Origin of the sequence: Treponema lecithinolyticum ATCC 700332 (assembly GCA_000468055.1) — a bacterium.
GTDB classification, from domain to species: domain Bacteria; phylum Spirochaetota; class Spirochaetia; order Treponematales; family Treponemataceae; genus Treponema_C; species Treponema_C lecithinolyticum.
Genome location: KI260564.1, coordinates 214,636 through 271,967 on the forward strand (window position 1 = coordinate 214,636; position 57,332 = coordinate 271,967).

The following is a 57,332-nucleotide window of genomic DNA, read 5'->3' on the forward strand; positions in this document are numbered from 1 at the left end:
ACTTAAGCCCTGTACGTTAAGTTCGGTAAGCTTATTGCCAAAGCAGACCAGCTTTTGCAAAGCGGTTAAGCCCTGTACGTTAAGTTCGGTAAGCTGATTGTAACTGCAGTACAGCTCTTGCAAAGCGGCACAGCCTTGTGCGTTAAGGGCTATCAATTTATTGGAATCGTTACTGTTCCTGCCGCCGGCTTCCAGCTTGGTGATCTTGCCTTTGAAAATTACTGTTCTACCTTTTGCGTTCAGTTCGGTTTGCGTGCCGCTTGCAAGCTCTGTTTCGGTGCAGCCTTCTACCTTTACGGTGGTACCGTCGGCAGTTGTTGCCTTAACTTTAATGGTGAGCTTATCGGGGCTTAGAGTAAGTTCGATTTTTCCGGGCGGAAGGAGTTGGAAGCTCACCTTTACGTCAACCGCTGTCGTTACGCTGTGAGTATAGGTGTTTGACGTGTTGCTTATAACAGTGCCGTCTACTTTCCACTCTTTTAGTTTGTAACCCGCAGCGGGTACTGCCGTAAAGGTTACGATTTTATCCTGTTCGACAGTTACGGGGCTTGTACCGGTTTCCGTTACGCCGTCAGCTTTTGCTTTGAGTGTGCCGCCGGCACCGTCTACGCTAAAGCTTACGTTGTGCTTAGGCTTAATCTCCGGTTTTCCCGCGCCGTTTGTATTCCCGCCGTCCGCTGTTTGCGGACAGCCGGTAAACACTGCAATGAACAGCACAAAAGCCGCTCCTAAAAAGGCAAATGCCTTGTTCTTTGAATAACTTTTCATTGTAAGTTCTCCTCAAAAATATTTTACCTCATTATAATTGTACCACGCTATTCTTTTAAAAACAATTTATACGAAAAAAAAGAACCAAAGTTCGCAAAAAAGAACTTTGGTTACTTGGTCAAAACCGTCTGTGTATGTTGTATTGTCAGGCACAAGCTTGACAAAACGCGAGAGGAAATTAAAAAGCTGTAAAGCATCATTTTATATACAAATAGGCGTTAAGGTTTTAGCGCAGGATGTACACACAATATCTTTAAATTCTTTAAGACAAAAAAACACAGGCTGTCCGCTGACAGGATGATTAAATTCCAAAGCGCACGCATAAAAATGCATATCCGTGTTTTTACCGGAGTGCTGCACGCAAAAAGGATTGTACAACTCATCGCCTATAACGGGTAAACCGCATGAAGCCAAGTGAGCGCGTACTTGGTGACGAAAGCCTGCGGTTATGCGGCACAAAACGCACACAACATTCCCGCCGGCGCCGCTTTGTGCAGAATCCGGTTTTTTTATAGCAGCGGCAGCAGGGTTTTGCGCCGCATGTTCAATGTACAAAATTTCGGTACGGTAGGTTTTGCTGCCGGCTTTTTTTAAGTCCGCTTTGGAAGCGTTTGCAAAAACGGGTTTAACGGCACGGGATCCCGTACCGAAAGGGCGGAAACGGCTTTCGATAACTGCCGGCACTTTTATGCGTTTTAAACTGTCCGTGCTTGGGCAATAACAGTATGCGCAATAATATTTTACAAAGGAACCTTTTTTTTGCATACATTCAAAAGCATTGTACGCATTTTGAGTGCGCGCAATAAGCAAAAGACCGCGCGTAGCCGTATCCAAACGGTGCAGCAAACCGCCCTCTATGCTTTTTTTGCCGCAAACGGATGTAATTTCCGGAAACAAAAGAGCAGCTTGACTGAATGCGTCCGGCTGTACCGGCTCTGAAGTCTTTACCGGCAATACTGCAGGCGCAGTGCCTGTTGCCAATCCGGCGCTATGCGCTTTGAGCGGAGCGGAGGGCAAACCGGCAGGCTTATCTACGATAATAAAATGTTTGTCTTGCACGGCAACAAAAATACGCGGAAAATCGTTTGAGGGAAGAAAATCGTTTAACGGCGGCGCAGCGCTCATCGTTACACGCACTCCGGATCTGGGGCTCGCTTAAAGCGTTCATGCAGCGTTTTAAGCACTTTTTTAAAACGGCGCGGAACGGGGGCTTTAAACGAAGTTAAAGAAGCGCTGTCGGCGTTCAGCCGAATGCTTAAACGGCGCGCATGCAGCATAAGCGTTGCGCTTTCAAATAAAGCGTCCTTTTTGCCGTACAAGGGGTCTCCGAGCACGGGACAGCCTAAGTGTTTCATGTGCACACGAATTTGGTGTGTGCGTCCGGTTTTAATCGTTATGCGCATAAGCGAATACGGACCGTAAATACCTATGCAGCGGTACAGTGTGTGTGCGAGTTTTCCTTGCGAGCAGTCTTTTGCAACGGTAAACAATATGCGGTTTGAAGCGGAACGCACCAATGTATTTTTAATCTCTCCGGATAAAACCGGCGGATGTCCCTGCACTATTGCGATATATTCTTTTTTTACCCTGCGGTTTTTAAATTCAGTTTGTAAAAATATTTCGCTTTCGATGTGCCGCGCCGTAATTAACACACCTGAAGTATCTTTGTCCAAACGGTGCACAATTCCTGACCGAAACGACGGTGAACTGGTATTTTGATCGTTTGTACACACACATTGCCAATGATACAGCAATGCGTTTACTAAAGTGTGCCGGCTATTCCCTGCTCCCGGATGAGTTACCATTCCCTGAGCTTTGTTTACAACGGTTACGTCATCGTTTTCAAATAAAATATCGAGCGCAATATTTTCCGGTTCGGCGCTTTCACACACGGTGTCTTCCCAATCGATGACAACGTTTTCTCCGCCCTTTAAACGAAGCGATAACTTGGCATTCTTTCCGTCTACGGTAAGCGAACGGAGAGCATTTTTTAAACGGGAGCGGCTGATGTTTTGTACTTCGCTTGCATACACATCGAGGCGCACCGGACAACGGCTTTTATCCGCAATAAAACACAGCTGCGCCATCAAGACGTCTCCTGAAGCAGTTCTTTTTCGGCGGCGGCATTCTCGGCATTCTCGGTATTTTCCACAGTTTCTATTTCTATCGCATCGTTTTTTTCCCGCTCTCTTTGTTTAAGTTGTTTTTTAAGCTTATTTTGTTTGACTTTGAGTACTATAAAATCGGTAAGACCGATTACAACGCTGGCAGCAGCGGCAGCTGTCAAAATACCGATTTGTTCATCGGTATTCAATTTTGCCTCTTGAGAAGAACCGGGAAACGGATTCGGTATGTAAGCGTTGTCAAAATCGTGAGAGCCGTAACGGTATAAAGAATAAATGAGCGTTGCATTAAGCGTTGTAAAAGGTAAAGAGCCCAGCGTAATTATTTCGGCACGGCGCAAATCTTTTGCCCACGAAGGAAGCTGTTCACCCTCTTTGTAGCCTTCAATATGTAATTCCTGTGAGCGCGACAACGGTACTTGCTGGCAAAAAACGGCTTCGGTAAAATAACACACAAAAAAAAGTACGGCGCATATTTTTTTTACGTTTTTCACAGCCCCTCCTAAGTTCTTGTACCGAATATACTTGTTCCTACGCGCACCATAGTTGAACCTTCTTCAACGGCAATTTCAAAGTCGCTGGACATTCCCATAGAAAGCTCGGTAAAACAAAAAAACGGAAAACGCTTTTGCATGCGTTCGGATAACTCGCGCAGCGAAGCAAAGGATTTTCTTATTTGTGTGCGATCTTCGGTAAAAGGCGCCATTGTCATAAACCCGGTTACTTGCAATTTAAGCTTTTCGGCATGTTCCAAAGCACGTACGGTATCGTCTTCGTTAGCAAAGCCGGCTTTTGATTTTTCTCCGGTATGTATTTCAAACAAAAGTTTGAGCGTTTGCATTTGTGTTTGTTCTGTATTTGTACTTTTATCTTTGTGTAACTGTTTGGCTATTTCGTCGAGCAATTCAATTCGGTCTACCGACTGAATACAGCTTACCAAAGGTACAATATCTTTTACTTTGTTGCGCTGCAGCGTCCCTATCATGTGCAGTTCGCTTTGCTCAAGTGTTTGCCGCATATTTGCAAATTTGCAAACCGCTTCCTGCACACGGTTTTCGCCGAACAACCGAATGCCGGCACGGTACGCACTTTGAATTTCTTCAAAGCTGTGAAATTTACTAACTGCCATTAGCGCTATATTTTCAGCTTTTCTATCGCTTCGTCCAGCGGCTTTTTCAATTCGCTCGCGTATTTTTTCTATATTATGCTTTATCGCATTGTCATCAAACGTACTCATGCGTTCTCCCGTTTTCCTTTGTTTTCCTTTGTTTTACCGACCTCATTTTCGTATTCATAAAACGCATCGGCTAAAGCGCACAGCGTTTTTATATCAAGCGTTTCCGCACGGCACAGTGGATCTATACCCGCTTGCTTTAATACGGTGTCCGCCGCTTGTACCGAATACAAAGCTGCCGTATTGTTTTTTACTGTTTTTCGCCGCGAAGCGAATAACCCTCTTTGTATTTTTAAAAATGTTCCGATATCTTTACAACCTGGAAAATCTTTTTTTGCAGTTAACACTACCGCTTGCGAGCACACGTTCGGACGCGGCCAAAAACTGCCGCCTGCCAAATCCATTAAAGGTTGAACGTCGTATGCCCAGGTGCACAGCACCGAAAAAGACGAGTACGCCGGCGAAGCGGGTTTTGCAGCCATACGTTGAGCTACTTCTTTTTGTACGGTAAAAACACAGCGTTCAAAGCGGATTCCTTCACTTACGGTGTCGGCTATAATGCGCGAAGCGATATTATACGGAAGATTTCCGCACACCCGTTCGGGCACAACAGCGCTGCGGTATTCATTTTTCCAGGTTTTAAGCACATCTCCTGCGACAATCCGAAAGGTTTTATTTGCAATTTCATCAAAAAAAATATCGTTTAAAGCTTGTATAAAGCCCCTGTCGATTTCAAACGCCGTCAATATGCCGCCGCGTTTAAGGATTTCGGCGCTCAAGCAGCCTAAACCGCTTCCGATTTCCCACACGCACATATCTTTTTGTAATTCAAGACTTTCGGCAATTTTTGTACGGGCGCGCGGGTTAATTAAAAAGTTTTGCCCGAATTTTTTTTGCATAGCCATACCGCGTTCGTCTAAAAATTGTTTTAATGCGGAAGGCGAATCATAATCCATTGCACGCACGGTCGGTACTCCTAATTAAAAACAATCGGCTTAAAACGCGCAAAATACATAACGGCATGTTCCAACAAAGCATACAAAGCACGTATTATACTGCCTAAGGGTGTTAAAAGAAAAGGCATTGCAAACGACAGCGTTATGCATACAAGAGAAGTTACGGTAAAAACGGCAACAAGCGGTGAAAGAATCGGCGATGAAAGTATACCTATCGGTGCAAACTGCCCGAACAGCACAATGCTTATCGGAGCGGTAAACGCCCATGCCCCCACAGAAACGCCGACAACTTTTGCCGCAGCACGGGGAAGCAGTTTATACAGATACGGGCACACAGCATTTTCAAACACAATAATGCCTAAAACCGCCGCATACGAAAGCATAAAAGCGCTCGTATACGCATCTTTCGGGAATAAAAACACGTGCACCAAAAAAGCGGCGCTTAAACAATCAAAACTTGAACTCGGCGTTTGCGGTTTTACAAAACAAATATCGCAAACAAACATAATCAACACGTATAAAAAAGAGCGGATAAGCGAAGGGGTTGCGCCTGCAAACCACACAAAAGCGCACACAAAAAGCAGCGACATAAAAACGCTCAGCTTTTTTCCGCCGAAACGCCCGAGGGCGGCAGCGCTTCCTGCAAAAAGCGCCAAATGCATGCCCGACAGCGCTAAAACGTGCGAAAGTCCGCTGTTTTTAAACGCTGTAACCAAACGTTCATCGGCATATTCGCGCGAACCGGACAAAAGAGCAAGCGCAAGACCGCCGGCTTTTTTCCATGCATACAGTATCCGTTTTAAATTTAGACGGCATAAAGCGCGAAAACGGCTGATTCGGTTTTTCCACCCGTTAAAAACGGTTTTTTCCGCAATAAAAAAAGCATTTGCATAGCGCACCGAACAAGTTAAACGCGCGCCCTGCTCTGCAAACACGGCACTGTGCGCTTTTGAAAACAATTTTCCCGGATACAAAGCTTCAACATCCGCTGCCGGTAAAAGTACAAGCGTTTGTCCCGATGCGCTTGATTTTATACGAGCGGAACTTGCACTTTCAGCATTGAGTACAACAGAATAAAAGCGGCCGGACGATGTTTTAACCGGATTTGAAAACACCGTTCCTGAAAGCTCGGTTACTTTATCGGCTGGCAACAGCGAATAAAAACTGTAGTTTTGCCGCCGCGAGCGCACAGCCGAAAAACCGAAAAGCCCCGAATACAAAACAAATGCAACGGTTAGAGCAGCGGCAAATGCCGGAGAAATTTCAGGCAGTTTTTTGCACATCGCTTTATACATTACCACTTTAATTTACTCAACGCTTCTTTTGCCGCCGATACGACGATATCGGGGTAGTTTTGATAGGTTGCATATAATAAATCGTCGAATGCAACTTTATCTCCTAAAAGAGCAAGGGATTGCACAACGGCAAGCACAACTTGCGGATCGGGGGGATTGGCGCTGTTTTTTTCTTGTTTGCGGTTAAGCGTTTTCAAATAAGCCGTTAAATGAGATCCTGCTTCCGTAGAAGCCAAACGAGTAAAAGCTCTAATAATTTCTATAAAATTATCTTTACTTAATAAACCTTGTTCGTATTGATTTTGAGACAAAGTAAATACTTGTTTCATTAAATCTGCCGAACGCGTCCAAGAAACGCGGTACAATTCCCTAACGGCAGTCATTTGTAAAACAGTCAACTGTTCATCTGCAGAGTTCTTTTGTGCCGCTTCATACACGGCTTGCGACAACGCTTGTGCTGCCATTTCGGCTTTAAAAAAATCAGAGTTTGCATCGTTTTTTAACACCAATTCGAGCGCCAGCCGTTTTTCCGTTATACTTCCGTTAACAATGAGTTCTTTTACAGGCTTTTGGTATACGGTGCTTAGGTTTTTCAGTGCATCAAAAGCGGCGGCGGATAAGCGGCTGTCCGGCGATGTATAGCAGGCAAATAAAACGGAAAACGAAGAAGCGCGCCCGATTTTTCCGAGGGTTTTAACTGCTTTTAAAAGCACTTCGTTTGTATCGGTTTTTTGTGAAAAAACTATATGCTGTACATACGAGTTAACCAAATCGGCTGCCCGGGTGAATAAAACTGCGGTGTTTGCGCCGGCAGCAGCGTTTTGTGCGGCAAGAGAAGCAAAGCTTTCCAAAATAACCGTTTGCAAAGCGCTGTCGTTTGTAATGGAAAAAAGCTTTTCCCAATACGGAAGCGCATCGTTTTTTAAACACACAAGGCTTTTTTGTACCGTTTCGCATGCCAAAAGCGAAAACTGCGCATCATCGGCAAAAAGCTCATAATTGCTTTGCACAAAACTCAGCGCTTGCATGCATACGGCAACACAGTCTTGGAAAGACACATCGATATTTTTTATCAATGCGCTTTTTCCTGCAATATTTTCTCCGACAAAAGCGCGATACACGGTACTGCCGGCACTGGCGCTACCATCGCCGCTAGTGATTTTACCGCCGGTACTAGCAGCACTGCCGCTGCTTACGGGACCGGCGCTCCCCTCATCAGTACCGGAGACGGCGTGTAAAGGAAAAAGAAAAACGGCACAAACTACAGCGCACAGCATTGAATAAACAAAAAAATGTCTGGTATACATAAACTAACCTATGTTATACTATCATAACCGTGAAGAATTTTCACTATGTATACATCGAAATTGCAGAATATTTTTTAGTTGTTTTTATGCTTGCCCTGCCGCCCGTTTTTGCAAAGCCGCTTCCGTCACACACACCCTTTTGCCCTGCAGACAATCTTTGCGCAACCGTTCTTATTTTTTATACACTATGTTCGTTTTTTTTATATATGCGCTGCCGTACTCGGCACGGCACACAGTACGGCAGTTTTTGTACATCCGGCAGCCCCCTTACACAATCAATTATAAAATTGATTGACAAACTCAAATCGCTCGGCAGGGTAAAACCGCTTTTCAGCACGGTATTGTGTTTTGCGGGTCTTGTATCTTCAGCTTTTTTGTGGAACCGGGCGGCACAATACACGGAAAAAACGGTTCAGCCGATTATACTGCCGAAAGATTATGTTCATAATATTTTATTTTTGGCAGGCACGGTAATACTTGCATGTTATGAAGAAATCGTATTCCGTTTGTTTTTACCAGAACGGGCGCATTGCATCGCTTTACACTTGAGGCAAAAAAGGAAAACAGCACACGGATTACAAAGTATGCTGTATGCAGCGGCAGAAGCAATCCCGATAATATTGTTTGCACTCGGTCACCGCTATTTGGGATTGTATGCTGCACTTAACGCATTCACTTGCGCCGTCATATTGCGCGTATGTATGCTGGTAAACGAGCGCTCATTAGTTCCCGGATGCACGGCGCATATTTTATATAACCTAACCGTCTTTTTTATTTTGACACATTGAACGGTTTATTGAATAGTTCATCATTGGCACACTTCGCTTTTGATTGACGTAAAATTACTTCATCAATACTCACAACAATACTCTACTATAAAATAAAATATGATTCTACGCAGCCGGTATCTATAATATAAAACCGCTTGACACAATATATTATATATTATATAATATATTACAATAAATCATATTATAACAGGAGTAAACTAAAAGTGACTTTCACTACAGGCGCGGCTTTGCTGGATGCCGTAGTTTTAGCGGTTGTTTCCCGTGAGGGAACGTACGGCTACAAAATTACGCAAGATGTGCGAACCATCGTCGACGTATCGGAAAGTACGCTGTATCCGGTACTCAGACGGCTGCAAAAAGACAATTGTCTTGACACCTACGACCGCGAATTTGCCGGCAGAAACAGACGGTACTACCGCATAACGGCGAACGGTATGATACGCCTCGACGGCTATCGCAGAGAATGGAAAAAGTACCGCAAAAACATAGAATTGGCACTTTTCGGAGAGGAATAAAATGACTACGGAACAATATTTACATATATTGCAGCAAGAACTTGCCGCACTGCCGTATGACGAACAAAAAGAAGCGCTCGATTACTACCGCAACTATTTTGATGAAGCCGGAGAAAAAAACGCACAAAAAGTAATGGCGGAATTGGGCAGTCCGCAAAAATTGGGAGCGTATATCCGTTCCAATTTCAGCTGTGTACCCGCACGCAAAAATAACGGCGAAAAAGCAGATACAAGCACCGACGAAGCACACAGTGCGAGTGCGCACCGCGGATACAAGTATGAATATGAGTACGACAAAAATGCTCGAACGCCGGCAAAACATAACGGCGCTAACATATTGCTTATTATTTTACTTTTAGCGCTCACCTTTCCGGTATGGTTTTCCGTTTTGGCATCTTTAGTAGGTATTGGTTTCAGCATAGTAGTCGCTTTACTTGCAATAGGATGCGCAGGCATTATTGGCGCAATCGCCGTTTTTGCATCCGGCATAGTCGTCCTTTATACCGGATGTACGGCACTTGTCGGTTCATTTTTTAACGGCCTTTTGGGAATCGGGGCCGGCTTGGTTTTGTTGGGCATTGCACTGCTTTTCGGTATATTCGGTGTATGGCTTTGCAAAAAAGTGCTGCCCGCCATCATCAGAACTGTCGTATACGTGTGCGCTTTGCCGTTCCGGCACCGACGTTAAATTCAATTTATACAACGAATTAGGAGTAGAATATGAAAACAAAACCCATTGCAATCACCGCAGTCATTTTAATCGGTGTCGGACTGATGTTTATTTGTACGTCGTTTATCGGAGGAAGCAATTTGCGCTGGCTTACGTATGCACTGGAACAGGGCATAAACGATGGAAAAGACTTTGAATTCGACAGGGAAAATTTTGATTGGGAAGACAGCGAATTTGATGAAGATGATGAAGACTGGTATTGGCAAAAGGAATTCGATACCAAGTTTAAACGCAATTCAAAGCGCAAAACCGATTACGATTATTCCGGTCAAGACATAAAAGCGTTGCATATAAAAGCAAACGGGGCAAAAGTATACCTATGCCGCGCAAACGACTTGAATGTTTCTGTGGTCAACGGCATAAACCGCAGTATGTATGCCGAATTATCCGATGGCGGTACACTGCGCATAAACGAAAAGCACCGGCGGCATAAAGTGCGCAGGTGGCGCGATGCATATCGAAGCTATGTTATTATCGGTATGCCAAATAATACGCAGTTAAACGAATTTACTATTGAACTAAATGGGGCTGCTTTACAAGCAAAAGATATTAACATAAACGCTTTGCAAACAAATATTGAGGTAAATGCAAGTGCCGTACAGTTTGTCCGTACAGTCAATTTTAAAAGCTTTGCCACCGATATTTCGTGCAATGCCGCAAATGTGCAGCTCACAGGTGAACTGAAAGGAAAAACCGATGTATCGTGTAATACCGGAAGCGTCCAACTAAATATAATCGGAGATGAAAACGAATATTCGTGGACATCACAGGCAGCTTTGGGAGTTATACGAATAAACGGATCGACCGCTGCAGGGGGAATAAGCGCGGTAAAATCAAATAAAAACGAAAAAAAATACAACCACTTGGACATAAGCTGCAATGTGGGCAGCGTAGATGTATCCATACGGTAAGGAGAATATGTATATGCAAAATAAGCGTTTATACAAAAGCGACAACAAAATGATTTGCGGAGTGTGCAGCGGAGTTGCAGAATATTTTGATATAGACCCTACTTTGGTACGATTGATCGTAGTATTTTTGATTTTCGCCGGAGTAGGCAGCGGTCTTATAGCTTATATTATTGCCGCCGTTATTATGCCGGAAAAAGACCAAGTACATAGAGAATCAAAAGAGCATACACCGGAAAAAGAGGCAGAGCGCTGAACAACGCATACTTGAGCGAATGAGACGGCACAGTGCTTTCCGAATGGGTAGAGCGCGTGGACTGTATGGATTGCGCACCGGCACGTTCCGCCGGCGGCAAATAAAACACTGAAAGCAGTTTGTTATCTATTTTTTCAAAAAGCGCGCGCACAGCTGCAAATGAAAAAGGCTTTTTAAGTTTCGATTTTACGGCAGCCGGTACACTTTCGTCTTTTTCGCTCAATTTGTCAAAATACCAAAACACCAAGCTTAAAAAGCCTCCGAAACGTCCCGGAAGATACAAAGTGCGGCTTACGGCATACTGAGATATAAATACCATACCGAGCAATATGCCGCTTTTGCGTAAGCCGGTAAATAAAGCACCTTGCGTTACTTTAAAAGAAAAAACGGAAAAGAGCACTAAGCCGCTCGGAGCAAGTAAATTAAAAAACACAATCGAAATCAGTATAATCAGTGCCGGCAGCAATCGTATATGTCCTTTTTTTAGTGCGTTTAACAGCATAAATAAAAGCACATCCGCCCACAAAAACACTACCGATTGTTGGAACAATACCCCCGGCAAACACAAAAGCGTGCAAACAAACAGCTGCGACGCACTCACTTTTGCAAAAAAAGTTTTCATTGCATTTCTCCGCGTGTAAGCACAAGAGCAAACCAGCGCGAATAAGCCATAAACATTCCGGTAATCAAACCTAAAAGCAATCCGGTAATAAAACCGCCGGTTAAAAGTACCGGAGCTATAAAGCGCACGGCATCGCCGAACAGCATAAGACGCGACATAAAAATCTGCGCCAGCGTATTGGCAAAAGCGCCGCCCAAGCTGATACCGACGGAACTGACATGTGTTTTACCGAAACGCCACAGCAAAAACATAGCGGCGGCGGCGGCAAAAGAACCTGCTGCCGAAAACAAAAATATATAGGAAAAAAACGTACCCGAAATAAAGCCCTGCCCGATTACCTTTAACAGTACCAGTACACACAACTCTTTGCGCTTGAGTACGTATAAAGCCAAAACGATGGGCATATTGGCAAGCCCTAAACGCATAAACGGCAGCGGCTTTGGAATTACATATTCAATTGCCGATAAAAAAAGACACAACGCGGCAAAAAAAGCCGTAACATTTCGCCGATTTACCCTATCGGGATTTTGCATAAACCACCCTGTTTTAAATCGGGCAACCCGGATTTGAACCGGGGACCCCAAGTCCCCCAGACTTGTACGCTAACCAACTGCGCTATTGCCCGTCGCTGCACGCCTTTAGGCGACAACCTGAATATGATAGCAAAACGGTAAAAAAAAGTCAACGCAGCTGTATGGCGTGCATACGGCATCACGCGCATCGGCAAGTACGTACGCTGGGGTGCCATGCATACTGTCAGCACTCTGCAGCATCAAACAGGCACCCGCAACGAAAACCATCTGCAACGTCAGCAGTCCGCAGCGCACACCTTTACACGGGATAATCTTTTTGTTATAGTAAAACGGCAAATCAAATGGGTTTATAGCTCATCAGGATAGAGCAGCTGCCTTCTAAGCAGCAGGTAGGGGGTTCGAGTCCCTCTAGACCCGAAAAAAAAACGGAACGTAGCGCAGTTGGTAGCGCGTCTGCTTTGGGAGCAGAATGTCGCAGGTTCAAATCCTGTCGTTCCGACTATGAATGCATTCCTGTACAGTTTGCTCGCTTTGGCAGCTACCGTACTCGGTTCCATAAGCGGTATGGGCGGCGGGGTTATTATGAAACCCGTTATGGATTTTATGGGCCGGTACGATTCACCGACAATCGGCGTACTCAGCAGTTTAACCGTTTTTTCCATGTCGCTCGTGTCTTTACTTAAAAGCGTGCGAACCGTACGCAGTCAAAACAAAAATATGCCGTTTGCCAAACTCGTTATACTAAGTTTGGGGTCGGTTGCAGGCGGCACGGCAGGACAAATCGTATACGAGCTTTTGTGTAACGCGGTACAAAACAACGGCGTTATTACAGTTGTACAAAATGTACTTTTGCTGGCGCTTATCGGCGCAGTCTTCTTTTATATGGTGCAAAACGGCCGTATCCGCAACTACCGTTTTTCTTCGGCGTTTGTGTTTGCCGCTGCAGGAATCGTTTTAGGCTTATTGTCTTCGTTTTTGGGAATCGGCGGCGGCCCTATAAACGTTGCTTTACTTATGTATTTATTTTCGTTCGAAATAAAAACGGCAACCTTTGCCAGCCTTATGACTATCTTTTTTGCACAAATTGCCAAACTGACGGCAATTCTTTTCGGAACAGGCTTTGCAGCGTATAATTTAGAAATGGCGCCGTTTATGATTATCTGTGCAATAGCCGGCGGCTTTATCGGCACGCATATAAAAAAGACGGTCAGCAGTAAAACCGTAGGTATTTTATTTAACTGTATGCAATTACTTATTATGCTTATTTGCATACTCAATATCGTAAAAGCGGTGTAATTGCATTTGTGCTAACAGATATCCGTTAAACACTAAAAAAATATAAATTGACAACGCAGTACGTATGTGCTACCCTATATTAGCACACAACAGTGTCCTTTTTTATCGATATTTTTATAGATAGAAAACCGCTGTAATCTTCTTTGTATGATTTTCTTAAGGAGGAAAAATGAAAACAACAAAAAAATTGGTGTTTCTTTTGCTTGCCGCCGCTTGTGTAACGACGCTGCTTTTTGCAAAAGGAAGCGACATGAAAGCCGGTACCTATACCGAAACGGTAAAAGGTATGCGCGACGGTTTAACCGTTGAAGTAAAACTTTCAAAAAACAAAATCGAAAGCGTGACAGTAAAAACACACAGTGAAACGCCGGGGATTTCCGATGCGGCAATCAGCGCAGTTCCCGATGCCATCGTAAAACAGCAAAGCCTTACGGTCGATACCGTTTCCGGCGCAACTATGACCAGCAAAGGTATTCTTGCTGCAGTAGAAAAAGCCATCAGCGAAGCCGGAGGAAATCCTGCCGATTTTAAAAACGCCCCCAAAATGGCTTCCACTATGAAAGCAAAAAACTACGACAGCAAACCACCGAAAAAATGGGACGAAACCCACGACATTATCGTAGTCGGCGGAGGTTTTGCAGGATTGGCTGCAGCTCACAGCGCTAAAACCAACGGTGCAAAAGATGTAGTGCTTATCGAAAAAATGCCCTTTGTCGGCGGAAACTCTCAAATCAACGGCGGCGTATATGCAGCATATACGAGTAAAATTGCCGCACAGTTCCAAAAAGAAATGAATTTGCCCGTCGATACGGCAGAAAAACACATCGCCGACACTTTAAAAGGCGGCGACTATATGGGCGATGAAGCGCTGGTAAAAAACATGGTATACGGTTCGCCGTTTTACTTAAACATGCTGTTGGACAACGGTTTGGAAGTACGCAAAAGCTTAACACGACCGGGCGGACACTACGGTTACAGAACGTACACAACTATAAACGGACAAGGTTCCGACATTGTGCAAGTTCAAAAGAAAATGGTAGAAAAAGCAGGCGTTCCGATTATGCTGAACACCAAAATGGTAACCATTTACCGCGAACAGCCGTTTTCCGGCAAAGTAGTCGGTATCGGCGTTGAAACAAAAGACGGTTTTAAAACCATGAAAGCGAGCAAGGGCGTTATTTTGGCATCCGGCGGTTTTAGTGCCGACGTTCCCATGCGCTCACGCTACGTTCCCATGCTCACCGATGAGCTGCCTACGACAAATCATGTAGGCGCAACCGGTGAAAGCATTACGCAAGCTCAAGCTATCGGAGCCGAAATTCTGCACATGTGCTATATTCAGCTGTATCCGTTTGCAAATCCGAACGGCGGCGTACTCGATGCATGGGCGGTTATTCCCTTTTCCGGTCCCAGTTCCGGCGTTGTATACGTTGACTACAAAGGCGAACGCTACGTAAACGAAGGAGAACGCCGCGACGTATGTTCGAATGCCGCTAAAAACTCAGGCGGGTTCCCAACTTTTTGTATAATGAACGAAGATATTGTAAAAAAAGGCGGCTTTGTAACCCCGGCACAATTGGAAAGCGGTATAAAAGCCGACAGAATTTTCAAAGCCGATTCTCTTGAAGACTTGGCAAAAGAAATCAATAAACGCACCTATGACGGCAAATCGGTATCCATGCCCGGTGCAAATTTAGCTGCAACGATTAAAAAACACAACGGTTACGTTAAAAACGGATCGGATCCCGATTTCGGCAAACGTATCGATAAGGGCATTATGATGACTATCGAAAGCGGTCCGTACTATGCAATCCCGCAGTGGCCCTCGGTTCACCATACGATGGGCGGTTTGAACATTACCCCCAAAACGGAAGTGCGCGACATCTACGGTAACGTTATTCCCGGTTTATTTGCCGTAGGTGAAGTTGTCGGCGGTATTCACGGAACCAACCGCTTGGGTTCCAATGCCGTTGCAGACTGCTGCGCAAACGGCTACATTGCCGGACAATACGCGGCAACGGGTACCCTGCCCGATTTTATAAAGGGAAAATAAGTTTTGCTTAAACTTAAAAACCGCCTTGAGTTTTCTCAGGCGGTTTTTTTATTTTTTGTACTTTTACCTATTGACGTTTGCATAATTAGTGTTTATATTTCAAATATGAAAAGATTACATTTTTTTACACCGGTATTACCGGTACTTTTTGCAGCGCTTGTAATGCCCGCATGCGCGGCTGAACGCAGCCGAAAAGCACAGGGCGCTCGTTACGACGCTTCGGTTATAAGGGGAACAATCGGTATGTCAAAAACGATTAAAGAGATTTATTTTGCAGGCGGCTGCTTTTGGGGAGTCGAAGGTTATTTCGGTAAAATTGCCGGAGTAAAAGAAACCGACACCGGTTATGCAAACGGCAGCACAAAAGATACCAATTACAAACAAATCGCTTCTACCGGGCATGCCGAAACGGTTAAAATCGTATACGATTCGGCAATCGTCAGTTTGCAAGAACTGCTTGCCCACTATTTTAGGATCATCGATCCGACTTCGCTTAACAAACAGGGAAATGACATCGGCACTCAGTACAGAACAGGCATTTACTATACCGATCCGGCAGTTCTCGGCGATATACAAAACTACATTGCCGTAGTACAAAAAAAATACACAAAACCGGTTGTTGTTGAAGTAGAACCGCTTAAAAACTTTATAAAAGCCGAAGAATATCACCAAGATTACCTTAAAAAAAATCCGGGCGGATATTGCCACATAAACTTAAGCCTTGCCGACAAACCTTTATACGACGAAAGCCGCTTTAAAGTGCTGCCGAAAGACGAATTAAAAAAAAGGCTGACGCAAGAACAATACCGCGTAACTCAAGAAAGGGCGACTGAACGGCCCTTTACCAGCCAATACGATAAATTCGATGAAAAAGGAATTTACGTTGATATTACAACCGGAAAGCCGCTGTTTTCTTCGTCCGATAAATACGATGCCGGCTGCGGATGGCCGAGCTTTACCAAGCCCATTACCCTTTCTGCGCTAAACTATCTTCAAGACGACAGTTTGGGAATGAGCCGTACCGAAGTTGTCTCACAAACCGGCGGTGCTCACTTGGGACACGTATTTGATGACGGTCCCAGCGACAAAGGCGGGCTGCGTTATTGCATAAACGGCGCTTCGTTAAGATTTGTTCCGTACGACAAAATGGAAGCTGAAGGTTATGGTGAATATCTTCCGTACGTAAAATAAATAGGTAAACGGACGTCGTTATTTTGTTTTGTTTTCGAATTTCGTATATGCAGGCAAAAAAACGACGTTCAAAGAGCCGGTAGGACCGTTGCGCTGCTTTGCCAAAATAAGTTCGGTATCGCAGCCTTCTTCGTGCGATTGTTTGGCGTCTTTAAATTCGCTTCTGTCGCGATGAATAAACATAACAACGTCAGCATCCTGCTCTATAGAACCGGATTCGCGCAAATCGGCGAGCGTCGGCTGTTTGTTTTCCGCATCGCGGCGCAGCTGTGATAAAACGACTACCGGTACATTTAATTCACGTGCAAGGCTTTTAAGCGATCGCGAAATTTCGGCAATTTGTTCGTGGCGCGGAATTAACGTATTTTCGCTTTGAATAAGTGTAATATAATCTATAAAAATAATTTCCACTTGTTTTTGTGCACGCAAACGGCGCGCCATCGCACGCAAATCCAAAAGCTTCATATTGGGAGTATCGACGATGTACAGCGGTGCTTCGTATATGCGCCCTGCCGCTTGCTGCAAATTGGCAAAGTCTTCGCGCCGTAAATAGCCGGTTCGTATGCGCTCCGAAGAAATACGGGATTCTTGAGCTAAAAGGCGCATCATAATCTGCATATTCGACATTTCAAGCGAAAAAAAAGCGCAGCAAATTTTATTTTCAACCGCTATGTGCTGCACCATCGAAAGCGCCATAGCTGTTTTTCCTATAGACGGTCGTGCGCCGATAATAATAAATTCCGACGCTTGAAAACCGCTGGTTAATTTATCCAAATCTTCAAGACCGGAAGCAATACCCGTGCACGCTTTTTTATCTTTGTACAGTTTTTCTATAACTTCAATGGCTTTACTGACCAATTCTCCTGCCGAAACCGACGTGTGCACGGTATTCAAATCGGTTAATTCAAAAATCCGCTTTTGCGCGTTTTCAAGCACGGCACGGCTGTCTATCGTTTCGTCGTGAGAATCGGCTACTACGGCGGCGGAAATTTTTATCAGTTCGCGCCGGATAGATTGGTCGAGTACGATTTGCGCGTAATATTCAACATTGGCACTGGTAGCAACAGTATCGGTGAGCGACGATATGTATGTAGGACCGCCTGCAGCATCAAGCTCTCCTGCCGAACGCAGCCGCTCGATAAGCGTAATAATATCGCCGCGGATTCCGTCGTTATACAACGTAAGAATTGCAGAAAATATTTTTTGATTTTGAAGAGAATAAAAACGTTCGGGACGTAAAAAACGTATAACCGTCCCTACCGCATCCCAATCAAGGAGTAAGGCGCCCAAAGCAGCCTGTTCAGCATCTAAATTATGGGGCGGAACCTTATCCTTGAGGGATGCCATTTGTTAGTCTGCCTGCTCCGTTTCGGCTGCAGGAGCACTTTCATCGCCGTTTGACGTTTGACCGTCAGCACTTGCACTACCTTCGGATTCTACTGCATCGTTTTGAGTTCCGGCGCTTTCAGTTTGCTCATTTTGTTCTGCGCGTTCACTCCGGCGCGTTTTTTTAGCACTTTTGTCTTCGCTCTTTTTTTCCGGTTCGGCTTGAGCTTCTACAACAATCGACAATTCAGCCGTTTGAGCTTCGTATAAACGCACGGTAGCCGTGTACTTTCCGATGTTTTTGATGGTTGCACCCGGAATTTCTATACGCTTGCGCTCAATTTCAAAACCGTCTTTTGCCAAAGCTTCGGCTACCGTTTGAGAAGTAACCGCACCGTACAGCTTGCCGTTTTCGCCGGCAGACATAACGATGGTAATGGTGTGAGCATCCAAGCGTTCTTTTAATCCTGCAGATTGTTCGCGTTTTGCCTGTTTGCGCGCTTCTATTTCTTCTTTTCGGCTGTCAAACCATGCAATGGTAGCATCGTTATAAGGCAAAGCCAAATTACGGGGAAATAAATAATTGCGGGCATATCCGTTGGCAACGGTTTTTACGTCACCCATTTCTCCCAAGTGTTTTACATCTTCACTAAGAATAACCTTCATCTCAAGCTCCTGTTTAGTCCGCAACAAAGGGTAAAAGACAAATAGCGCGTGCGCGCTTTATTTCCAAAGCCAAACGGCGCTGATGCTTTGCACATGTGCCGGTTATGCGGCGCGGAAGAATTTTTCCGCGTTCGGTGGTAAAGCGGCGAAGCGCGTCGGGGTCTTTATAATCGATTTTAACTTTATTGGCGCAAAAGCGGCACACTTTTTTGCGGAAAAACTGTTTTCCTTTGCCTCTGCCGTCGTGCCCTTCTCCGTCGCGTCCATCGTTTTCACGCACGCTTTCATCAGATCCGGTGCGGCTTGCGCTTTCTGCGGCAACAGCCGCTTTTTCTTCGGAAACGGCGCGAGTCGCCGCTTCATCTTTTTGTACCGATTCATCGGCAGCATTCATTATTTCATCAGACATACTAAACTCCTCTTAAAAATTAAAACGGGATATCTTCGGGAAAATCGGAATCGTTCGAGTACGACGGCGCAGCGTCGAAATTGTTTTGCATATCGCCCGTTTTTTGCTGATATGCACCCGAAGCGCTTGCTCCGTAGCCTTGAGCACGGTTAGCCGTTTGAGCCGGCTGTCCTGCGCCGCCTGCATATCCTCCTGCGGAAGAAGCCGAGCCCCCGCCTAAAAGCTGGATATTGTTTGCGGCTATCACTACCCTGCTGCGCGGCTGCCCGTCCTGTTCCCAGCGGTCTTGGCGCAGCTCTCCGTCTACGGCTACTTGTTTGCCTTTTATCAAATATTGCTTTAAGTTTTCCGCAGATTTACCGTACAGCGTTATATCGAAAAAGTTTGCTTCTTCAACCCACTGTTCACCGTTTTTGCGGCGGCGGTTTACCGCTATGGAAAAATTCGATATGGCAAATCCCCCGGACGTATATTTTAATTCAGCGTCTCGGGTAAGCCGTCCGATCAGCATCACATGATTAAGGTCAGTCATAACTTCCCCTTATTCATCAACCCGAACAAACATAAACTTTAAAAGATTTGTGTTTAATTTAAATTGACGGTCGATTTCCAGAATTTTAGCCGGATTTACTTTAATATTAAATAAAATAAAACGACCTTTTTTGCGCTTTTTTATTTCATAAGCGAGGTCTCTGTCGCCGAAAGGTTCTTCGCTTTCGACTTCTGCACCGAACGAAGCGAGCGTTTGGCGCACCGCTTCCAAAGCGGTTTTTGACAATTCTTCTTCTAAGGGAAAAATCGTCATCAGTTCATACTTTCTCATGTATACTCCTTATGGTCTTTGGAAGCAGAGTTCAAAACCCTACCCCAAGGGGTTGAGCATTAGTGTACCAAAAATCGCAAATGTATGCAAGCAAAAAACCGTATTTTTGTACATCCGTTTTTCTATGGCATAAATACAAAAACTGTGCTATGCTGTTGCTCCGGTTTAAAAATAAAAATTAAATAAAGGAGTAGCGCATGCGCATAACCGGCGGACAGTTAAAGGGACGCATTATACAATGCCCCGACGGCATTATACGCCCTTCCATGGACAAAATGCGCGAATCCTGTTTTGCCGTACTCGGCGATATGAGCGGAAAATCTTTTTTGGATTTGTTTTCCGGCAGCGCCGTAATAGCCATTGAAGCCGTTTCGCGCGGAGCCGCACGCACCGCTTTATGCGAAAAAGATAAATTAAAAATACGGACCGTACTAAAAAACGTAAGCATAACGGAAAAAGAAATGGGTATAAAAATCGATTGTCATTTTATGGCAGCCGAACTTTTTTTAAAACGTACTAAAGACCGCTTCGACATCGTGTTTTGCGATCCGCCGTTTCCGTATAAATTTCACCGCCGGCTTATAGAAAGCATAGCCGAGCGCGCCGAAAAAGATTCTTCGGTGCTGCAAAACAATGCATACGTGCTTTTGCACCGTCCCTCTGAAATCAACATGCCTGATAAAATCGGAGTTTTAACAAAAACGGATAGGCGGGTATACGGGCGCTCAATCGTAGATTTTTACAAAAAAACTTTTGACTAAATTTCATTTTTGAAGTATTATTATTTAGAGTATTATTATATTAAAAAATATTATAAAAAGGACATAACATGACGGGCGACTTAAAAGATGTGTTTGAACGTCATACTGCGGACGGCGGTTTTATCAAAACCACTGACTTTCCCGTAACTTCGCTGAGTTCGGAACAAAAAGCATTACTGAACCGCAAGGGGAATGTTTTTTTTAATCAAGGCGATATACAAAATGCACGGCGTTTATTTATAACAACCGGATATTCGGACGGCCTTACAAGGGTTGCCGATGTATATTACAAACAAGGAGACACTCTGGGCGCGCTTAAGCTATACTTGCTTGCACATAACAAATCAAAAGCCGACCAACTGTTTGAAAAAATAGCACAAACGGTGTCGTTTTATTTAAAAGAAAAAGAAGAGGATGAAAAATGAACGAGCACGAAAACACTCAGCAAGACGAAATTATCAATGAGTTGTCCATTTCCGAAAGTAAAGACCCAAAAGAAAACGAAATTGCCGAATTGTCAAAAAAAGGCTATGTGCTTATAAAGGCAAATAAAATCGAAGAAGCGCGCGAGGCTTTTAAGAGCATTTTGGATATTGAAGAAAACAATAACTATGCACTGGTAGGTTTAGGAGACGCAGAACGCAAACAAAACCATTTTTCCGAAGCGATTGAATACTATTCCAAATGCCTTGCCTGCCATCCGGGAAACAACTATGCACTGTTCGGCTTGGCGGATTGTTACAAGGCGCTCAATCAATATCACAAAGCAATTGAAATTTGGGAACAATACCTTATACACGACGACCGCAATATAACCGTGCTTACCCGTGTTGCAGACGCATACCGCAAAATCCGAGACTTCAAAAAATCAAAACAGCTGTATTTGCGCGTTTTGGATATGGAAGAAGAAAACGCGTATGCGCTTATCGGCTTGGGGCACTTGCACTACGATTTTAAAGAATACAAAGACGCGCTGTATTATTGGTCGCGTATGCTCGAAATAAACGAAGCGGCGGTGGATATCCGCGTTTTAACTTCAATCGGCAACTGCCACCGCAAATTAAAAACTTTTGAAAAAGGCGTGTACTACTTTGAGCGCGCTTTACAAATCGACGATAAAAACTTTTACGCTTTATTCGGTCTTGCCGACTGTTACCGCGGTATGAACCAGCAATTCCGCTCGGTAGAATACTGGAATAAAATTCTACAACTTGATTCAAAAAACAAAGTTATTTTAACCAGAGCAGGAGATGCGTACCGCAATATGGGCGATTACAAAACCGCAAGCGAATACTACAACAAAGCGCTTAATATTGAATACGATTTGTATGCCGTTTTGGGACTTGCCCTTATCAGTAAAGGCGAAGGCCGCTACGAAGAAGCCATTATCAGTTTTAGCCGCTTAATACAAACCGATCCTAAAAATTACCGTTTGTATATGGACCTTGCGGATTGTTACGTAAAAACAAATCAAAAAGCAAAAGCGGTTGAAATATTGGAAAGTTTTCAAAAACAGGGATTGCGCAGTCAAGCCGTAGCCGAAATGCTGGAAAAACTGCTGTAAAAAGGTTATCCGGATTGATTGAAAACCGCCAAGGTGTTATTTTTTCCGCTTTATTGCCCGAAGAAATAGCATCTTTTATTCCCGCACAGCCGGCATTCCGCAGCAAACAAATATACAAGTGGATTGCCGACGGCGCACATTCGTTTGAACACATGCACAATATTCCCGCCGCACTGCGTGCAAGTTTGGCGCAGCAGGGCGCCGTTTTTTCTTCAAAGGTGCATACAGTGCTTAAAGGAAGCGACGGGTCGATAAAACTGCAAATAGAGCTTGTCGACGGCTGTATGGTGGAAACCGTGCTTTTAGTAGACCGCGAGGGGCGCAAAACCGCTTGTGTTTCGTCTCAAGCAGGCTGTGCGATGGGCTGCCGGTTTTGCAAAACGGGAAGTTTGGGCTTTGCGCGCAATTTAACTGCGGCTGAAATTGTGGAACAGTTTTTTGCCCTTGAAAAACAAGCAGGCACATTGCAAAACATCGTTTTTATGGGAATGGGAGAGCCGCTTTTAAATTTGGAAGCGGTGCGCAAAGCCCTTGGCGTATTATCCTTTCCGCAAGGTCGTGCGCTGTCTTTAAAACGGGTTACCGTGTCTACCTGCGGCATTATAAACGGCATATACGATTTGGCGGACAACGGACCTGCCGTGCGGCTTGCCGTATCCTTAACGTGCGCCGACGAAAAACTGCGAAATGAGCTTATGCCCTTTTCCGCCTCTTACCCCCTTGACAAACTGGCGCAAGCTGTAAAATACTATACAGGTAAAACGGGCAGACGCTGTACGCTTGAAGCCGCACTGTTATCCGGAATAAATACGGACAGCAAAAGCGCAGATAAACTGATAGCTTTTGCGCACGACCTTGGGGTACACATTAATTTAATACCGTGGAACCCGGTTGAAACTTTACCGTACATGGCGCCGACTAAAACGGAAACCTATTCGTTTTACAATAAACTTAAAGCTGCCGGCTTAAACGTAACGGTACGGACAAAGCGGGGTGCATCCGTAAGCGGTGCTTGCGGTCAGCTGGGGAAAACACAAATAGAACACATATCGGTTGGAAGCTAAAAACATGGAACAAAAAATATACGTTGCAGGAATGATGAGCGAAGAAGACGAACAAAAAGCCTCACAAGCGGTCAGCGCTGTTGCCGGCGTTTCTTCCTGTACGGTTAATTTTCAAAAAGCTCAAGTGTTGGTAGCTTACGACGAATCGAACGCAAGTACCGAACAAGAGATAAAAGACGCCATCTCTTCGTGCGGCTTTGATGTTTTAGGATAGCAAGTCAAAAGCCCTAAGCACTACCCTGCTTTTACGACACACAGCTTAACAGTTTTGCATAGTATCCGTTGTTTTGTACCAATTCAGCATGCGTTCCCTGCTCAACCGCTTTTCCTTTTTTAAACACAATAATGTGATCGGCATTCCGAATCGTTTTTAAATGATGAGCAATAATGATTACCGTTTTATTTTGTGCAAGTTCCGTCAGCGCATCCTGTATTAACGATTCGTTTAGCGGATCCACATTGCTCGTCATTTCATCTAAAATTAAAATAGGAGCGTTTTTAAGAAAAGCGCGTGCAATGGATATACGCTGGCGTTGACCGCCGGACAATAAAGCACCGTTTTCGCCTACGCGTGAACTGTAACCGTCCGGCAAACTTTGTATAAAATCATGGATACGCGCTTTTTTACACGCTTCAATAATCTCGGTTTTATTTGCATTTTTTTTACCGACACGGATATTTTCTTCAATAGTATTGTCGAATACTTGTACATTTTGCATAACAATTCCGATTCTGTCCAAAAGTTCGTCGTAAGGAATATTCCGTATATCTTCCCCGCCCAACCGGATACTTCCTTTATCTACCTCATAAAAACGCAACAATAAATTGGTAACGGTTGTTTTTCCAGAACCGGATTCGCCGACTAAAGCGGTCATAGCGTGTTCTGCGAACTCACAGTTTAAATTTTCGATTTTAAACTCGTCTTTTTTGCCTTTTTTGTAGGCAAAATCTACAGAGCAAAATTCAATACCATTGTGTTCGGGAAGCGGTCCTTTTACGTTGTCTGCAATCGGCGGTGCGTATAAAATTTTTCCCAAACGTGCATAACTGTCAGAAGCGGATACATAATACATATAATGCGTTTCCATTTCGGCAAAGGGTTTATAAAATTCTTTAGATAAAACGGCAAAAATAATATATGTAAATACGCTTATAGTTCCCCGCAACGTCATAATCGCCCCTGTGCCGAGCAGTATAAAATAACCTATGTCGAGCAGCAGTGCATAAACGGAAAGCCGGCACGCTTTAAACTTTGAAGCTGCTTTACTCGTATTACCGAAAGCCGTTATTTTTTCGCTAAGTTCCGTATCCAATTTTTTATTTTCAGAAAAGCTTTTTAATACAGGGATACCGCGCACATACTCTACAAAAAGGCTTACCATATCCGCTAAAGCACAGTTATTTTTATGTTCGGCGTTTTGAGTACGTTGTATCGTAAACAGTAAAAAACCGAACGCTGCAGGAATACACGCACACATTATAAGTGCAAGCCGTAGATTCAACACGCAAAGCCCTATAAAACAAATTAAAGCGATTAAAAAATCACTTGCCATGCGCGGCAACATGTGACCTACAACCATTGACATATTATCGACGTCTTTATGCAGTACGGTATTGATTTCTCCGAGCCGCTCGTCGGTATAAAAGCCCAAACCGAACAGTTTAAGTTTAACAATCATTTTTTCGCGTATGTTTTGTACGACATCAAAACCGGAGCCGTGTTTTTTTATATCGGCGCTAACATTGCATACGCCTTTAAAAACAACCAGCAAAACAAGCACAATAAAATAGCGATATACATCTGCAGCAGCTGCGCCCGAAGCTATTTTAAACAATACGGAAAACACAATAATAATCATTGCAGCCGAAGACAAACCGTACAGCACAAAAAATAAAGCCGACAACATCACATCTTTTTTTCCGTTTTTTGTAAGCAATTGCAGCATTTCTTTAAACATAGTTTTCCTCTTTGTTTTTATTTTACCTTTTAAGCTATTTTCCACTCATCCACTTTATTTTGAGCCGTTACCATAGCTTTATAACAGGCGCACGTATTTATTAATACTTCGTGTTTTCCCGTTCCTATAATTTTACCCTTATCCATAACAACTATAGTGTCTGCGTTGCGGACGGTATTTAAATGGTGTGCTATGGTTATCACGGTTTTACCCTTAGAAAGATGTTCTATAGCTTTTTGAATAAGTGTTTCATTTTCGCTGTCAACGGCAGCCATAGCTTCATCCAAAATCACAATAGGTGCATTTTTTAATATCATACGTGCAATGGAAATACGCTGTTTTTCCCCGCCGGAAAGTCGGGACCCCATTTCGCCGACAATCGTATCGTAACCGTTCGCAAGCGATAAAATAAAATCATGACACTGAGCTTTTTTTGCAGCATTTATTACTTCTTCTTTTGAAGCGTCTTGCTTACCGAGCGCAATATTATCGAAAATGCTCATATTAAACAAAACAACGTCTTGCTGCACGCTTGCGATTAAATTTGAAATACTCTTTTGTGTACAGCAAAAAATATCTTTTCCGCCAATATAAATAGAACCGGATTGCACATCCCAAAATCCCATTAATAAATTTGCAAGCGTCGTTTTACCGCAGCCGCTTGAACCTACAAAAGCGGTCAACGTATTTTTCTTTATCGTAAGATTGATATTGTCAAGCTTAAATCCGTCACGTTTATACTCAAAACACACGTTGCGGTATTCTATGTCGCCGGGCAGTAAAGGGGTGTCGGTTTTATTTTGTGCAAGCGGGGCATTCAGCACTATAGCAATACTTTTAAGCGCTTGTTCAAACATAACGGAAAAATGCTGCAATGTTGCAGTTTTACTTATCGCTTGGGTAAACGCTGAAGATAAAATAACCGAAAGAATAAAACGCGATGTACCGATTTCATTGTGTATCATCAGCATACAACCAAAAATCATAACGGCTACCACCCCGCTTTCCATAAAAATATCGATAAGTCCCATGGGGACGGCAACGGAAGCCATTGTTTTTTTAACATTGGTTACATATTCACGCGCTGTTTGTAAGGTTCGTCCGCTTACCGTTTCTTCTTTTGCAAACGCTTTAACAAGCGCAATATTTTTTACATATTCCATAAGTTCACTTCGCATTTTATTTTCGTGGTTAAAATATAATTCAAAGTTTTTTTCCATTGTTTTTTGTGAAACGGTTTTTACCGCAAACATCAACGGTACGCCTACAAGCATTATCAATGCCAAACGCCAATCTACAAACAACATAGATATAAAAATTAAAACCGGAAGCAATACAGCAGACATAATTTCGGGAAGACCGTGGGCAAGGTATGTTTCTATTTGTTCAACATCGTGTTCAATAATATTCGAAAGCTCTCCAGTGTTATGTTCTTGAAAAAAGCCCAAGTGCAGTTTTTTTAACTGCCCGATAATCTTAAGGCGCACACGGGTAAGCGTAGCGTATGCCTTATCGTGAGCAATTTTAACCGAAGCATAGCTGCATACGTTTTTTAGCACAAATAAAACGAACATTGATGTAAGAACCGGGTATACGTTTTTTGTTGTTTGATTTTCAAAAAATAAAAGATTGATAATATACACGAGCAGCACTTGTACGGTTAAATCAAAGCTGATTTTTAGTGATAACAATATGTTTGCTTTTACCGGATTTCCCGTTACAAAACGGCGAAGTTTTTTTTCATTATCTTTTGTCATAGTTTTTACTCCTTTAAAACCGAATTACTATTCAATATTAAATTAAAAAAACGGCAGTTATCATCAACAAAATTACAAGTGCTGCCTTATAAAGCTTCCGCTCCTTTGTAATAACACAAATTAATCAAGCGCATCATATTTTCAGCCCACATGGAATTTTTATAATGGCGTGCGATTTCCAAAAGAGATTCCATATAATTATTTGCCAAAATATGAGAAAGCATAGGGTCGTAAGTTTTACATGAATATGATTTTAAACCTATTTCTATATGTTTTTGAAGCCGCATAATAAGTTTTTCTTTTGCTTTTTCATGCTTTGTCCCGCCGCTTTTATCGGTAAGGATAACTAGCTTAACGTGATTTTCCAACAAATCTTTGATGTATTGTTCCCCTACTTTTTCAAATTTTTCAGACGGGGAACCGGCTATCTGCTCTTCTTCATCCAATACGTGTATAAACAGCGAATACACACCTTCAACAACCGCATCGAACAGTTCTTCTTTATTTTTAAAATAGGTATAAATAAGCGCTACCGGAACTTTTGCTCTATGCGCAATTTGTGCAAGTGATGCGCTTCTAAAATCATTTTTATAAAACACGTGCACCGCTGCAGTTAAAATTCTGTTTTTTACTTCCTCTTTTAATACTTGCATTGCGCTCTTTTTCCTGTACGTTGACTTTGCTTCGGCTAAACCTACACCGGTAAAAAACAAGATGTACCGGATTTTTTTTTACTAAAACCGAATATATATTCAATATTAAACTAGGATTTGTTTTTTGTCAATATAAATTAACGTAAAAACCAAAGTTATAAAACTAATTGTTTTATCGATTATTACACGGTACGATTGTATATGCAGTCGGCAACGGCTGACACATCGGTTGAAATAGGAAGCGTGCCGAGTTTTTGCTTTACCGTACGTAAATAAGCGCTGTCGCCGAGTAAGCGGCACACCGCATTGCAAATTTTTTCGGGTTTGCGTATAAACCATCCTACGTTGTTCCGTACGGCAAACTGCACGTTACCCAATTCCTGCCCGTGAATGTAAGAAGAAATAATTACCGGTTTTTTAGACACCAGCACTTCCATAAGCGTTGCAGGACCCGCTTTTATAACGGCGCAATCGCATATTTTTACCATTTCGTCCATATATGAAATAAAACCCATAGGACGCAAATCGGCATGGGGATGCAATTGTGCCATAACGTCGAGCATTTTTTTTGCGGCAATGTCTTTTCCGCACACCACTAAAATGGTAAAGTCCGCTTTGCGCTTTAATAAGTGGCGCACAATAACAACCGCATTCGGCAACCCTTCTCCACCGCCTGCTAAAAGCACTACTTTTTTACCTTCAGGGATATTGTGCTTTAAGCGCAAAGCAGCTTCATCGGAATGCGTAAGCGGCTGCAAAAATTTCGGATTTAACAAAAAAGGTACTACTTGTATGTTTTGTTCGGGTATACGGCAATTTTTTACCGCACCGTCTTTTGCACGCTGCGAAAACACCAAATATTTAACGTTTTTTTCATAAAACCATGCCGTAGGCACGGTAAACGGGTCGGTAACAACGACGGTAAACGGCAGCCTGCCTCCCAACCGTCTAATTGCGGTAACTGCGGATGGCGTAAGCGCAAAGTGAAAACTGACTACATCGGTAGCTTGCGATTTTTTTATGATTTTTTTTAAATACCATGCCGTGTGCGGTGCTATAATCATCGTTATAATACGCTGCACCCAAAACAGCATGCCCAAATCGTAGGTTAAACCCCATGCGCCGGGAACATAATTGCAGGAAAGCTGATAACATTTTTCAAAAAAAAAGCGTGCTAAATAATTTTTTTGATCAAAACCGTTTAAAAGCTCTACGGAAGCATCGGGATATTTACGCTCAAGCACTTGCTTTAATACATTTGCCGAGGATTTATGACCGCCGCCCGTATTCAAATACAAGCACACAAATTTCCGCATATTCATATTTTACATCCAAGCACTTCGCCTGTCAATGTGCTAAAATACAGCCCAGTGGACACGTAAGAGACGCCGTAGTATAGTAAAACTATGGAGCACGGTAAAAAGCATATTTTAATCGTTGCCGAAGCGGGCACTTCGCACGGTACTTCTTTGGACAGCGCAAAACGTTTGGTACATGCGGCAGCACAAGCCGGAGCTGACTGTATAAAATTCCAGTGGGTGTATGCGGATGAAATCCTGCACCCCGATACCGGTTTTGTTACGCTTCCCGGCGGAAAAATCAGATTGTACGACCGCTTTAAAGAGTTGGAAACGGACAGCTCTTTTTTTGCCCATCTGTGCGATTACGTGCATTCACTGGGAAAAACGTTTATGTGCTCGCCGTTCGGTATCCGTTCGCTCAATGAATTGTTTGCGCTCAAACCCGATTACATAAAGATCGCTTCTCCCGAATTAAATCACTACCCTATGCTCAAAGAGTTGGTACGTTTGGAATTAACGCTTCCCGAAAAAAAACGAATCCCTGTTGTGCTTTCAAGCGGCGTTTCTTTAATGAAAGACATACGAAAAGCGCTTGCCGTATTAAAACCGTTACGGCAAAAAACGTGCGCTAAACACGGTGATATGCTGTCGCTGCTGCATTGCGTTACCAGTTATCCCGCTCCGCCGGAAGAATACAATCTGGCGCTGCTGGAACGCTACCGCAAAACGCTGCACATAAGTACGGGAGTAAGCGACCATTCGCTCGATCCGGTTATCGTACCGGCAATTGCAGCCCTGTGCGGAGCGCGCATAATCGAAAAACACATTACACTGAGCAAAAACGGCAGCGGTTTGGACGACCCGGTTGCACTTACTCCCGAACAGTTTGCCCTTATGGTACAAACCGTGCGCCGGTATGAAAAAACGGCAGCGGAAGAGCCAAAAGCGGCTTCAAAAGCCGGCAAAAGCGTACAAGCCGATGCGGGTCAGTATGCCGGTACGGACGGACACTGCGGCTCACAATCCGGAAAAGCGCTCGCACGAGCACAAAAAGAATTCGGAGCAGATAGAGTAAAACAAGTTATCGGCGACGGCAAAAAAAAGCTTGCCCGCTGTGAAAAAGCAAATTACGGCAAAACAAACCGTTCCATTCACTTTATGCGCTCGATGAAAGCGGGCGAAATTATAACGGAAAAAGACATAGCCGTGCTGCGCACGGAAAAAGAACTTTCAGTCGGCATATCGCCTGAATATTACGATACGGTATTAGGTAAAACACTAGCACAAAATGTATGTTCAGGCGAGGGTCTACAAAAACACCAGATAAAAAATATTACGTAAAACGGCACATAGAACTTAAAGCGCCGCCGTTATTCGCCGGCACACAAAACGGCAATGCGGTGCAACCCGTACAGTGTAAGCTGTTTGTCCACTTCTTGCAGTACATCGCTTATCGGCTTTACCACGCTGTTTAAGCCGCCGGTTGCAATAACCCGTATATCGGCACTTGTACAGCCGGTTTTATTACATAAATCGTTTTTCATTTGTCCTATAAGCGCTTCGGTCAATCCTTTATAGCCGAGTACAATGCCGGCTTGTATGGAATGTACAGTATTTTTACCCAGTGTATCCGGCGGCGCTTCAAGGGGAACGGAAGGAAGCTGTGCGGTATTGTTAAATAAAGAGCGCACCGCAGTGCCCAAACCGGGAAGGATGGCAACACCCTGAATGTTTCCGTTACAATCAACGGCGGTAAAGGTTAACGCCGTACCGAAATCAGCTATAATGCAGGATTTATGAAAACGGCAATACGCTTCTACGGCATTGCATACGATATCGCTTCCGATTTCATGCACTGCCGTTTCGGGAATTTTAATGGGTAATTTATTGAACACATTCGGACCGACTATAAGCGGTTTTTTCCCGATTAAATTTACCGCTACGCTGATAAAAGGTCCGGTTAAAAGCGGCACAACGGAACTGAGAATTCCCGAATCGACTTCGGAAGGCAAAACTCCGGCATCCCTAAAAAGAGAGCGGACGGTCGACGTATATTCATCCGCCGTTCGCTTTGTATCGCTGTAAATACGCCACTGATGTACAACCGTATTTTTTTTAAAAAGCGCAACTACGGTATTAGTGTTACCTATATCGACCGCTAAAAGCAATTGCAATTTTCCTCCGTTGAGGCTATTATAAGCGATATGGATAATCTTATACAACCCAAAATACTCAAAGGATTTAGAGATTTTTTACCTGATGCGCAATTACCACGCACTTTAATAATAGAAAAACTGGGAGCCGCGTTCCGCTCATACGGTTTTGTACCGATAGATACCCCCGCTTTGGAATACTCGGAAATTCTGTTGCGCAAAAGCAACGGCGAAACGGAAAAACAAGTATTCCGCTTTAACGATAACGGCGGCAGGGATGTGGCGCTCCGCTTTGATTTAACCGTTCCCTTTGCCCGTTTTACGGCGGAACACAAAAATGAACTGTACTTTCCGTTTAAGCGCTACCACATTGCAAAAGTGTGGCGCGGCGAAAAACCTCAAGCCGGACGCTACCGCGAATTCGTTCAGTGCGACTTCGACATAGCCGGTTCAGACAGCGTTTTGTGCGACTTTGAAATTCTTTCGTTAATAAAACACGCTTTTTCGCTCATCGGTGTTCAAAATATAACGATTAAAATAAACCACCGCGGCATATTTAACGCTTTTTTAGAAAAACATTCGTTAACCGGCTTAAGCGAAAACATTTTACGCACTGTAGACAAAATGGCTAAAATCGGCGCAAAAGAAACGGAAAACCAACTTGCTCAAATAACGGGCAGTGCAAAAACCGCTTCGCTTATTATCGATTACATAAGCGTTAAACCGAACGAAGCGTTTAACACAACGCTTGAGCGCATAGAACAAGCGGCAGGAGAAAAAGGAAAAGAAAGCGTACAGCGCATGCGGCAAGTGTACGATTTATTGGTCGGTACAGGCATAGCCGGCAGCTTTGTGCTCGACCCTGCAATAACTCGGGGTTTGGATTACTATACCGGCATTGTATACGAAACCTTTTTAAACGATCTTCCATCCATAGGTTCGGTATGTTCCGGCGGGCGCTACGATAATTTAGCCGGCTTGTATATGAAAGAAAAATTGAGCGGCACCGGAGCTTCAATAGGTTTGGACCGGCTTTTAGCGGCTCTTGAACAGTTGGGTCATATACAAAACCGCTGCGGTTTTTTGGATGCAGAAATTTTTTGCACCGACGAAAGCCTTACCCTGCACTACCAAGCGCTTGCACAAAGACTGCGCTCAGGCGGTGCCGCCGTTGAAGTATTTCCCGAAGCTAAAAAAATAAATCAACAATATGCGGTCGCAGAAAAAAAAGATATACCTTTCGGAATTTTTGTAGATAAAGAACAAGCGGCAAAAAATGTGGTCAGCGTAAAAAATCTTAAAACGAGGGAAGTACGGGAAAACATCAGCGAACAAAAAGCGCTTGAGTATATAACGGCAAAACGCTAACTTTTTTATTGTACGTTTTTAGCGGCAAATTCTGCTTGTAGTTTATTTGAAAAAAGCGATACTGCAGTTTCGGGAAGCCAACCTGCTGCAAATTGATACCACAAACGGCGCTGCCCGTCGCGTATATCTATATAGCTTCCGATAAGTTTCACCACATCGCCTTGTCTGCCGTGCGAAGCCGCATCGGCGGTATCGGACGGCTTTATGCGGTACGCCGCATAGGGTTCATTAATAAGCGCCCAAGGTTCGGCAAAACCGATATCTTCAACTTCCGAAATATCTATAAGCTGTTCATTTTTTTCTGCAGTGCATCCGCTGAAAATACAAAACAGGGTGCACAAAAAGTACACATACAGCCAAGTTTTCACGGCACACAACTTATAAAAAAAGTACGCGCGGTAAAATAAAGTGTACGGTACCTACCGCAACACAAGCAATTCCGACATATTTTCGTCCGCTTACAAACAAAGTTTCAAAAAAAGAAGGCATGGTAACGGGAACAGTCGAAGAAACTTTGTAATATTCGTATAAAAGGCAAGCGCCGCCTACAATACCGGCAACGGCGGGTACCAAATCGCCTAAAACGGGAACATCGCCTTGCACTACGCTTAAAAGTTTTATAATACCGACAAATGCAGAAAGCACTCCTAAAGCAAGGCGGAAATTCTTTGTTTCCAAAAAACTTAAACCGGCAGCACTTGCTTGCGCCGCATCTTCGGGAACTTCTTTTGTAAAAATAAGCACAAGCCCCGCTGCAACATTCATTACCACCGACAACAAATAAAACTGTATCATAATCCCCCCTAAAAGCCGATTGTATGCCCGCTTACCGACCGGGTAACCGGCATTTTATTTACGCTGTACTGCAGTTTTTAACAGCGCCCTTTCACCGTTTATACTTACATCGGCTTGTACGGACACTATATCATAATCCGTAAAAATTGTCCTGTAAAAATTTTCTTTTCCGTCATAAACCGACTGAATTTTTTTTTCAACTAAAACGCCGCCGTCTTTTCCGCAGCCCGTAAAATCGGCTTTTACGGTTAAAGCCTCCGCTTCAGCACCGGAAAGAGTACCGCCCTGTACCGCTGCGCTGCCGGCAGAATCTGTGCTTTGTTCCGCTACGCTGCCGGCGGCGACACTGCCTTGTTCCTGTTCCGCTTTGCCGTCTGCAGGGATGCCGTTCTGTTCCGCTTTGCCCCCCGCGTCCGGGTTTCCAAACGCACGCAAAGTTACGTACACCGAATCGTCAAACGAAAAAGCCGATAGCACCAAACGCACGCCGTTAATATTTTTTTGATTGCTTTTAGCGCCGAACAAAGTCGTTAAAACAACAACGGCTAAGCTAATGCCTACTGCGGCAAGCATAAAACGGGAATGCTTGGTATGCACCAAAGCTTTAAACAAGCCTTTCGGAGCCGTAGGGGCAGTTCCGTTATAAAAGCGTTTAACGTTTTCAGGTGCGCGCTCCAAACGTTTCTCGCGGTTGTAATAAAAAGTTAACTCTTCTTCGTTCATTTGTGTGTCCGTCACTGAATAAGAGCGGCGATAAGCGTATCGGTTCTCCACCACACTACTTCGGCTTTGTCATTTTTTGCAAGCAAAGCCGAAATAATCCCAGAATACGAAAGCGTAAGATCGTGGTATACGATATCGCGCATATCCACATCCAAATGGCGGCGCACCGCTTTTTGCCCGTCTTCTTTAAACATTAAAAGAGCAAAGCCCGTATCGTCGGCTGTTATAAAAAACAGCCATCCGGATTCACTTATTCCCAAAAATTCGTACGCCATGGGAAACACTTCTTTTGTATATCCGTAGGCAACCGTTTGCTCAAAGTCAGGAACTGAAACCGGTTCGGCATATATGCCGGTACTGATATTAAGCGGGTGAATAAGCGTTTGCGTAAAAGCTATGCCGGACTGCACTCCGGTAGACGAATCTATTTGTGCCGAATAATAATCGATTTTTAAATATAAAACCGGCTCGCTATAGTCGGGAATAATTTGTTCAAGTGTTGCAAAGCTGTTTTCCGAAGAAGAAGCGGCTACCGGAAGCGATGTTTGCTGAATGGGTATTTTATACTTTAAATAGCCGTCGCGCGAAAACCAAAACACCGCATAGCCGCCGTTAAGCAAGCACACTACAACCAATTCGTTTTGTTTTGTTGTGTACAAGCCTTTTATATACGGAAACGGCGTACCGCCCGGTCCTTCTTGCCCCAAATAGTCTATAAAAGAGCCGTCCGGTTCAAAGCGCAGCACGGCATGACGCAGCGTTGTTTTACCGCTTTCGTCTTGCACGCAGCGCTCCGGCGGTAAAAGGTCTGCCACATACAAACGCTTTCCCGAATCAACTGCAGCCGCTCCGATATTGTTAAACGGATACACTACCGCATTTTGCGTTGCAATTTCATCGTTGTGTTCCAAAGCGGATACTGTTTTGTTTCCATTTAATTCTATAAACGAGGGCACCGGATTTTTATCGCTATTATATAAAATACTTAATAAATCTCCGTAAGAAGTAAGGCTCAGAATTTTTGACGCTTCTCCGTTTGATATATAAAAAAAACCGTCGCGCATAATAAGATGCGTATTGATTTGACCGGGTTCTTGCAAACCGAACAATTTTAATTCGTTTTCAAAGTTTCCGTAGTTTAAAGAAAACAAATCCTGTTTTTTGAGCGCCGCAACCGGTTTGCCGGCTGTACAAGAGCATAAAAAAAAGACTATCAAATAAATTATACAAAAGACGCAGAAACGGAACGTTTTTTTTAGTGTTTGCGGCATAATCACAGCATAAAGTGCTTGCCCAAATATGTCAATACACGGTACATTATATGGTATGATTGACGCAATTTTAACATTTTTTTTCGGCTCAAAACATGAACGCGATATAAAAGCTTTACTGCCTATCGTTGCAAAAGTTAATGAAAAAGAAAGCTGGGCATCTTCGCTCAGCGCAGATGAATATCCCAAACAAACGGCGCTCTTAAAGAAAAGAATCGCCGACGGCGAAAGCCTTGATTCGGTATTACCCGAAGCATTTGCACTCTCACGCGAAGCGGCAAAACGCGTACTTGGAGAGCGCGCATACGATGTACAAGTAATGGGTTCCATAGTATTGCATTCCGGACGCATCGTTGAAATGAAAACCGGTGAAGGTAAAACCCTTATGTGCGTTGCCGCCGCATATTTGAACAGTTTAACCGGTAAAGGCGTGCATGTAGTTACAGTAAACGATTACCTTGCCGAACGCGATGCAAATTGGATGCGCCCCGTATACAGCTATTTAGGCGTAACGGTCGGTTCAATCATATCGAATATGGACAACGATGCGCGAAAAGCAGCATATAATTGCGATATTACCTACGGTACAAATAACGAACTGGGTTTTGATTATTTGCGTGACAATATGCAGTTAACGCCCGATCAAAAAGTGCAGCGCGGTTTTGCATTCGGCATTGTAGACGAAATAGACTCCATATTGATAGACGAAGCGCGCACCCCGCTTATTATTTCCGGACAAGGCGAAGACGATACGGTTAAATTTTTTGAAGTGGATAAATACGTCGGACAGCTTGAAGAAGTGCAAAAAAATCCGGAAACAGGGCTGTACCCTGATGAAGTACAAGGCGAACAAGTAATCGGAGACTATACAATCGACGAAAAAAGCCGACGTGTATCCTTTACCGATGCGGGTATGCTTAAAATCGAATCCATTTTACAAAAACATAATTTAATCAACGGTTCGGTATTTGACGAAGAAAACTTTGAATACATACACTATTTTACACAAGCGGTAAGAGCACATACATTGTATAAAATAGATGTGGATTACGTAGTAAAAGACAAACAAGTGCAAATCGTAGACGAATTTACCGGACGTATTTTGGAAGGACGCCGTTACGGCGACGGTTTACACCAAGCTATAGAAGCAAAAGAACACATCCACATTGCCCAGCGCAACAGAACTTTGGCAACCATTACGTTTCAAAACTTTTTCCGCATGTATAAAAAACTGTCCGGTATGACCGGTACTGCGGATACCGAAGCGGTTGAATTCGGAAAAATCTATAATTTAGACGTAGTTGTTATTCCCACAAACAAACCGGTTGCGCGCATAGACGAAAACGATGAAGTATATTTAAATGCCGACGATAAATGGGAAGCGATATGTAAAGAAATAAGCGAAGCTCATGCCAAAGGGCAGCCCGTTCTTGTCGGTACGGTTTCTATCGAAAAGTCGGAACACCTCAGTTCGCTTTTAACTAAAAAGGGAATACGGCACGAAGTGCTGAACGCAAAAAATCACGCACGCGAAGCGCTGATTATCGCAGAAGCCGGAGCAAAAGGAGCGGTTACCATTGCCACCAATATGGCAGGCCGCGGTACCGATATAAAACTGGGCGGCAATCCCGAATTCCGTGCACAAAAGCGTGCCGGAACGCAAGCTACGGCGGAACAATACGCGCAAGCGTACAAAATAGAAAAAGAAGCATGGCTTGCCGATTACGAAGCGGTAAAACAAGCAGGCGGCTTATATGTTATCGGTACCGAACGGCACGAAAGCCGGCGTATAGACAATCAATTACGCGGACGCTCCGGACGGCAGGGTGATCCGGGACGCAGCAAATTTTATATTTCTATGGACGACGATTTAATGCGTTTGTTCGGCGGCGAAAAGATGAAATCAATTATGTCGCGCATAGGCATGGAACCCGGAGAACCGATATATCATCCTTGGCTTACCAAGGGTATAAAAAAAGCACAAAAAAAAGTCGAAGAGCGAAACTTTGAAATCCGTAAACACTTGCTCGATTACGACGACGTATTAAACGAACAACGCCGTTTTATTTACGGTCAACGCGACGCTATTTTGGTAGACGAAGATTTAAAACTGCGCATATTGCAAACCGCACGCGAAAGCGCGGAACAATTTGCCCAAAGCTATGCCGATGCCTTGCGTAAAGGAAGCGCAGCAAATGAAGCGAATCTTGATGCCCTTGCCGAACTGAACGGCGAATTAAAGCAAAACTTCGGCTTACAAATTGCAGCCGAAACGCTTGCCGGTTTGTCGAACGTAAAAGGAAGCGAAGCGCGGACGGAATTTGTAACCGAAGCAATTGTAGGCGAACTTGAACGCGACATCGGTGAAAAAGAAGCGCTGGCAGGAAAAGAAAACTTAAATATGTTTATCCGCTACCAATACGTGCAAGCGATAGACCGCAAATGGCTGGACCATTTGGAAGCGCTCGAAAGTTTGCGCGAAGCCGTATACCTTCGCTCATACGGTTCCAAAAATCCCTTAACCGAGTACAAAATCGACGGTTTTAATATGTTCGACGATATGCTCGACAGTATCAGAACCGAAATCGCTTCGCGCGTATTCAAAGTAAAAATAACAAACGCTGCAGGCGAAGATATGCAGCGCAGAGGCAAAACGTTCAGCATGAACGCTCAGCACAGCGCAATGGCGGCTTTTGATGCCGGATCGGCACGCGATGCAGCCGCATCTTCTGCGTATGCCGGCAAACGGCAGGGAGAAAACGTAACCGTTGTCCGTTCCGCCCCTAAAGTGGGAAGAAACGATCCGTGCCCTTGCGGCAGCGGCAAAAAATATAAACACTGCTGCGGAAGATAATTAAAAAAGGTAGTTAAAAAATGAAAATAAATGATAAACATTTTCCGCTGGTGCCGTTTGCCGTTCTTTTTTGCTGCGTATATCTTTTGTTTGCCGGCGTTCCGATTAAAAAAGATTTACACATAACGCCCCAGTGGACAATCGATATCGAAAAAAATCCCGTACAGTACCCCGCTTCCGCAATAAAACTTTTACCGTTTAAACTGAATGGAAAAATGGGCTATTACACGCCGGACGGAACGCTCGCAGCCGTTTACCCTTTTGAACAAAAAGCTGCCGTATCGGAAAATTTTTGGACGGTTTATGCAAACGATGCACAGCACACGCCTTTTTATACACCGGACGGAAAACAGTGCGGCACGCTCGATGATGCCGGCTTTCCTTTTTTTGAAAAATCTGCGGCTTTTGTGTTCCATCCGGGCGGAAATTCTTTTTCGCGCCACGACAAAAGCGGAAAAAAGCTTTGGGCATATGAAGACTATGCACCGATTACCGCATTTTCCGCATCAGCTGCAGGCTGTGCCGCAGGCTTTGCCGACGGCAAGCTGCTGTGCGTCGATAACGAAGGAAATATAAGCGGTTCTTTTTACCCGGGCGGAAGCGAAACTCAAGTTATTTTCGGCTGCGCGCTTTCGGAAAACGGTAAGTATTGCGCATGCATATCAGGGTTGAATACGCAGCGTTTGATTGTTGCGGCAATAGAAAACGAAAAAATAAAAATAATCTATCATGAATATTTAAGCGAAGCCGTTAGAGAACAAACGCTTGTACGCTTTAGCCGCGACGGAAAATATGTGTTTTTTAACACAAAAAAAGGACTGCATTCGATACATATTGCGCAAAAAAAAGCGGCATATATTCCGTTTGACGGTAAAATCACCGCTTTAAGCGATTTCGGCAGCAACGATATTTTTTTTGTACTCAGTAAAAAAAGCGGTATGTATACGGTCAGCGTACTGTATGGGAATGCTTATAAAAAAGGCTCTTTTTCGTTTAAAGGCGGCAGTGCATTTTTGCATGCGGAAAACGGCAGCATCTATATCGGCTGCGACAACCGCATTTCCAAAATGAACGTCGCTTTCCGCTAAGCTAAAATACGTTCAGCGCAGTGTGCAACGCCGCTTCCGCACCGGAAGAATCCTTTATCGAAACATCGATTGTATTTTTTCCCCTTGATAAAGACACTTCTGCCAAGCGCATGCTTTTATCGTCGGGGTATATCGCAAAAAACGGGTAGTTTTTATTGCCGCGCACGCACAGTGTATTTTTATCTTGAATCAGTGCATCGTAACCGGTTGTTTCGATTACTATACCGTTTACCATAACCGAAACGGCGCGCGGCATTTTTTTAGACGGTGCATTCATATACAGCGTATACGTGCCAGATTTTAACGAAGCGCCGCTGGAAATATTTTGTATGTTTCCCGTTCTGCTTACCGCAATTAAACCGCCGAGCGGGAATTTTGCACGTGCAGACACTTTGGCAGGCGCGTCGTTTTCTTTTTCGGCATTTAACAGAACAACGGGATTGATAGCCGCTTTCATCTTTGTATCGAGCACTTGAAATTCCAAACACTGTTTTTCATCTTGCGCCCATCCGGAATGTCCGCTTATCCCCAGCACATCGTCGCTCTCTATGGTTTGATCGCCGTTTTGCACATCTATTTTTTCCAAATTGCCGTAAACGGTGAGCATTTGGTTTTTATGGAACAAAATAACTGCATTGCCCAAAGCCGAATCGAACCAGCCCATATCGGAATCCGAACGCAGCGTTATTAAAAGCTTGCCCGTATCGCTTGACTTTACTTCGGCGTTTTCATTGAATACAATGCCGTTGCTAAACGAACCTCCATTTTTTTGTGCAAACAATACATCTATGTTTTCCGATTGCTGCGGCCAGTCAAAACAGTATGCGGAAAGTGCAGCTAAAAAAGTAAATACAATCGCCGGCACACAGCGCAAAATTATGCATTTTTGTTTTTGTATCGTCATCCGGTTTACTCCCCGTACAAATGGGCAAACTCGTGCATTTTTTCCATTGCACGCTTTTTACACTGACCGCAGCCGGTTCCTATTTTAGTACGAGCTTGTAAATCTTCCCAGGTTCTGTCGCCGGCTTTATACGCTTCTTCCAAATCTCTGTCGGTAACGTTTAAACAATGGCAAATAACTTCCGTTTGTTCTTGCCCTTTTAAAGACGCTCGCCCGTTTTTTTGCAAATAATCGTCTATAGCAGCGCGCAAAGCTTTGTCGCCCAATACAGAACAGTGAATTTTATTTGCCGGCAAACCGCCCAATTTGGATACAATATCTTCAGGCTTAAGCTTATATGCATCATTTATATTCATACCCTTTATCGATTCGGACAAAATCGAAGTTGACGCAATCGCACTTGCGCAGCCGTAGGTTTTCCAACGCACGTCGCTTATAATATCGTTTTTAATGCGCAGTAAAATCAGCATTTGGTCTCCGCATTGTATATTTCCCACAATGCCGCGTCCGTCGTACTGCCAAGAATCTTCGTCTTCCATTAAAACATTTTTAGGTTTCATAAAATGTTCTTTTACGGTATCTGAATATAACCATTCGTTCATATATACCTCATAATTTACTTTTCGGTTAAAGTAGACATCTTCCTCAGCGTTTCGATAACGGGAGGAAAATTTTCCAAAAGATAATCGACTTCTTTTTCCGTGTTGTATTTACCCAAACTAAAGCGGATGGAACCGTGGGCAAGTTCCGGTCCCATGCCGGTCGCCATAAGTACGTGAGAAGGCTCCAAACTGCCCGAAGCGCACGCCGAACCGGTAGAAGCGGATATGCCGAGTAAATCCAAGTGCAAAAGAATCGCTTCGCCTTCCGCACCGGGGAAAGAAACGTCGAGTGTGTTCGGCAATACGCGCTCCGGATGTCCGTTAATTTTTATCTTGGGAATCCGTTTAAGCAAACCGTCTTTTAAACGATTGCGCAGCGCTGCCGTTTTTGTACTGTATGCATGTAATTCTTCGGCTGCTTTTTTGCAAGCAAAGCCGAATGCGGCTATAGCCGGCGTGTTGTACGTTCCTGCCCGCTTTCCGTGTTCTTGATGTCCGCCGCGTATTAAAGGTTCTAAAGGGCAGCCCTTTTTAACATATAAAGCGCCGATTCCCTTAGGCCCGTAAATTTTATGAGAAGAAAGCGTTGCATAATCCACATCCCAAAGCGCAACATCTACCGGAATTTTTCCGGCAGCTTGTACCATATCGGTATGAAACAGCGCTCCTGCGCGATGTGCTTCGCGTGCAAGATATGGAATATCCTGCACAGTGCCTATTTCGTTGTTTGCGCTCATAACGGAAACCAAAAGCGGTTTTTTTTCGAGCGCTTTTGTATAAGCTTTATTGTCTATTAAACCTGTAGAATCTACCGGTAAAACGATTAATTCAAATCCTTGCTTTTGCAAGTTTTTTGCGGATTCCAGCACGCACGGATGTTCAATTGCGCTCGTTACAATCAGCTTATTGTTTTTACGGCGGCTTTCACTTACCATTGTGTTAAAAACCGTGTTGTTCGATTCCGAACCGCCGGAAGTAAATAAAATTTCTTCAGGAAAAGCTGCATGAATTAAAGAAGCCGCTTGAAGTCGGGCATGCTCGATAAGAGAAGCGGCTTTTCTTCCGTCTTCGTGCAAACTGGAAGCGTTTGCATATTCTTTTAAAATATCAGTATAAAATGCAAACACCTCTTCGGAAAGCGGCGTTGTCGCATTGTAATCAAAATAAATACGTTTTGCCATTATAGTGCCCGGGAAATAATCCCGCCCCCTGCTATTATTCCGTTTAAATATACTACGGCAGACTGTCCGGGGGCAATCGCCCGTTGCGGTTTTTTAAAAGAAATCCGGTACACACCATTTTCAAGCGGTGTAATAAGAGCTGCTGCAGGCGGCGTTGCTAAACGTATTTTTACTTCGCCGTAAAATTCATGACGGGGAACATAATTTCCCGCCCACACCCATGAATCCGCTTCCAAACTGTCTGACAATAAATCGTCTTCGCCTGCAAGCACAATACGGTTGCGTTCGGCGTCTATTGAATGCACATACAGCGGACGGTTTGCACTTACTCCCAAACCGCGGCGCTGACCGACGGTATAGTGCTCTATTCCACGGTGTGTCCCCAGTTTTTCGCCGTCCAAGCCTACGATGTCACCGCACACGGATTTTTTATCAGAAAACAGAATGTCGAAATATTCATTCGGAATAAAATCCTGACTTTCGCTGCGGTCGGCACAGCCGAGTTTGCGCTCGCGCGCCATTTCAAAGGTTTGCGCTTTAGTAAAAGAGCCCAGCGGAAAGCGCACGCTTTCCAATACCGGCGAGGGAATGCGGTGTAAAAAATATGCTTGATCTTTGTGCCTATCGTATGCGCATGAAAGCATAACCGGACGGTTTTGTGCACCGGAAACGGCGAGACTTTCGGCAGCAGTATCGGAAACAGAGGCGTCGGTGCCGGCAGCATATATGCGGTACAAGTGCTCTATCGGTATACGGGGGCGCACGAGCGCCGCGTAATGTCCGGTACAAAAATAATCAAAGTCTATGCCCTGTTTTCGTATACCGTCGAGCAAAGCGCCGAATTTAACAAAGCGGTTACAGTGTACACAAGGGTTCGGCGTGCGGGCGCTGCGGTATTCCGTTTTAAAATAATCCAATACAAAAGTACGGTAAGCATCGCGCACGTCTATAACGTGGTATTCTATTCCTCTTTGCGCACAAAAAGTTTTGCATTGTTCTATATCGATACTTTCATCAGCGCCGTAACAAGAAAGCCTTACTCCCGTTAGCGAGCGCGGAAGCGGTAAATCATTATTCCAACTGGACATAGTAACGCCGATAACTTTACAGCCTTTTTCTTTAAGCAATACCGCAGTGAGCGTGGAATCCACCCCGCCGGACATACCGACTGCAACCGTGCTGCCGCTTTGAGGCTGTTCCAATTCTTCTATGTATGAGTGCGTGCCGTTTATACTATGCGTGCCGTCCATAAAAACAGTATACCACGTTTTTTTATTCAAGCACAACGCATTGACAGTGTGAAGTTTTTTCTGCTATTATAAGTGAACGTGTTAACCGCCGGGATGGTGGAATAGGTAGACACAAGGGACTTAAAATCCCTCGGCAGTAAAACGCCGTGCCGGTTCAATTCCGGTTCCCGGCATAAATCGGAGCTGTTTCAAAAACAAGTTTTTTTGAAACAGTTTTTTTGTTTTAAATCGGCTTTCCCACTTAAATCAGTTTTTCTGCCGGATCAAGCGAATATATATCTTCGGATAACTTTTTTTTCAAAATAGACGTATCCATTTTACTAAAGTTAAATCTTTTATATTTACCGCTGATATCCAAATCGCATAATACGTGCAGCGCGGAACCGGAAATAAGAATCGATTTCCGATACAATTTGGTTAAATCTTCCAAATATAAAACGGTATCGACCGCTTGAGATATGCTTATTTGCGATATGCGCTCACGAGAGCCGACCGTTCCAAACACAACCGAACCGTAGTGAATACCTATTCCGATACGAAGCGAAAGGTTTTCCGCTGTTTTTAACTTCATTATTTCGCGCTGCATTTTAACCGCGCAATATAAAACATCGGGCGTATTGTCCGGAAAAACAGCTACAATTCCGTCTCCTAAATATTTTTCAATAAAGCCGCCGTATTTACGGATAAAGGGAGCAATTTGTATTAAATATGTATTCAACAAATCGAAAGTTTTTTTACCGCCAAGCTGTTCCGACAGTGCAGTAAAATCCCGTATATCGGCACACAGCAACGTTACGTTGTGAACTGCCCAATCCCCTATTTCCACATCCATAATATCGTTTTTATTTAACATTTGCAAAAACTGTTTGGGAACAAAACGAAAGTAAGCCGTATTTAGTTTTTTCAATGTGCCGGATAAAACATCAATTGCCGAAGACGCTTTTTCGTGCTGGTATGCCGTAATAATCGATTGAAAAAATACAAAAATAACAAAGGTATACGGCATAAAGTGTACGGGTAAAAACGGAACCGTTAACATATACCGTATCAGCGTCTCGTACACGGCTCCTGCAACTATGATAAAAATACTAACAAGAGTTAAAAAAAACAAAGCCGTAATGCGATTCAGTTGTGAAAACAGTATGATAAATACAACAAGCAAACTGATAAACATATACGCTTGATTAATCGGCACAAGTCGGTTCGACCATTGCAGGGGAAGCACCCAAGTTAAAATACCTAAGCAAATTCCCACACCTATAACTATTGTCACTGCAGGATTTTCTAAATTGCTGGTATGTAAATATACAAGGTACAAAACAAAAAATACCGGACCGGCAAAAATCGCAGTATACTCCAATTTCATATCCAAGGCAAAGGGTACGTTGGGGAAATAATATAAAAGCAAAGAAAAATCGGTAGTTACATTGCGCAAAAATAAAGTTAAAGCAAATAGTGAAAGATACAAACTTGCCCAATCGTATTTTCTAAACAAAAAAAGGGCAAAATAATATAAAAAAACGATAAATAAAGCTCCGCATAAAAAAAACTGCCGGTTCAATTCATGATTAAAATCGGTACGTACTACGCTTTCCGCTCCAAAACGCAGCGGAACCCATAAACCGCTTTTACGGTACACATCATTCGACGTATGAAACACCAAATCGGCAATTCCTCCGCTATCGGATTGTATTGAAGCGATTGCCATTGAACGGGCTGAAACCGTTTTTGTATAATCTTGCGCAGCGATCCCTTGAGAAAATACCAATTCACCGTTACAATAAAAATTTACCGCAGTACCTATTTTGTCGAACATAAAAACGGCATAGTTAAAATTCGGTTTTAGATTTTTTAAGCGTAAATGCCAAGTTGCAGAACCTTTACCTTTTTTTGCGTTTTTACCGGAAGCTATATCATTATAAAGCGTAGGAATACGCACAAAAGCATCGGCTTTTATTGTATACTGTTCAGGAGAAGCGTCATCGTTAAAAAAAGGCGGTCCGCCGGTTTTATGTTTATAAAAAAGTGCAGGATCTATAAATTTATTTGAATATACTTCCCACAGCCCCGTAAGCTCGAGGGTCGAAAACTCAAGTTCTTGCGGATCTTCAAAATAAAACAAACCGGCATACATTGCTTTTTGCTTTTGTTTTTTTGCACCGCCGGCATGAGCAGATACAAAAAAACACATACACGCGCATACAAAAAGAAAAAAACGTACAGGGTTAGTAAACTTATGCTTAATGCCGGTCACTGTATACTTCCTTTTGCCCAAACGGAAAAATCGAGTTCCGGTATGTTTTTTTCAACTGTGCTTTCTTTTTTTAACGATTCCAACGGCATACAAACAAATAAAAACACCGGTTTTCTTTTTCCTTTTACATGTATATTTCCCAAGGGAATTAAAGCAAAATTTTCATTTTCTGCTAAATTCGATTTTTCCACCGCATCAAGCGATACTAAAATCGAATAATGCAAACTTTCCGAAATGCTTTCAATACGCGCGGCGGTGTTTACAGTATCGGATATAACCGTATCGTCCATACGGGAAAGTTCCCCTATGGTACCTAAAATCATTTTACCGTAGTGAATGCCGGAAGCGATTCCTATGGGAGGCTTACCTACTTCTTTGCGTACCGCATTCAAAGCGCCTATTTTTTGCTGAAGTTCAAAACAACACTCGATTATTTTTTGAGTCCCGCCGGAAAACAAAGCCATAATGCCTCTTTTAACGAATTTGCTGATAAAACCGCCGCGCTCGGCTATAAGCGGAGAAGCTATCATGGTAAAAGAGCTGAATACATCGTATTGTTCTTCCGGCGTTACTTCAAAACTGCCGTCGCCGATATAGATTTGCATAAATAAAATACCCATTTCGCATTCAACATAATCGCCCAAATGCACATCGGTTATATTTTTTTTATTTAACAAATCCAAAAATTTTTGAGGCACAAAACGAATATAGGCATCATTTAATTTTTTTAAATTATGTATAAGCGCTACTTGACGCGCAAACAAACGGCTTTCTCTGGACGCCAAGGCTAAAAATTGAATCACCGCTAATGCTAAAAGTACAAAGGGTAGCGGATCTATCAGTAATTCATCGTAAGTAACCGAATACAGCGTTTCGTATATGGTGGTTCCGCCTACCAGCAAAACTGACACCAAGTGTATATAAATTTGCTTTTCTTTTTTTATGCATGCCCGTATAAGCAAAATCATAATATACACCAGCCCGATAAAACACGTTATTTGATACAGCGGCACCAAACGGTTGGACAATTCGATAGGCAGTACCGTTCCAACAATCAAAACAATACCTTGCAAAACCGCATACACATATTTTAAACGGTGATAAAACGTACAATGGAAAAGCGAATATAAAAAAAATATAAAAAGCGGGGGAACAACCCACAGCGCCGAATATTCTAATTTAATCGCAGCAGAATAAGGTAAATTTTTAAAAATAAAAGACAATATATCGATATCGGCAGTACAAATACGTAAAATAAGAAAAACCAAAAACAAGCTAAAATATAACGAACTGAGTTTTTTGGGATTAAAAGCAAACAAAGCAAAGTTTATAATACATAAAAAAAGAAGCAATCCGCTGACAAAAAAAATCAATCCTGTATTGGTACTATAGCTGCGGTATACCGAATCGCGTTTGCCGAAATATACAGGTGTACGGATACCGCCTTTGCGGTATATCCAGTTTGATACTTGAATAACCAATTCGGCGCTTCCCGATTGATTTGCCGTAAATTCGGCATAAATAGGTATGGTGCTCGGAAAAAAACCTCGCTTCTTTGACGACACTGCGCCCGAGGAAGCTATGCATACGCCGTCGGCAAACACAGCACAAGAAGAAGTAGGACTTTCTTTAATAAAAACGGCATATTTTTCATCGGGTGTAAGACTGTTCAAAACCAAACGGTAGGTTGCACAACCGTATTCCGTTTTTTTTCCGCGAAAATTTGAATAGTCTTTGTTCCAATTTGCAGGCAATGTAACGCTTTTCGGTTCAGGAAGGCGTATTGTATCGGGAATAGCGTCAAGAGAAGTAAACAAGGTATCGAAATATACTTGCCAGCCGTTTTTTAAAATACTCACATCGGAAAAAATATAATTAGTTGAAAACGGATTTTTAGCTTGTAGTGAGACTGCAAAGAAAAATAAAGGGAAAAGTAGCGATAATCTCCGTTTCATTTTTTTATTTGCAATTTTTCTATCTAACTTTGCTGTATAAATCCGCCAACTCCGAACGCCATTGATATGTTTTATCACGGCTTTCCCACTCAATAATGCGATCTATTACAAATGTACGCTTATCTGCAGGATTTTCAAAACGCGCTGCGGCAAAACGTCCCTGCCCTATATACACAATGCTTTGTCCGTCGCTCAAAGATTCGTGTTCCGAAAGGTATTTTAAAACACAATCAAAGTGCACCGGCTCTCCGCTCGTTTTATCTGCCAATGCCGAAGCCAAATCCGATATAGCTTGAGCGCACAGCGGACAGTTTTTAACATTCGCTTTGTATTCTTTAATCGCTTCCAGCCGCGCTTGCTCGACTGCAGGATCTTCTTTTTCCGTTTTATGTAAAAACTTTTTTCCCTGCTCTTTATACGGTTTACCGTTCCATCTGCGTTTTTCGTTTTTTTGTCTGTGTTCGTTTTTAATATAACTCATGTACTATTTCCTTGCAGCGGCAGGGTTGCTCTACCAATTTGCGGCTTAACACCGAAGCAATACGCTGCACGGCGTTTTCGACATACGAGCTGTCGCTGATTTTCCGCCGCATATCCAGTATTTTTGCGGACACATGTTCCGCTTGCGATGTTTTTAGGAAAACGGTCATAAAAGCTCCGAAAAGGCATTTTCAATGTGGTACACCGGCGCATAACACGGCATATCGATAACAAGTACGTCAAAACGCAAATACCTGTTACTATATTGTCGATGTGTCTGCAAAAAACATTTAGCCGTTTCGACTATTCTTTTTTGTTTTATTTTCCCTAAAACATGTTCCAACGTTTCAAGCGTTGAATGCGGAACGGTTTTAACTTCGGCAAAAACCAAAGTATCGTCCTTTTCCGCTATAATATCTATTTCTCCCGTTCGTGTGCGCCAATTGCGCTCTACGATTGTGTAGCCGTGCGTATGCAAATACTCGGCAGCTTTATTTTCTCCTTGATCCCCCGTAAGCTTTGTATTTTGTTTTTTATCCGGCAAGCGAATCCAATTCCTTTAAATCCATTGCCCGCAATATAAAAACGTTTCTTTGCTCTTTTAAATTGATTATATCGCCTTTTTTCCTTGCCTTTTTTGAGTCTCCGGCAGAAACGATTTCTACCGTAGGCATAAAAGGGGAATTTGAATTGCTTTCGACGATTTTTGCGAGCGAAGAATCACTGAGAACAACGTATGTTCCCGGCGGGTATAAACCTATAGATTTTATAAATGCTTTAAGGATGGACGGATCGAATCTTTTTTCTTTATCGTTTAAAAGATTTTTAACCGCATCGTAGGCAATCATAGAACCGCGATAAGATTTTTCCGAACACATAGCTTCAAAAGCATCGGCAACAGAAAGCACGCGCGCGGCAGGATCTATATTTTCTTTTTTGCGCCCTTCAGGATACCCCGTACCGTCCCAACGCTCGTGGTGCTGCATTAAAATAACGGCGATTTCGCGCGGGTACATCAATACTTCGGTTACATAGCGCGCTGTTTTAAGCGGATGGACTTTTAAAAGTTCAAATTCTTCGGGAGTCAATTTACCTTTTTTATTGACAATTGAATCCGACAACATTGCCATTTCCAAATCGTGCAAAAGAGCTGCAGTTATAATTTGTATAATCGTACGCTGTGGAAATTCCAATTCTTGAGCCATAATCACCGACAATACAGCAACATCAACTGCGGCAACCGCATAATACATAAAATCTTCAAAAGGACAGATAACGCATGAAAGCGCATAGCGTTTATCATCGCTTACCAATTTATAAATAAATTTTACGCAGTCATCGATAAGCGCTTTATCTATCGGTTCGCTTTTTTTATAATGCTGATACACTACTTCCATATTTTTTACGGCTTCGCTGTAATATGCCCACAAAGGAGATTTGCCGAGTATTTTTCTTTCAGCGGAAAAAATACTGTCGGAAATAGTTTGCTCTCCGTCAACCGCTTCCAATTCCGCGACGTCTACGCTCGGAGTGGAAAAAATCTCTTTGCCGTGCGTTATAACATAGGGAATTTTCCAGCGGCTCATTGCATTTAAGTGAAACTGCGCTACAGGTTTATGTTCCGCAAGGAACATGTATTTTCCGTCGTCAAAAAAAACGGGAGCGGAAAATTTCATCCCCTTTTTAAGAGATTCCTTTTTAATTGTTTGCATAATCCTCTGCCTTTTTTATAAAAGCGAATATTCCGGCAAGTACTTCGTATGTTTCAGGCGGTATATAACTGCCGACTTCTTGCAAAGAAAGTATCTGTGCCGTTTCCGGTTCAAAGGCGACCGGAATACCGTATTCTTCAGCGGCTGCAGTCATTAACTGCGCCAACCTGCCGCTACCTTTACAAGCGATAAACGGTGCCGGAAAACCTTTCGGATAGCGAAGGGCTACAGCCGTTTGCTTTGCTCCGTTTTCACGCTTTTTCATACTTCAGCTTCCGCAACAAAAACGCCGTTCATTTCGGTAAAAGATCCCGTACGGTATAAATCCGGTACAAAATCGATTTTACAGTTCGCAATGCCTGCATTCCCGAATACGCCCTCCTTTAAAAACGCATCCAGTTTACGCCTTTGGGCATGCGGCGGTTCCGGCGTTACGCAATAGTTAACAGATAACTGAAGTTTTTTTAGATTATTTATTTTTAAATTATGCAATCTGTGTAAGTGTACCATAAAAAAATAGTTTTTGACAGGGGAAAATGCAGAAATTCCTATTTTTTCCAATTTTTTTTCTTGTGTATTTAATAAAAGTCTAATAACACCATTAAAACTTTTATTTCCAATATCATAATCAAAGGGGAGTAAAACCCAATGCTTGCAGCTTGTTTTGTAGTGGTTCACAAACGACAGTAAGCCGCAGGGTAAAGCCAAACATTCGTCGGTATTTTTATATAGGAGCGAAAGCTTTTGTAAAAAGTTATCGGGTGCTGCCGAAGCGGCGTTTTTTGCGGTGTCTGTATCGACTGCCGGCGCCCAATTTCCTGTCACCTCTTCGCCGACCGGCAGCGAACCGCCGTTTCCTACCGAGCCGTCTACATCATCTTCGCTGCCGTCCGGAGCGCGGCGGTGTCCGGAGTGCTTGCCGTCTGATGAGCCGCCATCACGGTCCTGCCCGTCTTGCTCCTGAGCGCTATCACCGGTATTCCCATCTTGTTCCGAACTGCCGTATAAAACGTCGAGCAATTCACCAAGCGTTTGCTCATCGGGCTGCACCCCTTTTTCCAGCAAAAAAAGAGCGGCTTCGGCAGCTTCTTTTTCTCTACCTGCAAAACGGAGCGCTGCCGCTCTCGCTTTTTGCGCTTGGCGCCCGTTAAAGCGTAAACCGTTTTCTTGAAAAAACTGCAGCAGCCGAAGCGAAATATCATCTGACGGTAAAAGCGCTTGTTCAAAAAAAGCGTTAAGTCTTCCTGAAACATCAGCTTCCATAAAGGACACGTGTTTAACGGCGTTTGCTCCGTTTGAAATCGTATGCGTGCGGTTTTGCGGAACCAACAATATACTGCCGTCTTTTATTTTTACCGCTGCACTAAATGAAGCACCGTTCGGCAAAGCACGCTGTGAAAACACGTTAAATCGTTGTCCTGCAAATGATACGGCATAGCGGTTTTTTCCCTGCTGCGATAAAACGCGCACAAACACCGTATCTCCTTCGTGTAAGGCTGGAGCTTCGGCTGCGCTTCCCGTGCGGATATCGGCGGCGGAAATAATCGAAATCGATGAAAACTGTTGATTCGAAAAAGACACGCGCTACGCCTCCCGCATTTTTTGCAAAAACCGCTCGGCATCAGCGATAAGTTCGTCGGGAGTGGAAGCGCCTGCGGTAATACCGACTTTTTTTAAATGTAAAAACTCTTGCGGAATTTCGGTTGTGTTTTCAATATAAGCTGCGCGCGGCGAAAGTTTTTGCGCCGTTTGAAACAGGCATTTTGTATTTGCCGAGTTTTTGCCGCCGATAACCAGCACACCGTCAACCGCGGCACACAGTTCGTGCAGCGCCTTTTGCCTTTCGCGGGTTGCAGGGCAAATTGTATCGAATACGGTTAATTGAGCGTTTGTACGGCATAGGATTTTTTGTATGGTTTTGTATTCTGTTTCACTAAAAGTGGTTTGGCTTATCAATACTGCTTTTGCGCGGCAAAAGGCGCTGTCAACAGCAAGTTTTTGCGCTTCGCGGCGGTTTTGCACAACAGCATAGTTTATCCCCTTATCCGAAGCTACCCCGGCAACCGCTGCAACTTCTCCGTGATTTTTATCTCCTGCTATAACAAGCATATATCCTTGTGCCGTATAATCGGCGGCACGCTTTTGATTTACCAGCACGCGCGGACAAGTGGCGTCTACAATCAAAACTCCGGCTTTTTGCAGTGTGCGCCGCACTGCAGGCGGCGTGCCGTGCGCACGGATTATAACAACCGGCATCTTTTTTCCGTTTGTGCCGTCCCTCATAAGTTCGGCACAAAACTCGTCTATGTGCTTTACATCGAGCATACGCAGCCCTTGTTTTTCCAAGCGCTCAAGAGCAGTTTTATTGTGAATAAGCGGTCCCAAACTGTACACCACGCGATCCGGATATTCGGCAAGCGCTTTTTCGGCGGAATCCACCGCGCGGCGCACACCCATACAATAACCGAGTACTTTTGCCCGTATAACGGAAACCATAATTATACTATAGCAAAATAAAAGCGTTTCAGCTATAGTAAAGTATGCTCACCCTTTTGCACACGGCGGACTTGCATTTAGGAAAAATCTTATACGAACATTCTTTATTGGACGAACAGCAAGCAATGCTGGATTGCTTATTCAATGAATTAAGCGCCGTTCACTACGATGCGCTCATTATAAGCGGCGATATTTACGACCGTTCCGTACCTCCGCCGGAAGCAGTTGCTTTATTTGACCGTTTTTTAAGCCGCACCCATGCCGCCTTTCCCAAGCTTCCCGTATGCATTATTTCCGGTAACCACGATTCGGCACAGCGTTTGTCTTTTGCCGCCGAATTGCTTAAAGAGCAAAACATTTATATTTGCAGCGAACCGCAACAATGTACTCAAGCGGTTATATTAAAAGATAAAGACGGTATTGCCGAAGCGGCTTTATACCAAATTCCTTTTTTACACAGCGCTTCACTATCAGCTGAAGATAATCCGGATACAGTACTTAAAACACAAGAAGAATTGATAACGGAAGCGGTAAAAAGAATCGGAACTTTTCATAAAAAACTGCAAAAAAGCTGCGAACAATATGCGCATTTACCCGCATTGCTTTCATGCCACGTATTTACTGCGGGAGCTCAAAGCGCAGGTTCAGAACGTATTTTTGTCGGTACTGCCGAATACGTACACGCATCTGTTTTTGCGCCGTTTGCCTATACTGCAGCAGGACACATACACAAAACACAAAAAATAACCGAACGTGCGTATTATTCGGGCTCTCCGCTCGCCTATTCTTTTGACGAAGCCGGAAAAGAAAAAAACTTTTTACGCGTAGAATTGGATTTTTCGCAAAACGGAGACTCTCCGCTTCCTAAAATAACAGCTATACCGGTTAAAGGAGTACGCCGCCTTATCCGCTTAACCGGCTCGTTTGAAGAACTGCTTAATGAAGCGCAATACAAAGAATACGAAAACGATTATATAGAGTTTAACTACACCGACCCCTTTATTGCCGATAATGCCGTATACCGTTTGCGCAAACGTTTTAAGCGCTTATTATCCGTAAAGCGCTGTGAAGCGAGCTTTAAAAAAACGGGGCAAAACGACGAACAAAACGAAAAAAAAGAACTAAAAAAACGTTTACTCGAAAACCGAAAAGAGCCGCCGTTTAAAGATATTTTTTATGCTTTTTTACAAGACGTCGGTTTTGAAAACGGAAAAGATTTGAAAAAAGATTGGGAACAAGAAGCCGACATATTCGTAAAAACCGCCCGAACGGAAAGCGAAAAAAACGGGGAGAGCGCAGATGAAACCGCTTAAGCTGACTATGCACAACATCGCTTCGTTTACCGGAACTCATACCATAGATTTTTGCGTTTTAGACGATATGTTTTTAATTTGCGGTAAAACGGGTTCGGGCAAAACCACCATACTCGATTCCATTACGTATGCGTTATACGGTAGTCTTCCCGGCGCACGCAAACAAAACGATATACGCAAAATGCGCTCCGATTTTTGTACAAACCAAGACGAATGTTCCATCGATTTTGAATTTTTACTTAACGGTAAAATATACCGCGTTCTCAGAACGCTGCCTGTTATCAGAACGGGGCGCGGCGGAAAAACGGTTGAAGACGGAGAAAGCGCCGCATTGTACTGCGTGCACAACGGCACAAACACAAGTGCAAATACGGATGCACGCGAAGAAAAACTGTTATGCAGCCGCAAAGCTGAAACCGATGCAATGATAAAATCGCTTGTGCGTTTGTCCGCCGAAGAATTTTCCCGGATTGTACTGTTACCGCAAGGAGACTTTGCCGATTTTTTGCGGCAAAAATCAAGCGAGCGGAAAGAAATGCTTGCAAAACTATTTCCGGTTGAACACTTTACCCGCTGCGCCGATCGCCTAAAAGAAGAAAAAAACCGCATTGAAAGTATGCTTGAAGAAGTGTCGTCGAATTTGGAACGTATCGGAGCTCAATTCGACAGCGGCGATGCACAGCGCGAAAAAACCGAACTGAACGGCAAACTCGAAGATTTATCCGCACAAAACGAAAACATCCGCCGCCTTATGCTCGAATCTCAAACACAATTTACTTTGTGCGAACAAAAATTACACGCACTAAAAGAGTATGAACAATTGCAACAAGAATTGCACTCTTTGCTTGAACAAAAGGATCAATACGAAAAAAATACCGAGCTTTTACTTTTAATCCGCAGCGCGTGCGCACTCGAAAACTTTGCCGAAAATGCCGCCGCTAGCGAAGCTGCACTGTACAATGCTCAAAGCGAATACATCGGCGCGACACAAAAGCTTGACGCATTAAACCGTGAACTTAACGAACTTGAAAAACAAAAAAGCGGCAACGAGCAAAATAAACAAAATAAAGCCGGTATCGAAACGCGCTTGCAAAATATGGAATACGTGCAAAAAGCGTGCGAAGAATTTGAACAAACGTTACGCGATGCCGGCAATGCCGAGCAAAGCCTACGCCAAGCACGCGAAGCTATAGAACATATTAAATCGCAGCTTACGCCGTTGGAATCAGAGTACCAAGCGGACGGCGATATTGAACAGCAAATGCAAAACGTTCAAAACCGATTGCTGCTTACAGAATATGAACTTTTATGCGCACAAAAAAAGCGGTTTGAAGACGAAGAAAAAGAGCTAACCGAAGACGCAACTAAAGCGCAGCTCATACTGGATGATTTTTTAGAACAACAAGAAAACGAAAACCGTTTATCGCAAGCTTGCCTTTTAGCCAAAACTTTGCAAAAAGACACCCCCTGCCCCGTGTGCGGTTCGCTTGCACATCCCGCTCCTGCACAGCAAAATCAGCAATCGCTCGATATAGGCGAAAAAATAAACGTTCAAAAAAAACTGTGCGAACAAGCGCAGCTGCGTGCCGGCGAAACGCGCTTACGCATAAAAGAAATCGACGGGCGCATTGCCCATAGTTTTGAAACCGTGCAGCAGTTTACAGCAACGAAAGATTTAGAGGAGCCGGTACAAAAAACAGAAAATGAAATCAGCGCAGAGCGCGAAAATTTAAAACAACACGCTGATGAACTAAAAACCCGTTTGGAAAAACGAAGCCGCACCGAACGGTACATACAAGATTTGCAAAACAAATTGGAACCCTTAAAGCAGAATGAAATTTTATATTCTCAAGAATATGCGGTAACCCAAGACAGACAAAAACAAGCGCAACAGCGTTTTGAACAGTTGCTGCATACAAACGGTTTAGCCGAAAGTTTTGCATTCGATACGGAATCCGATTTTAACGGCAAATCCGGTTTTATAAAAATGCTCGCCGGAAAGCTGCAAAACGAACTTTTAAAGTTAAATACGGACATCGAAGCTTACGAATATAAATACGCTCAAACAGTAAAAGAACACGCCGATGTGAGCGGACGAGCCGATATTTTAAAATCGCACATGCAAAACTGTGAAGTTGAACAAAAAACAAAAGAAAACGCATTAAAACAAGCGCTCGATTCTTCGCCGTTTGCCGCGAGCGACACACAAAGTGCGCTGGAAAATATGCACAACGCTTTGGTGCAAAAAGAAAACCTAGCTTTCCTCGAATCCTATACGGAACAATACAAAACGGAAAAACAACGCCTTGAAGTTTTATGCGCCGAAAAAAAAGCGAACGTCCAAAATGACCCGGAACAATTGCAAAACGAATACGAACAGCTTAAGCGGCAAACGGCTCAACTGGAAAACGAATTTGCACAAAATCAAAGCGGACAAACTGAAATCAAGCGCCGCATAGCAGAACTTGAAACGCTCGGCAGCGAATACGATAATTTGGAAAAAAGACGGCTTTCGCTGCTTGAACAAGCGCAAACCTATACCAAATTATGCGACGCGGTAACGGGAAAAAACCCCAAAAAAACTCCTCTGGACGCATGGGTGCTGCGTATGTATTTGGAAGAAATCACACTGTACGCCGGACGTAAATTGGAAAACATATCGGACGGCAGATACACTATGTACTTAAAAGAAACCGAAGGCGGCAGAGGCTATCAAGGTTTGGATTTGGAAGTATACGACAGCTACACGGGAAAAAGGCGTCCCTGTTCTACGCTGTCAGGCGGCGAAACCTTTATGGCATCGATAAGTTTGGCGCTTGCAGTAAGCGATACCGTCCAAGCACGCAACGGCGGTATTCAGTTGGATTCCCTTTTTATAGACGAAGGTTTCGGCACTCTGGACGGAGAGTCGCTGGAAAAAGCGTTAAGCGTGCTTGACGAAATACGAGAGGGACGCTGTATAGGCTTGGTATCCCATGTAGACGGCTTAAAAACACGCATTCAGTCACGATTAGAAATTCACAAAGGTATAAACGGAAGCAGTATACAAACCGTGCAAGCGTAGGAGGTAAACGGTGGCAAAACAGCACAGACAAACGCCGATTCAAGAACATCTTTTTTCGTTCCGGGATACGGCATATAAAGATTTTAACAAAAAACTTATTCCTACCGTCGATGAAAATACGATGATCGGTATCCGCACGCCGGTTTTAAAAAAATTCGCAAAGGAATTTTTTAAAGCCGATCCCGAACAAACCGCCGATTTTATGAAAAATCTGCCGCACAAGTATTTTGAAGAAAACAATCTTCACGCATTTTTTATAGAAAACATAAAAGATTTCGATGACGCGCTTTTACAAACGGAAAAACTCCTGCCGTTTATCGATAATTGGGCAACTTGCGATTCCTTTAATCCGCCGCTGTTTAAAAAACACAACGATGTTGTTTACAAAAAAATTCTTAAATGGATTTGCTCAAAGCACGTATACACCGTCCGTTACGCAATCGGTCTTTTGCTTTCGAATTATCTTGACGATTTTTTTAAACCTGAAATGCTTGAACTTGTTTCAAACGTAAGGACCGAAGAATATTACGTGAATATGATGATCGCATGGTATTTTAGTTTTGCGCTGATTAAGCAGTACAATGCTGCCGTACCGTACATCGAAAAAAAAGTGCTTGCGCCTTTTACACACAACAAAAGCATTCAAAAAGCGATAGAAAGTAAAAGAATTCCCGCGGACATAAAAGCCTATCTTCGAACGCTAAAACTGAAGTCCTAACCGGAACCGACCCAAAACATCCGCTAAAACGAAGCAAACAAAAAAGCGTCCGGAAAAGCGGAGTCTTCTCGCCCGGTGAGGCAGCTGCTTATTGCTTTCTGTACGGCGATACAACAGGCTGCGCAGCATTGCGGATTGTCCAGTCTTTTTCGGCATCCGGATTGATGACGGGCATAAATCTTTTAGCTTTTATCTCCTCCATCGTTTTTCCGGCGGTAATGGATTCATACCACCATTCGTAAATATGCATATTGGTTTTTATTTTGAAGAATTCATAACTGTTTTCAAGAGAAACAAAGCCCACCGGATCGTATTCGTAAAACTTTACCCCGTCTGCTTTTGTATTCGGCG

General features: G+C 43.5%; 58 protein-coding genes and 4 tRNA genes (1 of these 62 running past the window's edge). 23 read left to right on the plus strand and 39 right to left on the minus strand.

The annotated features are described in order from the left end of the window. From HMPREF9193_RS05540 to HMPREF9193_RS05575, 8 genes are all read right to left on the minus strand, one after another. A partial coding sequence (locus HMPREF9193_RS05540; RefSeq protein ID WP_021687102.1) for an InlB B-repeat-containing protein occupies positions 1–768 on the minus strand: 768 nt, incomplete at its 3' end. Positions 769–969: 201 nt separating this feature from the next. Then, positions 970–1,893 carry a pseudouridine synthase gene (locus HMPREF9193_RS10770; RefSeq protein WP_021687103.1) on the minus strand — a complete coding sequence of 308 codons (924 nt, stop codon included), beginning with the start codon at positions 1,891–1,893 and terminating at the stop codon, positions 970–972. Positions 1,894–1,895: 2 nt separating this feature from the next. Further along, positions 1,896–2,855: an RluA family pseudouridine synthase gene (locus tag HMPREF9193_RS05550; protein WP_021687104.1), complete on the minus strand. Its 960-nt coding sequence runs from the start codon at positions 2,853–2,855 to the stop codon at positions 1,896–1,898. Beyond that, positions 2,855–3,385 (minus strand): DUF8521 domain-containing protein, encoded by a 531-nt coding sequence (locus tag HMPREF9193_RS10775; RefSeq protein WP_021687105.1) that lies wholly within the window; start codon positions 3,383–3,385, stop codon positions 2,855–2,857. Before HMPREF9193_RS10775 ends, HMPREF9193_RS05550 begins: the two co-directional genes overlap by 1 nt. An 8-nt stretch (positions 3,386–3,393) precedes the next feature. After that, a complete protein-coding gene (locus HMPREF9193_RS05560; RefSeq protein ID WP_021687106.1) occupies positions 3,394–4,128 on the minus strand; it encodes a YggS family pyridoxal phosphate-dependent enzyme in 735 nt (244 codons plus the stop codon). Next, on the minus strand, positions 4,125–5,021 hold the full coding sequence (gene rsmA, locus HMPREF9193_RS05565; RefSeq protein ID WP_021687107.1) for a 16S rRNA (adenine(1518)-N(6)/adenine(1519)-N(6))-dimethyltransferase RsmA: 897 nt from the start codon (positions 5,019–5,021) through the stop codon (positions 4,125–4,127). The genes HMPREF9193_RS05560 and rsmA overlap by 4 nt, the downstream gene beginning before the upstream one ends. A gap of 20 nt (positions 5,022–5,041) precedes the next feature. Continuing rightward, the gene (locus tag HMPREF9193_RS10780; RefSeq protein ID WP_021687108.1) at positions 5,042–6,316 is read right to left on the minus strand and encodes a ComEC/Rec2 family competence protein; all 1,275 of its coding nucleotides are present in this window, start codon (positions 6,314–6,316) and stop codon (positions 5,042–5,044) included. Then, the gene (locus HMPREF9193_RS05575) at positions 6,316–7,623 is read right to left on the minus strand and encodes a hypothetical protein (protein ID WP_040847639.1); all 1,308 of its coding nucleotides are present in this window, start codon (positions 7,621–7,623) and stop codon (positions 6,316–6,318) included. The genes HMPREF9193_RS10780 and HMPREF9193_RS05575 overlap by 1 nt, the downstream gene beginning before the upstream one ends. A gap of 29 nt (positions 7,624–7,652) precedes the next feature. Here HMPREF9193_RS05575 and HMPREF9193_RS05580 point away from each other — a divergent pair, with 29 nt between their 5' ends. From HMPREF9193_RS05580 to HMPREF9193_RS11030, 5 genes are all read left to right on the plus strand, one after another. Continuing rightward, positions 7,653–8,411, plus strand: a complete 759-nt coding sequence (locus HMPREF9193_RS05580) for a CPBP family intramembrane glutamic endopeptidase (protein WP_156882463.1) — start codon at positions 7,653–7,655, stop codon at positions 8,409–8,411. Between the two features lie 206 nt (positions 8,412–8,617). Then, positions 8,618–8,929 carry a PadR family transcriptional regulator gene (locus tag HMPREF9193_RS05585; RefSeq protein WP_021687111.1) on the plus strand — a complete coding sequence of 104 codons (312 nt, stop codon included), beginning with the start codon at positions 8,618–8,620 and terminating at the stop codon, positions 8,927–8,929. 1 nt (position 8,930) lies between these two features. Next, the gene (locus HMPREF9193_RS05590) at positions 8,931–9,617 is read left to right on the plus strand and encodes a DUF1700 domain-containing protein (RefSeq protein WP_021687112.1); all 687 of its coding nucleotides are present in this window, start codon (positions 8,931–8,933) and stop codon (positions 9,615–9,617) included. 32 nt (positions 9,618–9,649) lie between these two features. Next, positions 9,650–10,570, plus strand: a complete 921-nt coding sequence (locus HMPREF9193_RS05595; RefSeq protein ID WP_021687113.1) for a hypothetical protein — start codon at positions 9,650–9,652, stop codon at positions 10,568–10,570. 13 nt (positions 10,571–10,583) lie between these two features. Further along, positions 10,584–10,823 carry a PspC domain-containing protein gene (locus HMPREF9193_RS11030; RefSeq protein WP_040847641.1) on the plus strand — a complete coding sequence of 80 codons (240 nt, stop codon included), beginning with the start codon at positions 10,584–10,586 and terminating at the stop codon, positions 10,821–10,823. On the opposite strand, the gene HMPREF9193_RS10785 is transcribed toward HMPREF9193_RS11030, so the two are convergent. The 3 genes from HMPREF9193_RS10785 to HMPREF9193_RS05615 form a co-directional block, all read right to left on the minus strand. Then, on the minus strand, positions 10,753–11,445 hold the full coding sequence (locus HMPREF9193_RS10785) for a DUF8519 domain-containing protein (RefSeq protein WP_021687114.1): 693 nt from the start codon (positions 11,443–11,445) through the stop codon (positions 10,753–10,755). The two genes, HMPREF9193_RS11030 and HMPREF9193_RS10785, sit on opposite strands and share 71 nt — an antisense overlap. Further along, entirely contained in the window at positions 11,442–11,978 is a 537-nt protein-coding gene (locus HMPREF9193_RS05610; RefSeq protein ID WP_021687115.1) for a Gx transporter family protein, read from the minus strand. The genes HMPREF9193_RS10785 and HMPREF9193_RS05610 overlap by 4 nt, the downstream gene beginning before the upstream one ends. An 18-nt stretch (positions 11,979–11,996) precedes the next feature. Then, positions 11,997–12,070 (minus strand) — tRNA-Pro (locus tag HMPREF9193_RS05615). A 251-nt stretch (positions 12,071–12,321) separates the two neighbouring features. On the opposite strand from HMPREF9193_RS05615, the gene HMPREF9193_RS05625 reads away from it, so the two are divergent. The 5 genes from HMPREF9193_RS05625 (at position 12,322) to msrB (ending at position 16,518) form a co-directional block, all read left to right on the plus strand. Beyond that, a tRNA-Arg gene (locus HMPREF9193_RS05625) sits at positions 12,322–12,395 on the plus strand. Between the two features lie 9 nt (positions 12,396–12,404). Then, positions 12,405–12,477 (plus strand) — tRNA-Pro (locus HMPREF9193_RS05630). A 2-nt stretch (positions 12,478–12,479) separates the two neighbouring features. Beyond that, complete coding sequence (locus HMPREF9193_RS05635; RefSeq protein ID WP_040847645.1) at positions 12,480–13,274, plus strand: sulfite exporter TauE/SafE family protein; 795 nt, start codon at positions 12,480–12,482, stop codon at positions 13,272–13,274. A gap of 169 nt (positions 13,275–13,443) precedes the next feature. Continuing rightward, positions 13,444–15,327, plus strand: a complete 1,884-nt coding sequence (locus tag HMPREF9193_RS05640; protein WP_021687117.1) for a flavocytochrome c — start codon at positions 13,444–13,446, stop codon at positions 15,325–15,327. 243 nt (positions 15,328–15,570) lie between these two features. Then, positions 15,571–16,518, plus strand: coding sequence for a peptide-methionine (R)-S-oxide reductase MsrB (gene msrB, locus HMPREF9193_RS05645; protein WP_040847761.1), 948 nt, complete (start codon positions 15,571–15,573; stop codon positions 16,516–16,518). Positions 16,519–16,536: 18 nt separating this feature from the next. Here msrB and dnaB read toward each other — a convergent pair whose 3' ends face one another. From dnaB to rpsF, 5 genes are read right to left on the minus strand one after another with little or no spacing between them, the layout of a single operon-like run. After that, complete coding sequence (gene dnaB / locus HMPREF9193_RS05650; RefSeq protein WP_021687119.1) at positions 16,537–17,865, minus strand: replicative DNA helicase; 1,329 nt, start codon at positions 17,863–17,865, stop codon at positions 16,537–16,539. A gap of 3 nt (positions 17,866–17,868) precedes the next feature. Beyond that, positions 17,869–18,510 carry a 50S ribosomal protein L9 gene (gene rplI, locus HMPREF9193_RS05655; RefSeq protein ID WP_040847647.1) on the minus strand — a complete coding sequence of 214 codons (642 nt, stop codon included), beginning with the start codon at positions 18,508–18,510 and terminating at the stop codon, positions 17,869–17,871. Between the two features lie 13 nt (positions 18,511–18,523). After that, entirely contained in the window at positions 18,524–18,919 is a 396-nt protein-coding gene (gene rpsR / locus HMPREF9193_RS05660) for a 30S ribosomal protein S18 (RefSeq protein WP_021687121.1), read from the minus strand. A 19-nt stretch (positions 18,920–18,938) separates the two neighbouring features. Further along, a complete protein-coding gene (gene ssb / locus HMPREF9193_RS05665) occupies positions 18,939–19,451 on the minus strand; it encodes a single-stranded DNA-binding protein (RefSeq protein ID WP_021687122.1) in 513 nt (170 codons plus the stop codon). Between the two features lie 9 nt (positions 19,452–19,460). Further along, entirely contained in the window at positions 19,461–19,742 is a 282-nt protein-coding gene (gene rpsF / locus HMPREF9193_RS05670; protein WP_021687123.1) for a 30S ribosomal protein S6, read from the minus strand. A 197-nt stretch (positions 19,743–19,939) separates the two neighbouring features. Here rpsF and HMPREF9193_RS05675 point away from each other — a divergent pair, with 197 nt between their 5' ends. The 5 genes from HMPREF9193_RS05675 to HMPREF9193_RS05695 all read left to right on the plus strand — a co-directional run bounded on the left by HMPREF9193_RS05675 (position 19,940) and on the right by HMPREF9193_RS05695 (position 23,345). After that, positions 19,940–20,503 (plus strand): RsmD family RNA methyltransferase, encoded by a 564-nt coding sequence (locus tag HMPREF9193_RS05675; protein ID WP_021687125.1) that lies wholly within the window; start codon positions 19,940–19,942, stop codon positions 20,501–20,503. Between the two features lie 68 nt (positions 20,504–20,571). Further along, entirely contained in the window at positions 20,572–20,928 is a 357-nt protein-coding gene (locus HMPREF9193_RS05680; protein WP_021687126.1) for a hypothetical protein, read from the plus strand. After that, the gene (locus HMPREF9193_RS05685) at positions 20,925–22,067 is read left to right on the plus strand and encodes a tetratricopeptide repeat protein (RefSeq protein ID WP_021687127.1); all 1,143 of its coding nucleotides are present in this window, start codon (positions 20,925–20,927) and stop codon (positions 22,065–22,067) included. Before HMPREF9193_RS05680 ends, HMPREF9193_RS05685 begins: the two co-directional genes overlap by 4 nt. 17 nt (positions 22,068–22,084) lie before the next feature. Then, positions 22,085–23,131 carry a dual-specificity RNA methyltransferase RlmN gene (gene rlmN / locus HMPREF9193_RS05690; protein WP_051306021.1) on the plus strand — a complete coding sequence of 349 codons (1,047 nt, stop codon included), beginning with the start codon at positions 22,085–22,087 and terminating at the stop codon, positions 23,129–23,131. A gap of 4 nt (positions 23,132–23,135) precedes the next feature. Beyond that, positions 23,136–23,345, plus strand: a complete 210-nt coding sequence (locus HMPREF9193_RS05695; protein WP_040847650.1) for a heavy-metal-associated domain-containing protein — start codon at positions 23,136–23,138, stop codon at positions 23,343–23,345. A 31-nt stretch (positions 23,346–23,376) separates the two neighbouring features. Here HMPREF9193_RS05695 and HMPREF9193_RS05700 read toward each other — a convergent pair whose 3' ends face one another. From HMPREF9193_RS05700 to HMPREF9193_RS05715, 4 genes are all read right to left on the minus strand, one after another. Next, positions 23,377–25,089, minus strand: a complete 1,713-nt coding sequence (locus tag HMPREF9193_RS05700) for an ABC transporter ATP-binding protein (RefSeq protein ID WP_040847652.1) — start codon at positions 25,087–25,089, stop codon at positions 23,377–23,379. A 29-nt stretch (positions 25,090–25,118) separates the two neighbouring features. After that, positions 25,119–26,846, minus strand: a complete 1,728-nt coding sequence (locus HMPREF9193_RS05705; RefSeq protein WP_021687131.1) for an ABC transporter ATP-binding protein — start codon at positions 26,844–26,846, stop codon at positions 25,119–25,121. Between the two features lie 86 nt (positions 26,847–26,932). Continuing rightward, entirely contained in the window at positions 26,933–27,499 is a 567-nt protein-coding gene (locus HMPREF9193_RS05710) for a TetR/AcrR family transcriptional regulator (RefSeq protein WP_040847763.1), read from the minus strand. Positions 27,500–27,681: 182 nt separating this feature from the next. After that, entirely contained in the window at positions 27,682–28,821 is a 1,140-nt protein-coding gene (locus HMPREF9193_RS05715) for an MGDG synthase family glycosyltransferase (protein WP_021687133.1), read from the minus strand. 84 nt (positions 28,822–28,905) lie between these two features. On the opposite strand from HMPREF9193_RS05715, the gene HMPREF9193_RS05720 reads away from it, so the two are divergent. Next, complete coding sequence (locus HMPREF9193_RS05720) at positions 28,906–30,141, plus strand: N-acetylneuraminate synthase family protein (RefSeq protein WP_021687134.1); 1,236 nt, start codon at positions 28,906–28,908, stop codon at positions 30,139–30,141. 29 nt (positions 30,142–30,170) lie between these two features. Here HMPREF9193_RS05720 and HMPREF9193_RS05725 read toward each other — a convergent pair whose 3' ends face one another. Further along, complete coding sequence (locus tag HMPREF9193_RS05725) at positions 30,171–30,974, minus strand: type III pantothenate kinase (protein ID WP_306698970.1); 804 nt, start codon at positions 30,972–30,974, stop codon at positions 30,171–30,173. A 30-nt stretch (positions 30,975–31,004) separates the two neighbouring features. On the opposite strand from HMPREF9193_RS05725, the gene hisS reads away from it, so the two are divergent. Then, entirely contained in the window at positions 31,005–32,321 is a 1,317-nt protein-coding gene (hisS, locus tag HMPREF9193_RS05730; protein WP_021687136.1) for a histidine--tRNA ligase, read from the plus strand. 5 nt (positions 32,322–32,326) lie between these two features. On the opposite strand, the gene HMPREF9193_RS05735 is transcribed toward hisS, so the two are convergent. Genes HMPREF9193_RS05735 through HMPREF9193_RS05750 form a run of 4 tightly spaced genes read right to left on the minus strand, consistent with a single transcriptional unit; the run spans position 32,327 to position 35,110 of the window. After that, positions 32,327–32,689, minus strand: a complete 363-nt coding sequence (locus tag HMPREF9193_RS05735; RefSeq protein WP_021687137.1) for a hypothetical protein — start codon at positions 32,687–32,689, stop codon at positions 32,327–32,329. Positions 32,690–32,699: 10 nt separating this feature from the next. Then, positions 32,700–33,116 carry a hypothetical protein gene (locus HMPREF9193_RS05740; RefSeq protein WP_021687138.1) on the minus strand — a complete coding sequence of 139 codons (417 nt, stop codon included), beginning with the start codon at positions 33,114–33,116 and terminating at the stop codon, positions 32,700–32,702. A gap of 54 nt (positions 33,117–33,170) precedes the next feature. Continuing rightward, complete coding sequence (locus tag HMPREF9193_RS05745) at positions 33,171–33,839, minus strand: hypothetical protein (protein WP_040847655.1); 669 nt, start codon at positions 33,837–33,839, stop codon at positions 33,171–33,173. 11 nt (positions 33,840–33,850) lie between these two features. After that, the gene (locus tag HMPREF9193_RS05750; RefSeq protein WP_021687140.1) at positions 33,851–35,110 is read right to left on the minus strand and encodes an LIC_12708 family protein; all 1,260 of its coding nucleotides are present in this window, start codon (positions 35,108–35,110) and stop codon (positions 33,851–33,853) included. Between the two features lie 55 nt (positions 35,111–35,165). Between HMPREF9193_RS05750 and secA the strand changes: the two genes are divergently transcribed. After that, on the plus strand, positions 35,166–37,964 hold the full coding sequence (secA, locus tag HMPREF9193_RS05755) for a preprotein translocase subunit SecA (RefSeq protein ID WP_021687141.1): 2,799 nt from the start codon (positions 35,166–35,168) through the stop codon (positions 37,962–37,964). Between the two features lie 20 nt (positions 37,965–37,984). Beyond that, complete coding sequence (locus HMPREF9193_RS05760; protein ID WP_021687142.1) at positions 37,985–39,052, plus strand: TP_0783 family beta-propeller protein; 1,068 nt, start codon at positions 37,985–37,987, stop codon at positions 39,050–39,052. Position 39,053: 1 nt separating this feature from the next. On the opposite strand, the gene HMPREF9193_RS05765 is transcribed toward HMPREF9193_RS05760, so the two are convergent. The 4 genes from HMPREF9193_RS05765 to HMPREF9193_RS05780 are packed head-to-tail and all read right to left on the minus strand — an operon-like array spanning position 39,054 to position 42,989. Beyond that, on the minus strand, positions 39,054–39,956 hold the full coding sequence (locus HMPREF9193_RS05765; RefSeq protein ID WP_021687143.1) for a M23 family metallopeptidase: 903 nt from the start codon (positions 39,954–39,956) through the stop codon (positions 39,054–39,056). A gap of 5 nt (positions 39,957–39,961) precedes the next feature. Further along, positions 39,962–40,558, minus strand: a complete 597-nt coding sequence (locus HMPREF9193_RS05770; protein WP_021687144.1) for an iron-sulfur cluster assembly scaffold protein — start codon at positions 40,556–40,558, stop codon at positions 39,962–39,964. A gap of 14 nt (positions 40,559–40,572) precedes the next feature. Then, on the minus strand, positions 40,573–41,739 hold the full coding sequence (locus HMPREF9193_RS05775; RefSeq protein WP_021687145.1) for a cysteine desulfurase family protein: 1,167 nt from the start codon (positions 41,737–41,739) through the stop codon (positions 40,573–40,575). Continuing rightward, positions 41,739–42,989: an MnmA/TRMU family protein gene (locus tag HMPREF9193_RS05780; protein ID WP_021687146.1), complete on the minus strand. Its 1,251-nt coding sequence runs from the start codon at positions 42,987–42,989 to the stop codon at positions 41,739–41,741. Before HMPREF9193_RS05780 ends, HMPREF9193_RS05775 begins: the two co-directional genes overlap by 1 nt. A gap of 87 nt (positions 42,990–43,076) precedes the next feature. On the opposite strand from HMPREF9193_RS05780, the gene HMPREF9193_RS05785 reads away from it, so the two are divergent. Further along, positions 43,077–43,162, plus strand: a tRNA-Leu gene (locus tag HMPREF9193_RS05785). A gap of 68 nt (positions 43,163–43,230) precedes the next feature. Here the strand turns inward: HMPREF9193_RS05785 and HMPREF9193_RS05790 are convergent. The 9 genes from HMPREF9193_RS05790 to ispH form a co-directional block, all read right to left on the minus strand. Further along, positions 43,231–45,180: an adenylate/guanylate cyclase domain-containing protein gene (locus HMPREF9193_RS05790; protein WP_021687147.1), complete on the minus strand. Its 1,950-nt coding sequence runs from the start codon at positions 45,178–45,180 to the stop codon at positions 43,231–43,233. Between the two features lie 59 nt (positions 45,181–45,239). Continuing rightward, positions 45,240–47,102, minus strand: coding sequence for an adenylate/guanylate cyclase domain-containing protein (locus HMPREF9193_RS05795; RefSeq protein ID WP_040847664.1), 1,863 nt, complete (start codon positions 47,100–47,102; stop codon positions 45,240–45,242). A gap of 115 nt (positions 47,103–47,217) precedes the next feature. Further along, positions 47,218–47,679, minus strand: a complete 462-nt coding sequence (locus HMPREF9193_RS10790; RefSeq protein ID WP_021687149.1) for a hypothetical protein — start codon at positions 47,677–47,679, stop codon at positions 47,218–47,220. Then, complete coding sequence (locus HMPREF9193_RS05805; protein WP_021687150.1) at positions 47,666–47,848, minus strand: hypothetical protein; 183 nt, start codon at positions 47,846–47,848, stop codon at positions 47,666–47,668. Before HMPREF9193_RS05805 ends, HMPREF9193_RS10790 begins: the two co-directional genes overlap by 14 nt. After that, positions 47,845–48,222 (minus strand): YraN family protein, encoded by a 378-nt coding sequence (locus HMPREF9193_RS05810; RefSeq protein WP_021687151.1) that lies wholly within the window; start codon positions 48,220–48,222, stop codon positions 47,845–47,847. Before HMPREF9193_RS05810 ends, HMPREF9193_RS05805 begins: the two co-directional genes overlap by 4 nt. Further along, positions 48,212–49,390, minus strand: a complete 1,179-nt coding sequence (locus HMPREF9193_RS10795) for an HD-GYP domain-containing protein (RefSeq protein ID WP_021687152.1) — start codon at positions 49,388–49,390, stop codon at positions 48,212–48,214. The genes HMPREF9193_RS05810 and HMPREF9193_RS10795 overlap by 11 nt, the downstream gene beginning before the upstream one ends. Further along, positions 49,377–49,655 (minus strand): EscU/YscU/HrcU family type III secretion system export apparatus switch protein, encoded by a 279-nt coding sequence (locus HMPREF9193_RS05820; protein ID WP_021687153.1) that lies wholly within the window; start codon positions 49,653–49,655, stop codon positions 49,377–49,379. Before HMPREF9193_RS05820 ends, HMPREF9193_RS10795 begins: the two co-directional genes overlap by 14 nt. Continuing rightward, positions 49,652–50,971 carry a TP0910 N-terminal domain-containing protein gene (locus HMPREF9193_RS05825; protein ID WP_021687154.1) on the minus strand — a complete coding sequence of 440 codons (1,320 nt, stop codon included), beginning with the start codon at positions 50,969–50,971 and terminating at the stop codon, positions 49,652–49,654. Before HMPREF9193_RS05825 ends, HMPREF9193_RS05820 begins: the two co-directional genes overlap by 4 nt. 3 nt (positions 50,972–50,974) lie before the next feature. Continuing rightward, positions 50,975–51,886 (minus strand): 4-hydroxy-3-methylbut-2-enyl diphosphate reductase, encoded by a 912-nt coding sequence (gene ispH, locus HMPREF9193_RS05830; RefSeq protein WP_021687155.1) that lies wholly within the window; start codon positions 51,884–51,886, stop codon positions 50,975–50,977. A 44-nt stretch (positions 51,887–51,930) separates the two neighbouring features. On the opposite strand from ispH, the gene HMPREF9193_RS05835 reads away from it, so the two are divergent. From HMPREF9193_RS05835 to HMPREF9193_RS05845, 3 genes are read left to right on the plus strand one after another with little or no spacing between them, the layout of a single operon-like run. After that, entirely contained in the window at positions 51,931–53,199 is a 1,269-nt protein-coding gene (locus HMPREF9193_RS05835; protein WP_021687156.1) for an exonuclease SbcCD subunit D, read from the plus strand. Next, the gene (locus HMPREF9193_RS05840) at positions 53,186–56,263 is read left to right on the plus strand and encodes an AAA family ATPase (RefSeq protein ID WP_021687157.1); all 3,078 of its coding nucleotides are present in this window, start codon (positions 53,186–53,188) and stop codon (positions 56,261–56,263) included. The genes HMPREF9193_RS05835 and HMPREF9193_RS05840 overlap by 14 nt, the downstream gene beginning before the upstream one ends. A gap of 10 nt (positions 56,264–56,273) precedes the next feature. Then, a complete protein-coding gene (locus HMPREF9193_RS05845; RefSeq protein WP_021687158.1) occupies positions 56,274–56,981 on the plus strand; it encodes a DNA alkylation repair protein in 708 nt (235 codons plus the stop codon). Positions 56,982–57,069: 88 nt separating this feature from the next. On the opposite strand, the gene HMPREF9193_RS05850 is transcribed toward HMPREF9193_RS05845, so the two are convergent. Continuing rightward, on the minus strand, positions 57,070–57,332 hold the 3' end of the coding sequence (locus HMPREF9193_RS05850) for a hypothetical protein (RefSeq protein WP_040847666.1). 619 nt of this gene lie beyond the right edge of the window; 263 of the gene's 882 nt are visible here — the last part of the coding sequence; its start codon lies off the right edge, out of view — the gene reads right to left on this strand; it ends in the stop codon at positions 57,070–57,072.

Bases quoted from the DNA above. Each gene is read 5' to 3' on its own strand.
- HMPREF9193_RS10770 (WP_021687103.1), bottom strand. From the start codon at position 1,893: ATGAGCGCTGCGCCGCCGTTAAACGATTTTCTTCCCTCAAACGATTTT.
- HMPREF9193_RS05550 (WP_021687104.1), bottom strand. From the start codon at position 2,855: ATGGCGCAGCTGTGTTTTATTGCGGATAAAAGCCGTTGTCCGGTGCGC.
- HMPREF9193_RS05560 (WP_021687106.1), bottom strand. From the start codon at position 4,128: ATGAGTACGTTTGATGACAATGCGATAAAGCATAATATAGAAAAAATA.
- rsmA (WP_021687107.1), bottom strand. From the start codon at position 5,021: ATGGATTATGATTCGCCTTCCGCATTAAAACAATTTTTAGACGAACGC.
- HMPREF9193_RS10780 (WP_021687108.1), bottom strand. From the start codon at position 6,316: ATGTATAAAGCGATGTGCAAAAAACTGCCTGAAATTTCTCCGGCATTT.
- HMPREF9193_RS05575 (WP_040847639.1), bottom strand. From the start codon at position 7,623: ATGTATACCAGACATTTTTTTGTTTATTCAATGCTGTGCGCTGTAGTT.
- HMPREF9193_RS05590 (WP_021687112.1), top strand. From the start codon at position 8,931: ATGACTACGGAACAATATTTACATATATTGCAGCAAGAACTTGCCGCA.
- HMPREF9193_RS05595 (WP_021687113.1), top strand. From the start codon at position 9,650: ATGAAAACAAAACCCATTGCAATCACCGCAGTCATTTTAATCGGTGTC.
- HMPREF9193_RS11030 (WP_040847641.1), top strand. From the start codon at position 10,584: ATGCAAAATAAGCGTTTATACAAAAGCGACAACAAAATGATTTGCGGA.
- HMPREF9193_RS10785 (WP_021687114.1), bottom strand. From the start codon at position 11,445: ATGAAAACTTTTTTTGCAAAAGTGAGTGCGTCGCAGCTGTTTGTTTGC.
- HMPREF9193_RS05610 (WP_021687115.1), bottom strand. From the start codon at position 11,978: ATGCAAAATCCCGATAGGGTAAATCGGCGAAATGTTACGGCTTTTTTT.
- HMPREF9193_RS05635 (WP_040847645.1), top strand. From the start codon at position 12,480: ATGAATGCATTCCTGTACAGTTTGCTCGCTTTGGCAGCTACCGTACTC.
- HMPREF9193_RS05640 (WP_021687117.1), top strand. From the start codon at position 13,444: ATGAAAACAACAAAAAAATTGGTGTTTCTTTTGCTTGCCGCCGCTTGT.
- msrB (WP_040847761.1), top strand. From the start codon at position 15,571: ATGTCAAAAACGATTAAAGAGATTTATTTTGCAGGCGGCTGCTTTTGG.
- dnaB (WP_021687119.1), bottom strand. From the start codon at position 17,865: ATGGCATCCCTCAAGGATAAGGTTCCGCCCCATAATTTAGATGCTGAA.
- rplI (WP_040847647.1), bottom strand. From the start codon at position 18,510: ATGAAGGTTATTCTTAGTGAAGATGTAAAACACTTGGGAGAAATGGGT.
- rpsR (WP_021687121.1), bottom strand. From the start codon at position 18,919: ATGTCTGATGAAATAATGAATGCTGCCGATGAATCGGTACAAAAAGAT.
- ssb (WP_021687122.1), bottom strand. From the start codon at position 19,451: ATGACTGACCTTAATCATGTGATGCTGATCGGACGGCTTACCCGAGAC.
- rpsF (WP_021687123.1), bottom strand. From the start codon at position 19,742: ATGAGAAAGTATGAACTGATGACGATTTTTCCCTTAGAAGAAGAATTG.
- HMPREF9193_RS05675 (WP_021687125.1), top strand. From the start codon at position 19,940: ATGCGCATAACCGGCGGACAGTTAAAGGGACGCATTATACAATGCCCC.
- HMPREF9193_RS05680 (WP_021687126.1), top strand. From the start codon at position 20,572: ATGACGGGCGACTTAAAAGATGTGTTTGAACGTCATACTGCGGACGGC.
- HMPREF9193_RS05685 (WP_021687127.1), top strand. From the start codon at position 20,925: ATGAACGAGCACGAAAACACTCAGCAAGACGAAATTATCAATGAGTTG.
- HMPREF9193_RS05695 (WP_040847650.1), top strand. From the start codon at position 23,136: ATGGAACAAAAAATATACGTTGCAGGAATGATGAGCGAAGAAGACGAA.
- HMPREF9193_RS05700 (WP_040847652.1), bottom strand. From the start codon at position 25,089: ATGTTTAAAGAAATGCTGCAATTGCTTACAAAAAACGGAAAAAAAGAT.
- HMPREF9193_RS05705 (WP_021687131.1), bottom strand. From the start codon at position 26,846: ATGACAAAAGATAATGAAAAAAAACTTCGCCGTTTTGTAACGGGAAAT.
- HMPREF9193_RS05710 (WP_040847763.1), bottom strand. From the start codon at position 27,499: ATGCAAGTATTAAAAGAGGAAGTAAAAAACAGAATTTTAACTGCAGCG.
- HMPREF9193_RS05715 (WP_021687133.1), bottom strand. From the start codon at position 28,821: ATGAATATGCGGAAATTTGTGTGCTTGTATTTGAATACGGGCGGCGGT.
- HMPREF9193_RS05720 (WP_021687134.1), top strand. From the start codon at position 28,906: ATGGAGCACGGTAAAAAGCATATTTTAATCGTTGCCGAAGCGGGCACT.
- hisS (WP_021687136.1), top strand. From the start codon at position 31,005: ATGGATAATCTTATACAACCCAAAATACTCAAAGGATTTAGAGATTTT.
- HMPREF9193_RS05740 (WP_021687138.1), bottom strand. From the start codon at position 33,116: ATGATACAGTTTTATTTGTTGTCGGTGGTAATGAATGTTGCAGCGGGG.
- HMPREF9193_RS05745 (WP_040847655.1), bottom strand. From the start codon at position 33,839: ATGAACGAAGAAGAGTTAACTTTTTATTACAACCGCGAGAAACGTTTG.
- HMPREF9193_RS05750 (WP_021687140.1), bottom strand. From the start codon at position 35,110: ATGCCGCAAACACTAAAAAAAACGTTCCGTTTCTGCGTCTTTTGTATA.
- secA (WP_021687141.1), top strand. From the start codon at position 35,166: ATGATTGACGCAATTTTAACATTTTTTTTCGGCTCAAAACATGAACGC.
- HMPREF9193_RS05760 (WP_021687142.1), top strand. From the start codon at position 37,985: ATGAAAATAAATGATAAACATTTTCCGCTGGTGCCGTTTGCCGTTCTT.
- HMPREF9193_RS05765 (WP_021687143.1), bottom strand. From the start codon at position 39,956: ATGACGATACAAAAACAAAAATGCATAATTTTGCGCTGTGTGCCGGCG.
- HMPREF9193_RS05770 (WP_021687144.1), bottom strand. From the start codon at position 40,558: ATGAACGAATGGTTATATTCAGATACCGTAAAAGAACATTTTATGAAA.
- HMPREF9193_RS05775 (WP_021687145.1), bottom strand. From the start codon at position 41,739: ATGGCAAAACGTATTTATTTTGATTACAATGCGACAACGCCGCTTTCC.
- HMPREF9193_RS05780 (WP_021687146.1), bottom strand. From the start codon at position 42,989: ATGGACGGCACGCATAGTATAAACGGCACGCACTCATACATAGAAGAA.
- HMPREF9193_RS05790 (WP_021687147.1), bottom strand. From the start codon at position 45,180: ATGTGTTTTTTTGTATCTGCTCATGCCGGCGGTGCAAAAAAACAAAAG.
- HMPREF9193_RS10790 (WP_021687149.1), bottom strand. From the start codon at position 47,679: ATGAGTTATATTAAAAACGAACACAGACAAAAAAACGAAAAACGCAGA.
- HMPREF9193_RS05805 (WP_021687150.1), bottom strand. From the start codon at position 47,848: ATGACCGTTTTCCTAAAAACATCGCAAGCGGAACATGTGTCCGCAAAA.
- HMPREF9193_RS10795 (WP_021687152.1), bottom strand. From the start codon at position 49,390: ATGCAAACAATTAAAAAGGAATCTCTTAAAAAGGGGATGAAATTTTCC.
- HMPREF9193_RS05820 (WP_021687153.1), bottom strand. From the start codon at position 49,655: ATGAAAAAGCGTGAAAACGGAGCAAAGCAAACGGCTGTAGCCCTTCGC.
- ispH (WP_021687155.1), bottom strand. From the start codon at position 51,886: ATGGTTTCCGTTATACGGGCAAAAGTACTCGGTTATTGTATGGGTGTG.
- HMPREF9193_RS05835 (WP_021687156.1), top strand. From the start codon at position 51,931: ATGCTCACCCTTTTGCACACGGCGGACTTGCATTTAGGAAAAATCTTA.
- HMPREF9193_RS05840 (WP_021687157.1), top strand. From the start codon at position 53,186: ATGAAACCGCTTAAGCTGACTATGCACAACATCGCTTCGTTTACCGGA.